Raw genomic sequence first — 57671 nt, 5'->3', positions numbered from 1 at the left:
CGGCACATAATCCTTGGTCGGGTCAATGCCGGCATAATCCTCGATGGTTTCCACGACTTGGGGGAGCACCGCATGCATATGATCGGGCTCAATGCCGGTCATGTCGAGCCAGATACAATCGCGTGGGCCTTGCGGATCCTTCGGGTCGGCGACACCCCGGCCGGCGTCGATTTCCGCCATGATTGAACGGCTCACCACGTCACGCGCCGCAAGGTCGGCATGACCGGGCGCATAGCGCTGCATGAACGCTTCGCCGTCGCTGTTGCGCAGGACGCCGCCCTCGGCTCGTGCCGCCTCGGAAATGAGGATGCCGGTGTGGGCAAGCCCGGTGGGGTGGAATTGAACGAATTCGCTGTCTTCAAGCTGCAACCCGGCTTCGAGGGTGAGCGCCATGCCGTCGCCGGTCAGATCCCACGAGTTCGACGTGGTATGGAACAGGCGTCCTGCGCCGCCTGTGGCAAGCAGCACATTGCGCGCATGCAGGGCATGCACCTTGCCGGTGTGCGTGTCATAGGCGACGACACCTGCCACCTGCTCATGCGATTCGTCGAGTACAAGGTCGGTGACATACCATTCCTCCGCGAACTCAACACCTTGGGCAACGCACTGCTGCCACAACGTATGCAGAATCTGATGGCCGATGCGGTCCGCCGCGTATGCGGCGCGAGGAACCGGCTGTTCGCCGAAACGCGCGGTATGGCCACCGAACTTGCGTTGCGCGATGTGACCGTCGGCGGTGCGTGAGAACGCGACTCCGGAACGTTCGAGATTGATGACGGTGGCGGGCGCCTCCTTGGCGAGCAGCTGCGCCGCATCCTGATCGACGAGCCAGTCGCCGCCTTTGACCGTATCGTAATAATGCCAATGCCAGTCATCTTCGGACACGTTGCCCAGACTTGCGGCGATGCCGCCTTCTGCGGAACCGGTGTGCGAACGCAAGGGCTGAAGTTTGGAAACCACCAGGATCTTCGGCGTATGCCCCGCCTGCGTCATTGCTGCGATGCGTTCCGAACGCAGCAATCCGAGCGCCGCGGACAAACCGGCTGCACCGGCACCGACAATCAGGGCATCGTACATCTGTTCCACATGTTTCGGACTCATACCCTCGATTCTCGCACAAGGCAGGACGAAGCGCCCAGCCGTAGGCGGAACGGGGCGAGTCGGCTGGCATGTGGCGGATAATGGAGGCATGGGCCAATCGTTCAATCATCAGGTGTATGACATCGTCCGGCGGATTCCTGCAGGCTGCGTCGCCACATACGGGCAGGTCGCCGCGCTCGCCGGCAAGCCGCGCAATGCGCGCATGGTCGGCTACGCGTTGCATGCCAATCCTGAGCCCGGAGTGATTCCCTGCCATCGTGTCGTGTTCCGGGACGGTTCGCTCGCTCCCGGATTCGCCTTCGGAGGGCCGGATCGGCAGCGGGCGCTGCTGGAGAGCGAAGGCGTAGTGTTCACCGGCGCTCGCGCGCAAGGCAACGCGGGCGCCGAAGGCTTGCGCGTCGATCTCAGCCGTTGCCAGTGGCGAGCTTGAAGCCCTCCGACCCGCAGACGACGATGCCTTCCAGCTCCATCAACCCGAGTTCGGCGAGCACATCCTGGGATTGTTGCGGTGCCGCCGATGAATCACCCTGAGAGATGGCTGCAAAGAGGTTCTCGGCGGTCATCGGACGACGGCGTGCACGCATGACGTTGATCAGACGCGTCCGTAAGTCCTCGGGAGAGGCTGTGCCGGCCGCTTCGATGCTTGACGATCCGGTTTGACTTGATTCGTCGGTGCTCCCGGCATCCGCGATATGCACGACACCGCTTGTGACAGGCGGGTGGGTGTCATGGCAGATATCGGACACCGTGTCGCACGTGTACAGCAGCATCGCTTTGCCGTCCGCGATCAGCCGGTTGCACCCGCCGTTGCCTGGCATGGTGATGTCCCCGGGAGCGGCATAGATGTCACGGTTCAGTTCCGTCGCCCATGTGGCGGTGTTGAGCGCGCCTGATCGCCGGCGCGCCTGCGCCACGACCACGGTGGACGCGAGGGCGGCGATGATGCGGTTACGCAGTAGAAACCGATGGGGCTGCGGTACGGTTCCCGGGAACGACTCGCTGATCAGCGCGCCTTCATTCGCTACAATCGCATCGAACAGCATCTGGTTGCTGCGCGGGCCGATATGAGTCAGTCCGCCGGCGAAGACGGCGATGGTCGGCCCGGCTGAATCCCCGTACTGCTCTCGTGCCCGAATCGCTCCCCAGTGGGCGGCGGCGTCGGCACCCATCGCTCCGCCCGAGACCACGGTATGTCCATCACCCGCGGCATGGCGTCCAAGGCTGTATGCGACGGTGCGACCGTATTCATTGACGCCGCGGGAACCGACGATGGCCAGCGGCCTGTCGCAGGCTTTCAACGCGGGGGCATGCCCCAGCCCCCACAGGCATAACGGCGCCGCCCAATCCTTGCGGACGGACAAATCATCGATGTGCTCCGGCCACAGCGGACTATCTGGCCCGATCAGCCAGTACCGGCCGTCCGCCGTGGCATGGGACCAGATCGCTTCGGCCAACGCTTGAGGCATCGGGCAACAGTCATCTTGCCCGTCATCATGCTCGTACCGCCAAGGCATCGGCTCAAACTGGACATTACGGTTTGCAACTGCCAAGCGAGTGAACAGGTCGTGCAGACGGGTATGCCACCCGTCCAGCGACTTGCGGAAGGTGGCCACCGCGCGGGAATCCACCCGCAAACCCCAACGGGCGGCACCGATGACGAACCACTCTACCAGTCGGCTCGCCGCGGTCGGCTGCAACCACTGCATGTGCTCCGGCGTCCATGATGCGCTCGAATGCAGCGCCGACAGCACACTCCAGGCGCCGGGCGCGCCTTTGAGCGTGGCGAACATCAGGGCGTCCGCGCTGTCGACGCAATAGGTGAGCGCTGCGCGGGCGAGCGTGTCGTCGCTCGGATGGGCAGGACCATGGCCGGGTTCTCCGACCGAGAGTGATGATGGCGGCATTGTCGTCGGCGTGGACGATTCAGCCGAAGTATTGGAGGAGGGATGCGCTGAAGACATGGAGACCTCTTTTGCAGATGCGATCGGTGGAATGCTTGGCCAGTGCCAGCGTGGTGGGCGGCATCGTCGGGCGGCTGGACGACCCGGATGGCGTGGAAGCGAGATGGGCGAACTTGCGGGATCGCAGCACCGCTTGCCGGAGTGATATCTCGATGGATGGTTCCGGATGCAGGGCGTGAAACGGGGAAACGGCCGGTCACCGCATGCGTGTTCTCAGCGCGATGCCTTGGGCCATATCCTGCCTGTTTGGCGACATTCCGCCGCGCATATCGGCAAGCGTCCATGCCAGCCGCATGGCGCGATCGGCTCCGCGCAAGCTCAGACGCCCGGAATCAAGGGCGCGATTGACCAGTTCGATGGCTTGCCGTGACGTATGCTCCCGCAGCCACACGCCGTCGGCTTGCGCGTTGCACGACCACCCCTGACCACGGAAGCGTTCCGCCGCACAATCGCGGGCGGCGCTGACCTCGGCGCGCATCGTCGCGCTGTCTTTGTCGCTCACGCCCTCGCCGCCGAGGACGATTTCGTTGATGGGCGGGACTTCCACCTGGATGTCAATGCGATCGAGAATCGGGCCGGAAAGTCTTGAAAAATACCGTATCCGGTCGCGCTCTCTGCATGTGCACCGCTCGCCGTTGCCATAGGCGTACCCGCAGGGGCACGGATTGGCGGCCATCACCAGCTGGAATCTGGCGGGATACCATGCGGTGCCTTTGGCGCGGGATAGGGCGATGCATCCGGATTCCAACGGTTCACGCAAGGTTTGCAACGCCCGCGTGGAGAATTCCGGGGCTTCATCCATGAACAGAACGCCCCGATGCGCCTTGGTGATCGCCCCGGGGACGGCGACGCCCGATCCACCGCCGACCAAGGAAGCCGAAGAGGCGGTATGATGAGGCGCTTCATACGGCGGGACATCAGTGATGCCGTATCGTGGCAGTGTGCCGCACAGGGAGCGTACTGACGCGACTTCAAGCTGCTCGTCTTCATTCAGCGGCCGCATGATTCCGGGCAGCCGGGAGGCGAGCATGGTTTTGCCCGCACCCGGAGGGCCGACCAGCAGCGCGTGATGCCCGCCGGCTGCGGCGACCTGCAACGCCCATTTCGTGTGGTCCTGCCCGATGACCTCGCTCATGTCGCCGATTGCCGGCGCCTCGATGTGCCCGGCTTCGGGCAGATCGTCATTGTGCGACGGTGACAGCGTGTATGTCGCTTTGCCTCCCAGCAATTCGATGAGTTCGCCGATATGCCTCACGCCGGTCACGGCGATATCCGGGACGAGTTCGGCTTCTTCGATATTCGCAGCCGGCACGATGACTCGCGACATACCTTGCGATGCGGCGTGCACGACAGCGGGTAACACGCCGGGAACCGGCAGCACACTGCCGTCGAGATTGAGTTCTCCGAGCACTACGGTTCGAGCCAGCGCTTCACCGCTGATTTTTCCTGCCGCGCCGAGTACGCTCACCGCTATCGCCAGATCGTGAGCGGAACCGCGTTTCGGCATCGAAGCGGGGGAGAGGTTCACGGTCACCCGGGTTTGCGGCCATTGAAATCCTGCTGCCTGGCATGCTGACCGGACACGCTCCCGTGCTTCGCTCAGCGAGGTGTCCGGAAGCCCGATAATCGAGAAATACGGCAATCCCGGCGATACGAACGCCTGCATATGCACGGTGAATGCGCGCAAGCCAAGGAACCCGATGGAGGAAGCGCTGCCGATTCTTGCCATCAGAACGCCCCCGGAAGATGCCGCAAGTCCACGTCTGAACCGCACACCCGGATGCTGACCACGTCGAAACGGATGCCGCGGTAATACGGTGTGTTGCCTTGCTGCTCACTGAGCCACAGCCGCCCTGCCTTGCGAAGCGCCGCCTGTTTGGCTGCATGCACGGCTTCCTCGGGGGTGCCGAAGCGTGTCGTGCGTCTGGTTTTCACCTCAACGAACACCAGGATGCGGTCGTCAGTGAGCATGATCAGGTCGATTTCCCCGTACCTGGTCCGCCAGTTGGAAGCGATCAGATGCCAATCCTGTCTGATCAGCGAGTACGCGGCGTACTGTTCTCCGGCAGCGCCCAGTGTTTTCGCTGAAGTACACGGGTCGAGCATCACCGACCGGCAGTGGGCCAGTGTTCGTGAAACCTGCTCATGGGCATGGGGAAAACTGCATGAATGGGTTGTCTGATTGTCGTTCATGGGCTCATTGCATCATGCCGTACCATCGCAACGCCAGCATGACGAGCACATGTGGTCAAAAGATGAACGGGAGCGGTTAAGCTCCCGTCGTAAGCCGCAGACAGACTATCAGCGACGAACCAGCCCGGTCAGATCGCCCAAATCAAGCTCGAAATTCACGCCACGCTCCTCATGATGAGGCTGATCGGCGGTGTGAATCATCGCATGGCGGACGAATTCGCCGGCGATCCTTGCGGACTCGGCCAAACCCAGCCCCGCCATAATCGCCCCGCACAAGGCGGAAGCATAAGCGTCCCCGGTGCCGTGCGTCATATACGGCAACTTGTCGTGCACCAACTCCTGCTTGCCCGCCGCACCGGTGGAGGCGCTTGCCACATAGTTGCGCAGCGTGCCATCACCGCGATCGATGCCCTTGAGCACGACATTCTTGGCTCCCAACGCGAGCAGGGCGTCCAACATGTCGTCGACCTGCTTGTCGTCAAGATTCTGCCCCGGATAGTCCCGTCCGGTCAGGATGCTCGCCTCGGTCAGATTCGGCATGAGCACGTCGGCGCCGTCGACCAGTTCGCCCATGGCACGGCACAGCTGCTCCGTATACGTCGGATACATCTCGCCGCCGTCGCCCATCACAGGATCGACCAAACGCAACGCATGCGGGTATTCCCGATACAGGCGTTTGATGATCGCAACCTGATCGGCGGAACCCAGAAAACCGCTGTACACGCCATCAAGATCGACATGCTCCTGCTGCCAGGCATCCAGATAGTCATTGAGGATCTCAGTCGTGTCATGCATGGTGAACACCCGGTACCTGGTGTGCGCGGAGAACAAGGCGGTCGGTACCGGGCACACATCGCATCCAGCTGCGGAAAGAATCGGAATCGCCGCCGTCAGCGAGCATTTGCCGTATCCGCACATGTCATGCACCGCGGCAATACGGGGAATGTACTTGGGGTCGCGCTGATAGAGCGTGACATCTTGATTCGTCATATCGTGGGTCATGGGAAGCCTTTCTGCGCGCCGGCATCGCGGTCGCGTCGCCAATGACTGTAGTATGTCGCCTTGGACTTCTCGGTCCTCGGCTCGCCGCGGCGCCGCCCGCCCATGTCATACGCGGATCGTCATGTCGGCGTGTCGCGTGCCTCGCGACAAGATTTTTTGATTCAGCCGAGACCGTCAAACCCTGAGGTGGCAAGGCACATTAAACGGTTATAGCTAAGCACGATAACGGCGAGGTTGCAGGGCTTGCGCGGGTGACTTAATCTCTCAATCAACACCTCACCGAGCGGCTGCAAAGCCAAGACGGCGAGAGCAAGACGGAAACCAACCACACACCAAACCAAGGAGCGCCACCATGGCAGAAAAGAACAACCACTACCGTTTTGAGACCCTGCAGTTGCATGTCGGTCAGGAGCAGGCGGATCCCGCGACCGATTCCCGCGCGGTCCCGATCTACGCCACCACGAGCTACGTCTTCCATGACTTCGACCACGCCGAGGCTCGCTTCGGCCTCCAGGACCCGGGCAACATCTACGGCCGCTTGACCAACACGACCGAGGGCGTGTTCGAGGACCGCATCGCCGCCCTTGAAGGCGGCACCGCAGGCCTCGCGGTCGCATCGGGCGCAGCAGCCGTCGAATACGCGGTGCGTAACATCACCCAGACCGGCGACCACATCGTCGCTTCCAAGCACATCTACGGCGGCACCTTCAACCTGCTGCGCCACACCCTTCCTCGCGACGGCGTGAACACGACCTTCGTCGAGCCGTCCGACCCGAAGAACTTCGAAGACGCCATCCAGGACAACACGAAGCTGCTGTACATCGAGACCTTCGGCAACCCGAACGCCGACTTGGCAGACATCGAGGCCGTCGCCGAAATCGCCCACAAGCACAACCTGCCGCTGTTCGTTGACAACACCTTCGCCACCCCGTACCTGTTCCGCCCGCTGGAGCACGGCGCGGATGTCGTAATCGAATCCGCCACCAAGTTCATCGGCGGCCACGGCACCACCCTCGGCGGTGTGATCGTGGAAGGCGGCAAGTTCGACTGGGCCGCGGTGCCGGGCAAGTTCCCGACCCTGACCGAGCCGGATCCGTCCTACCACAACCTCAACTTCTATGAGGCCCTCGGCCCCGTGGCATTCGTCACCCGTGCACGCGCCATCCTGCTGCGCGACACCGGCGCCACGCTGTCCCCGTTCGCAGCCTTCCTGCTGCTGCAGGGTACCGAGACGCTCTCCCTGCGCGTTGAGCGCCACGTGCAGAACGCCCTCAAGGTCGTCGAATACCTGCAGACCGTGCCGGAAGTCGAGTCCGTCAGCCACCCGGCCGTCCCGGGACGTGCGGACCACGACCTGTACGCCAAGTACTTCCCGAACGGCGGCGGCTCCATCTTCACCTTCGACATCAAGGGCGGCAAGGACGCGGCACGCGTGTTCATCAACAACCTGCACCTGTTCTCGCTGCTGGCGAACGTCGGTGACGCCAAGTCCCTCGTCGTGCACCCGGCTTCCACCACGCACTCCCAGGAGTCCCCGGAGGAGCTGGAGGACCAGGGCATCCACCAGGGCACGATTCGCCTGTCCATCGGCCTGGAGAACATCGATGACATCATCGAGGATCTCGAGGGTGGCTTCAAGGCACTTCGTGAGTCCGGTTTGGCCAAGTAACGCCCAATAAGTACACGGGGTTGCAAGCATAGCCTTATGCGATTGGTTGCGCGGGCGCGGCGAGGTGATCGTCGCGCCCGCGTTCTGTCGTGATGCGTTGTTCGAGAGGTGATTGACTAGGCTTGACCGCTGTGGCGTTGTTTCGCGATGTCGTTTCGTGGCGTTGTGCGAGACACCGCGATCGGCGAGGACCATCCGCGGATTGCGTTGTGAGCACAAATGTCCTTGACACTATGGAATGTTGACCATGGACTGCGCATGCCGCCGTACGCACGCCATACCCATTCGTATGACGCATCTGCGTGACCGGTCCGCGGCAACCGCACTGCATGACCATATCGAATGAGAGAGAAAGAGCCGACCATGAAGAACAGTCGCCGTACCTTCCTGAGACGCGCCGCCGTGGCGGTGCTCGCCGCATCCTCACTGCTGCTGGCCGGCTGCTCGAACGCAACGTCGGGGCAGTCCGCGTCAACAAGCGACAAGGCGGTCGTCACCGTCAATAATGTAGAGCCGGCGGCAGGACTCATTCCAAGCAATACCGACGACCTTGCCGGATGGAAGGTAGTCACGCAACTGTATGAAGGCCTCGTCACCTTCGACGCCTCTGGCAAACTCGTATACGCGGACGCCACATCCATCACACCGAACGCTGATGCGTCGAAGTACACCATCAAACTGCGTTCAGGGCTTGTGTTCTCCGACGGGGAGAAGATCACCGCTTCCACCTACGCGAAATCATGGTCCTTCGCCGCCAACGCGGCCAACGGGCAGCTCGGCGCGGCGATTTTCTCCACCATCAAGGGCTACGACGCGCTGCAAGACGAACACGGCGACAAGAACGCCCAATTGTCCGGTCTCAAGGTGATTGACGACACCACGCTCGAAGTCACACTCGCGGCCCCAGACTCCTCCTTCCCGTACAAGGTCGGCGACGTGGCGTTCCTGCCTTTGCCGAACAGCGCCTACAAGGACATCGACGCATTCGGTGAGCACCCGGTCGGCAACGGACCGTACAAACTCGCATCCTGGTCGCATGACAAAGAGATCAACCTCGTCCCCAACCCCACGTACACCGGGCCGCGCACAGCGAAGAACGGGGGAGTGACCTACGAACTGTACACCAGCCTTGACGCCGCATACTCCGACCTGTTGGCAGGCAACCTCGACGTGCTGGATTCCATTCCCTCAAGTGCGTTGAAGACCTATAAACAAGAACAGCTGCAGACCGTGAGCAAAGCTGGCCCCGGCTTCAAATCCTTCACCATCCCGCAGAGCATGGCGCATTTCTCCGGCAAAGAAGGCAAACTTCGCCGCGCCGCGATCGCGCACGCCGTCGACCGTGAGGCGATCATCAAGAAAGTCCTGTACGGCACCGCGACCCGAGCCACCGACTTCACCGCGCCGACCATCGCCGGATACAGCAAGATCCTCGCCGGCGCTTCCGTACTCGACTATGATGCGTCGCAAGCCAAGAAACTCTGGAAGCAGGCGGATGACATCAACCCTTGGAAGGGGACATTCCGACTCGCCTACAGTACGGACAGCGGCAACAAGCCATGGATCGACGCGATCTGCAATTCCATCACGAACGCGCTCGGCATCGATGCGCAACCGTTGATTTTCTCGACATCCAAGGAATTGAGCACGGCGATCCACAACAGGACGGTCGGTGCCGCGTTCATCCAAGGCCTGCAATCTGATTATCCGCACCCCGAAGGGTACTTGGTGCAGGCGTATGACTCCGCGTCGGCGGACGGCAAGGGCCTGAACAACGGCGACTACAAGAGCGCCGCATTCGACGCCCTCATCGACCAGGCGGCTCGCCAGACCACGCTCAACGGGGCGATCGGCTATTACCACAAGGCCGAGGAGCTGCTGTTCGAAGACCTGCCGGTAATCCCACTGTGGTATACGAATGTGACGGCCGCCGCCGGCAAGCAAGTCGGCTCGCTCTCCTTCAACTACATGGGTTTGCCCGACTATTACCGGCTGACAGTGAAAAGCTGAGCGCGACGGACGGAATCGGACGCGATATGGACGCGGATACCGATATCGCTGCCGTCATACGTAAGATATGGGTCTGACGTGCCTCCATCAGGGCGCGCCGGACACAGATTTTCGAGAGAGAAGAAGCATATGGCTGCACAAACCAAAGGCAAGTTCCAAGCAAGTGTGATTCCGCTCATCGCCATCATGACCGCGCTGACCACGGTGTTGACCATGCTCGTGAAGCTGCCGACACCCACACGCGGATACCTCAACTTGTCCGATGCGATGATTTTCTTCTCCGCATACGCGTTCGGCCCGTGGGTCGGCGGTGTCATCGGCGGACTCGGCCCGGCATTGTCCGACTTGCTGTCCGGCTATCCGCAGTGGGCGGCCTTCACCTTCGTCATCGACGGGCTGCAAGCCGTGCTGGTCGGCCTGCTCGTGCGCAAGTTCCGTCCCGCCAATATGATCGCGGGATCAATCGTCGCCGGCGTGTGGAAAGTGTTCGGCTATTTCATCGCCGGAGGCATCCTGTCCGGCTGGGGCCCGGCACTAGGAGAAGTCGCCGGCAACGCCGGACAGATGGTAGTTGGCCTGGTCATCGCATACGCACTGTTCGCCGCCGTCCGCAAGGCTTATCCGCCGCTCGTGCGCATGGGCAATCTGGGCGTCCAGCACACAGGCGCGATCACGCAAGACGATACTTCTACTACGCCAGGCACCGGCACCGAGACTCCGGAACGGTCCTCTGCATCAGAGGCCGAGAACCCGGCACCCCGCACCCGCTGACCGCCAATCGTAACCTCCCATCAACAAGCATATGAGCGACGCCCCGATTATCACGGCGAATCACCTCAGCTGGTGGTACACGCCGCAAACCGACGACGGTGAACCGGTCAAAGCCTTGAGCGACTTGGATTTTTCGATTCGTCCGGGATCATTCACCGGCATCATCGGCCCGACCGGGGCGGGCAAATCCACGCTGTGCATGGCACTCGCCGGGATCATCCCGAACCCGGACGACGGCACGATGCGCGGCACGATGACCGTCGCCGGCCATAACACCGCCGAATGCAGCGTCGCCGAATTGTCCAATGACGTCGGATACGTCCAGCAAGACCCGGAATCCCAGTTGTTCTGCTCCAGCGTGGAAGATGAAATCGCCTTCCCGATGGAAAGCCGCGGCATCGATCCCGACCTTATGGACCAGCGGATCGACGCAGTGCTGCATATGGTCGGCATGGACGGGTATCGCCGTCGCGTCCCGACAAGCTTGTCAGGCGGGCAGATGCAACGGGTGGCGATTGCCGCAGCCTTGGCGTGCCATCCGCGCATTCTGGTGCTTGACGAACCGACGGCGGCACTCGACCCCGAGGGCAGACGCGAAGTATTCCGCGCACTGGAGAAGATTCGCGAGAACCGGGAACTGACCGTCGTCATGGCCGAGCAAGACACGGACGGACTCGCACGGTACGCCGATCACATCATGGTACTGGATCACGGCGGCATCGTCGGACAGGGTGATGCCACGCTGTTCTCGACACACCGGGACATGCTGATCGAGCTGGGGGTCGCACTGCCGGGGCGCGATCCGGGCCCGCCTGCGATTGTCACGGACAATGAGAACCATGATGACCAGCGGGCGCAGAGCAATGTCGAACAGCGCCCGCCGGCGATTCGTTTCGACCATGTCACCTACCGGTATCCCGAAGGAGGCAACGGTACTGCCGCCCTCGACGATGTCAGCCTTGCCGTCGGCCAAGGCGCATTCGTCGGCCTGATTGGGCGCAACGGGTCAGGCAAAACCACCCTCGCCCGTCATCTCAACGGCATGCTGCATCCTACCGCCGGCGAGGTCACCGTTGACGGCTTGCATGTCCGCGGCCGTCGTGTCGGCGAAATGGCCCGTCATGTGGGATACGCGTTTCAGAACCCCGACCATCAGATCTTCTGCGCCACCACGCGTGAGGAAATATCGTTCGGCCCGTTGTGCCTTGGCGTGCCGCGTGAGGAAATCAGCCGTCGTGTGGAGCGGTTGCTTCGCAGATTCCGCCTCGAGGAGGTCGCCGACCGGTCGCCGGCCACGCTCGGTTACGGGCAGCGTCGGCTGGTCGCCTTCGCGTCGGTTTTGGCGATGGAGACTCCGATTCTCGTGCTTGACGAGCCGACCGCCGGGCTGGATCGTCGTCTGTCGGGGATGATCCTCGACGCTGCCTTGGAACGCAACAGGGACGGGGCTACCATGATGATGATCAGTCACGATATGCGCGCTGTGCGCACATACTGCACGTATTTGATTGAACTCGAGGACGGACACGTGCATGCCGCCGGGCCGGTCGCCACGCCACGGGAACCGGAACACGGGGAGGAACGCTGATGGACGCCGACCTGTATGTTCCCGGTGATGGCTGGTTGCACCGCGTCGATCCGCGTGTCAAATTCCTCATTTCGCTTGTCCTGCTCGTCCTGTGCCTGGTGTGGCGTACCTGGCCGCTGATGCTTGGCGCGTTGGTGCTGGAGCATATCCTGTTGCTCACCGACCGCATCCCATGGCGCAGTATTGCATGGGTGTGGAAAATCCTCGCCGTCATCATCGCGTTCATCGTCATCCTGTGGCCGATATTCGACCGTTCGGGCGCTCATGTGCTGGTTGACTGGGGTTGGTTGCGGCTGACACGGGAGAATCTGCTGATGGCGGTGGTCATGGGACTGCGTATTCCGGCGCTCGGCTTCGCGTGTTTCCTCACGCTGTTCACCACCAGCCAGGCGCGACTGATCCGCGGTGCGGTCGCGCTCGGCTTGCCGTATCAAGCCGGGTTGACGCTGGCGACGGCATTGCGGTACATTCCGGTATTCGCCCATATCGTCACCTCGGTGCGGGACGCTCAGCGCGCTCGCGGTCTTGATCTGTCCGGCGAGGGGGCTCGGGCGCGTGGCATCCGCAACCCGTGTACGCTGCTGTTGGCCCGTGCGCGCGCGTGGATTCCCGTCATTGTCGCCGTACTGATTCGCGCCTACCGAATGAGCCGGAGCGTCGGCTGGGCTATGGAGTCACGCGGTTTGGGGTTGCCCGGTGTCAAGCGTTCCTACCGTGTGCGCCTGTCGATGCGGCCCATTGACTGGGCGATCGCAGCGGTGACGATCGTCTGCACCGTTGTCGCGCTGGTCGCCATGGCCATGCTGTGAGGCGTGCGAGCACCGAATCTGTCATCGGTGGTCGGCTCCGCGTTGTTCCCCGGTCCGTCATGTCCCCGCCCGGTTTTGCCCCTATGCTGTATCCGGCGTGTCGTCTGCGCATTCAGGGATTCCACCTATGGAGTCATTCTTGGGGATGATGTCGGGTCCGATGGATTTTCCGTCTCGCGCATGATGGGTTTTCCGTTCACCATTCGATAGATTAAGGGTATACGTCCAGGAAAGGTCCGGACGAACGAGCGGAGGGAAGATCCATGACAACCCCGAATCCCATTGCCGTCGAAGCTGTCGACTTGGTGAAAATCTACGGCACAGGCGAAAACGCGGTCCAGGCGCTGCGTCACGTGAATGTCGCGTTCGAACGAGGGAAGTTCACCGCGATCATGGGGCCGTCCGGCTCCGGCAAATCCACGCTGATGCACACTCTTGCAGGCCTTGATTCAGCGACCGGCGGCCGCATTCTGCTCGACGGCGCCGATATCACAACGATGAACGACAAGCAGCTGACGTTGCTGCGCCGGCACAAGATCGGCTTCATTTTCCAGAGCTTCAACCTGTTGCCGATGTTCACCGCCGAGCAGAATATCTTGATGCCACTGACTCTTGCCGGCGAGAAGCCCGATCGCCAATGGTTCGACATGCTGGTCGATACACTCGGGTTGCGTGAGCGCCTGGGACACCGCCCGAACGAACTGTCGGGCGGCCAGCAGCAGCGTGTCGCCATTGCCCGCGCGCTGATCGGCAAACCATCCGTCATTTTCGCCGACGAGCCGACCGGCAACCTCGATTCCGTCTCCAGCGCCGAAGTCCTGAGTTTCTTGAAACGTTCGGTCAAAGAACTCGGCCAGACCATCATCATGGTCACGCATGATGCCGTTGCCGCCTCCTACGCCGACCGCGCCATCGTCTTCGCTGACGGCCAGATCGTTGCGGATGTCGAGCATCCCAGCGCCGACCAGATGAGTGAACTGCTCATGCAGGAGCGCCGCCGCGCCACGCTCAATCTGTCCGAAGGCGTGCCGCAGCCGCCTGCCCCCGCCATGCCGGATGCCGGCATCCAACGCTGAATGACAGATACGAGACAAGCAAGGACATTCCCATGTGGTCGATAACGATCAAAATGATGAAAAAGAACATGAAGATGCTGATTCCTGCTGGAATCGCCATCATGATCGGCACGGCGTTCATCGCCTGCACCTTCCTGTTCGGCAACACGCTCAACGACACCCTGCGCACCCAGCTGACCGCCCAGTATGCGCAAGCGAATTACATCATCCAAAGCACGTCGACGTTGAGCGGATCAGGCTCGGTACCACCCACCATCGGTGAGGTGAACACCAAGCAGATCACCTCCACCGACGGTGTGAAATCCACGTACATCCAGCAGAGCATTCCGGTCAACGCGTCAACGGGGGACAACAGCGCCACGCTGCTCGCCATCAACGCGTCGAGCGATGATCGCCTGCTGCCGGTCACCATGGTCAAAGGCCATCAGCCGACAGGGGACAAGCAAATCGCGCTGCCGGTCAAACTCGCCGACCAGCTTTCGGTGAATATCGGCGACAAGGTGACGCTCGCCGCGAACTACGGTTCCGGCATGAGCGGCAGCGATTCCGTTGAATTGACGGTCAGCGGCTTCACCGAAGACACCAATGGCGCATTCGGCGCCTATGGCGGTGCCGCCGTAATCAGCGTGCACACCCTCGCGAATCTTCAGGGAACGGACAGCGAATCCGACCTGATGTTCACCGGCATGACCCTGGATATCGACGAAGCCAAAGCCAATACCGCCGTCGCATCGATCAAGAAGGAACTGCCGAACGGTTACAGCATCGAAACCCGGCAGAAAGCGGGGGATGAGGCGCTCAAGGCGCTCAGCCAGTCCGGCACCAACGCCGTCACGGTGTTCCTCATGTGCTTCGGCATCCTCGCGATGTTCGTTGCGGCACTCGTCATCGCCAACACCTTCCAAGTGCTGATCGCCCAACGCCGCCGCACCCTGGCGTTGCTGCGCACGATCGGCGCGCAAAAAGGCCAGTTGTACCGCTCTGTCATCGGCGAAGCAGGTATTCTCGGTGTGATTGCTTCGGTGCTGGGCATCGCATTCGGCTCCGCGATCATGGCGATCGTCGTCCACAGCCACGCGCTCAAGAGCCTGGGCATGACCGGCGGACTGGTGTTCACCTGGCAGGTCTTTGTGATTCCGCTCGCGTTCGGTGTCGTCATGACCGTGCTCGCCTCGATCGGGTCTGCGCGTTCCGCGACGCGAGTCACCCCATTGGAGGCATTGCGACCCATCGATATCAGTGACAACAAGCGTGCCGGCATCGCCCGGGGCATCATCGGCTTCCTGCTGATCGCCCTCGGTGCAGCGTTAACCGTCGGCGCGGTGATGACGCTCCGCTCGTCCATGTCCTCCTCGAATCTGAGCGACGATTATCCGACGATGCTGCTGTCCGCCATCGCAGGCTGCGCCCTGATCTTTATCGGCCTGGTGGTCACCGCGGCCTTCTGGATGCCGCTGCTCATGCGTCTCGGCGGTGCCTTCGCCGCACTGTTCGGTCCTGCCGCGAAAATCGCGCATGCCAATATCCAGAAGAACCCGAGGCGTGTCGCATCCACTGGTGTCGCCCTGCTGATCGGCGTGACACTCGTCTCATGCATCGGGACGGGTGCCGCATGCGCCAAACAGACGATGAACAACACGCTCGACACGCACTACAGCGTCGATATGATCGCCAAGGGCAGCACGCTGAGCCAGTCCGTCGCCGACAAGATCGGCAAGATTGACGGCGTGACGACGACACTGTACGCGCCCATCGCCCGGGGCAGCGTCACCATCGACGGTGAAGAGCGCAGCGCCACCCTGATCGGTGTGCCCGACACCGCCACGCTGTCCAAGGTGCTGCACGCGAATCTCACCGGGGTCAGCCTTGACGAAGGCAAGGCCTTGGCTCCCACGTACTCGTCGTTCACCGGCAAGGTTCTCTCGTTCAAGAACGGTGAAGTGAGCTTCAGCGCTTCCAACGATGACGGCGACAGCGCGTCCGATGCCGCCACGCTGACCTACGCCGTCACCCAGAGGGATTACCGCAATGTCGACCCGGATGTCATCGTCACCTTGTTCGTCAACGAATCCTATTTCCAGAACAAGCAAGTGCAGGCGGACGGGCATATCATCCTCGCCGCGGTCGACACGTCGAAAGCTTCCGCCGTGGACATCCTCACCAACGCGCAGACCGCCATCGGCACAAGCGCAGGTGCCTCATTGTCCGGCCCTATCGCCGAACGTGTCCAGTGGAACCAGATCGTCGACACGATGCTCACGCTTCTGGTCGCGCTGCTTGCAGTCGCCGTGCTTATCGCACTGATCGGCGTGGCCAACACGTTGAGCCTGTCGGTTATCGAACGCACCCGCGAATCCGCAACCTTGCGAGCCATCGGTATGACTCGCGGCCAGCTGCGATGGTCGCTGGCCGTCGAATCGCTGGTCATCTCGCTGGTCGCCGGCATCGCGGGCGAGATTCTGGGCATCGCCTTCGGCTGGGTCGGCTCCTACATGGTGCTCAGCCCCTACGGCAAGGTCGCGTTCATCAGCGAATGGAAACTCGATCTGATCGTGCTGGTCGTCGCCGCTGCGGCAGCCCTGCTCGCCAGCGTCTTCCCGGCACGGCGCGCGGTCAAGACGCCGCCGGTTGAAGCGCTCGCTGAAGCCTGATCTGGACGGTGCCTGACCGGTCGGTACGGCCGGCGCATGATGGGGCCCGCCATTGCATTGAGCAGTGACGGGCCCTAGGTTGTATCAAGTGGTTTGGCGTGCCCTCCTAGGGGCGGACCAGTCGGTTCTCGTAGGCGAACACGACGGCCTGCACCCGGTCGCGGGCGTTGATTTTCGCCAGAATATGCGCGACATGCGTTTTCACGGTCGGCAGGCTGATGAACAACTTATCGGCGATTTCCTGGTTGCTCAATCCGTGCGCGATTTCGATGAGCACCTCGCGTTCACGTTCGGTCAATTCGGCGAGTTCCGGATCGGTGTACTGCGTTCCGGTGCCGTCGGAAACCTCGGGTTGCTCGGTGGGGGCGAGCTTGCCTTCGACCATATTCTCGATAAGCCGCTTGGTTGCGGACGGGGCGATGATCGCGTTGCCCTGATACACGGTACGGATGGAGGCCAGCAGCGTTTCCGGCTCAGTGTCCTTGAGCAGGAAGCCCGATGCGCCCGCATTGATGGCGGACATCACATATTCGTCCAGATCGAAAGTGGTGAGGATGATGACACGGGTGACATGCCCGGTACCGTCGTCATCAGTTCGGGGTGAACTGGATTCCATACCGGTGATGCGCCGGGTCGCCTCAATCCCGTCCATGCCGGGCATGCGTACGTCCATGAGCACGACATCAGGATGCAGCTTTTGCACGAGCTCGACAGCCCGGTCGCCGTCGCCGGCCTGTCCGACCACCTCCATGTCCGCTTGGGAGCCGATAACCATGGCGAACCCGACGCGCACGAGCTCCTGGTCGTCCGCGATGATTACACGGATATGCTGCTGTTGATTCATGATCTCCACTGTATCCGGTGACGGGGTCGCTCGCCAGATGCAGTCCCATATCGTGCGCATATGCGTTCGCGGGACGGACATCGACGGCAGCGGCGAACCCCGATGTACTCGACTGTTGGAATACTGGTACTCATGAGAGGCCTGCCATGGCGGCTGTGTGCAGCGCCTTGATGACGGACTGCGCGGCCGGGCATAAGCCCCGACGGCGTTGCCCGATGCGGCGGGAGAAGTCGCTTGGAGAGAGCGCAAGGAGAGGCCACAAGGAGTGGTGAGCGGTGAAGTATACAGCCGGTGCATGGAAAAGGGCGGTCGGTATCGCGATCGCTGTGGTGCTCGCCTGCACATTCGTCATCGTCAGGACCTACGCCGAAATGCACCCTTCCGCGGACATGGCGTATCGGAGCGCCGACTATCAGGTGGAAGTCCAGCGCAACGGCGATCTGACAATCCGCGAGCATATCGATGTGACGCTGAAGAAACGAAACAAGCCTTGGCGGCAACTGTACCAGCAGTATCGTCTTGATCCTGACCAGCTCACCGCCATCACCGGGGTGAGCGTCAAGGACACCACGACCGGCAGGACCTACACCCAGGCCGACCCGATCGTGCCCAGCGGCCAGTCCACGCCACTGTGGGACTCCACGTATGCGGGACACTGGTACATCAAACGGGCCGGAATCGGTACGCAGACGTATGACCCGGAGCGTGACAAGCCGGACGCCTCGGGCGGCTATTCGGACCGATATCCCACCATCGAGATCGGATGGAATATCCCCGTGACCGAGAACGCGGACAGCATGGGTTTCGACATCACCATGACCTTCGAAGGGGTCTGCACCGCCTATGACGATGTCGCCACATTCCAGTGGGAGCCGATCGGCACCAGCAACAACGTCCCGATCGGCGAGGTGACCGGCACGGTGACTTTCCCCGAAGGCGTCACGGCGAAGAATTCAAGAGTATGGCTGCATTTCGAGGGTGCGGACTCGCAGATCACGCGTGACAAGGACGGCACGGTGCATTTCAGTGCGAAAAACGTGAAGTCCGGCATGTATCTCGACGTGGTTGCCATGGTCGATGCCGCCCAGATGAACGATGTCTCCCGCCATGAGCCAGGTGGTGAACACCGGGAGGGCCTGATCGTCTCGGAACAGGCCAAGGCGGACAGCTGGGCGCGATACCGTGACGCCCAACGCCGGGAACTCGTCATGCGTGTCTGCATTATCGCGACTATCGGCATCATCCTGTGCGTGGCCATGCTTGCCTGTCTGCGCGGCAACATGTGCAAGACGTCGTTCCCCAAGGACACCGCATACCGCCGCGAACCGCCTGACCTGACGCCGAACAATGCCGCACGGCTCAACGCGCTGATCGAGCATTGCACTTCTTCGCAAACGAATGCGCGTGCGCTGAGCGCCACCATGCTGTCGCTCGCCTCCAAGCATGCCATCAGGATCCTCCCTGGAGCCGCCGAATCGTATGATGGCATCGATGTGTCCGGAGCGGATCGCGCCGCCGTACTGTCGGGCGTCGGGCAGTCTCCGGCTGTCGAATACAGCGTGGACCGGTCCGGCGGACGTACGACCGTCGCCGTCAAACCCGATGACGTGACCATCGTCATCGAACCTGGCTGCGATGAGCCCGGCGGCCGCGCGGCGCTACGCCTGTGCGACAGCGAGGACGATCTGCTGGATTTCCTTGAAACAGTAGGGGAGCGCGGCAAGACCCGGGTATTCGACATGCGGCAGATGCGTTCCTTGATGAAGGATTGGGAACACGGCGCGGAAGAACAGCGGACCATGGTGGCGTTGCTTGAGGAGGAATTCTCGAAGCTGAACCTCACCGTGCCTGCAGGCCGGGGGAGCATCATCGTCAGTATCGCCGCGTTCATCTACTTGGTGGCCGGTTGCGCGTTGCTTGCGGACAACCTGTTCTTGCAGGCGGTGACGATTCTTCCGGTCGCGTTGTGCGTGGGTCTATGCATGGGCCTGATGCGGTTCTCCGGTTTGAATGAGCGTGGCAGCAAGCTGGCTTCACAGTTGGACGCTTTCAAGCGCTATCTCAATGATTTCAGCGATTTTACTGATCGTGGGACGCCCGATCTCGCATTGTGGGATAGCTACCTGGTGTATGCCGCGGCGCTCGGCCTGTCCGAACGGGTGATGGACCAACTTGTCCATGCGGTTCCCGAACTGGCCGACCCGCAATGGCTTGACGACCACGCGGACGGCACCTTGCTGTACTGGATGTACCGTCCGACGATGCTGCCCAGCGCCGTCATCGCCGGCATTGCAGCAGGCGGCGGGTCCGGTGTCGCGGCATTCGAGCCGTCGTCTTTCGCGGATTTGGGTGCGCAGCTCAATGACGGGTTCGTTGAGGTCCAGAGCGCGGTTGAGACTACGCTCAGCTCCTCAGGCTCTGGATCATCCGGCGGATTCGGCGGTGGCGGCGGTGGTGCCGGAGGCGGCAGTTTCGGCGGCAGATAGCGCATCGGATACGGCTCCCGGGGTAACCGGGGCGAGCGGGGCGATATCCTCCGAGCGATCGTGATTTTCATCGCTGAACCCGGTTTTGCGCAGCACGCCGAGCAGCTCACGCATCCGAGCCAACGCCTCACGGCCCTGTTCGCCGATCTGTTTGAACGCGTCGCGTACCGCATCAGCGTCAGGTTCGCTGCCTTCCCGCTCCGCCTGCTCGAACATCGCCAGACCGGCATCGGTGCGGGTGATGACGGATTGCAGTGTCTGCGTGACTTCGCTTTGGATATTCGCGCTGATCCGGTCGCGCTCCACGTTCGCGGCAAGTACCTGCTGACGGTGAGCCTCCTCGTTGATTGCCTGCTCCCTAGCTTGCAGGACCAGCGCATCATTGCCGCTTGTGCGCTTCCAGACGGCGGAGATGACGGCGATCAGACACATGAGCGCTACGGCGATGAACGAGGAAGCGGTTGCAACGACGGCGGAGTCGTCCGGACGTCGAAGCTGCGGCAGATGGGCAAGCATGGTCAGCAGGGAATCGTACCCCAGCGTTTCGGAGAGCACATTCATGGCGCACAGGCATGTCGCCACGCAGGCGGCGGCGATCGCATATCTGGTGGCCCGGTTGTCGCCGTAGAGGATCACGGCGGAGAGTACGGCGAGCGTGATGATGTTGACGAACAGGATACTTGGCATGACCAGAAGCTGAAGTACCGCGAATACGAAGGCGAATGCGGCGCTTGCCCGCGGAAAACGACGTCTGAACATCCAGGGCGTGATAACCAGCGCGGTGACGATCCACACGACGATCGGGTTGCCGGTATCCGCTTCGCGTCCGTTGATGACGAACGTGAGATCATTGCTGGAACCGATCATTGCGAACAACACGAACCACAGCGCGCCGGAGAGGATATCCGCTGCGAGATAGTGGCGTTCCCACCATACGGACATGCGTTCGACCGCGTTGGTGTCGACCGCTGACGCAGTCGGTGCCGGGCGGGCGCTGCCGAAGCATCTGTGCAGCAGGCCGTTCATGATTCGTACGGGTCGCATCGAAAGGGACAAGGGATGCTTGGTATCGCGCCGTCGCGGCATCGCCCCGTTCTCATCGGTGCTGTCATACGCCGGTGGCGTTGCAGGGGCGACTGTATCACTGTACTGTATATCAGTTGTCGGTGCGGGTGGTCGACTGGCGGTTGCCTGTGCCGGATGGGATATTTGCGCCCTGTGCGATATCGATGCGCTGGTGTCCGTAGCCGGCGGATTCGCCGGATACGCCGGCTGGGTGTCGATGCGGTGATCGGTGTCACGATACGGCACACTCGCCATGACTTCAAAACCGCCGCTGAGTCTTGGGCCAGCCTGGACACTGCCGCCGGCCATTGTGATTCGTTCCCGCATGCCTTGCAACCCGAAACCGGGTTTATGACCGTCCGCGGCGGCGCTGGCGCCCCGCCCGTCATCGGTGACGCGGACGGTCAGCCCGGTGCCGGACCACGTTTCCTCGATGTTCACGTGCACGTCGGGACCACCGTATTTGCGCACATTGGTCAACGCTTCCTGGACCATGCGGTACATCGCCGTGCTGGCGGTTTCACTCAGCCACGCAGGATGCGGTTGCCCTGCTTGCTGATACATGATATCCATCTCGGCGTCCCAGTGACGCGCCTCATCGATCAATGCACGGACATGCCGGTAATCGGCGTGGTCAGGCTGTCCGAACACACCCAGCAGATGCTGCATGTCCTGCATCGCGCGGTGCGACTCGTACTCGATCGTATGCATCGTATCCTTGGCGATCTGCGGGTTCGATGCCCCGGCATACCTGCCGCCATCGGATTGCACGATGATGATGGACAGGGTATGCGCGACGACATCATGCATATCTCGGGCGATCCGCGCGCGTTCCGCCAAAGCGGCGATTCGCCGGCGCTCTTCCTCGCCTGCCTGCAAAGCCGCGTTGCGTTCCTGTAGCATCGTAATGGTTACGTTCCGGGCACGCTGCCAGTAGGCGAGGAATATGACGGTGATGACAGAAAGGATGATCAGCATCAGTGCGCCCGCAAGCACCGACAGGAACTCCTGCGCACACTGATGAGGATCAGTGCCTTGGCACAAGATGACCGATTGCGCAGAACCAGGATCGCCGAACACCGGCCCGACGCTGCTTGACATCGCCAGTGCGAGCGAGGCGAGAATACCGAGAGCGAGGGCAAGACAAGCGAACAGGCGGCTGCGTTTCGGATTGCCGTACACGATGACGGCGTACAGCACGGTCAGGGCGAACAAGTCCGCGGGAACCAGAACCGGACCGATGATGAGCTGGCACGTGGCGATCGCGGTAATCGCCCATGCGCTCGGCTCCGGACGCCACCGTCGCGTAGCCGCAGGAACCAGTACGGCGATCTGCCATAGGGCGCGTACCGGTGGCGGGCAATAGAACAGCACACCGGGAGTGGAACCAGTGGAGACGGACGCGAACAGAAACAACACGGCCACCAGTACGGTCACGGTGGTGTCCACCGCCAGAACATGGTGCTTGGCCCATGAAGTCATCCGTGTCATCCAATGCATGCCACTCACCCTAGCCTGCGCCCGTCACCCAAGCCATCATGCGTGAGGATGAAAGCCCGGGGTGGCGCTATGGTTGGCGTAACGGATTGATGGCCGGATACCCGGCGGGGAGGTACACAGTGACGGTGTTGGCGCAGTATTACGTTCCAGGACGGTATATCGAGGATCATGCGATAGACGTGCCCTTGGACTGGAGAGGCGACACGCCCGGCGAATCGGTGTCGGGCAAAACCATCCGGCTGTTCTACCGGGTGGTGTGCGAGGCAGGCCGCGAACATGAAGACCTGCCGTTGTTGCTGTTCTTGCAGGGCGGGCCGGGCGGTGCAGGTCCACGACCCATGGGCTATAACGGCGGGGATGCATGGCTCACCGAGGCGCTCAACCATTTCCGGGTCGTACTGCCCGACCAGCGTGGCACCGGGCGTTCCTCGCGTGTCGATTCGCATGCGATGTCCCGCATTGAGAGCGCACCGGAGCAGGCGGAGTATCTCAAGCGTTTCCTCGCCGATTCGATCATCCGCGACTTCGAACATCTGCGTCTGACCGCGTTCGGCGGACGCAAGTGGGTCACCCTCGGACAAAGCTACGGTGGATTCCTGACGTTGAGCTATCTGTCGCTGTTCCCCCAAGGACTGGCCGCGTGCTTCACCAACGGCGGCATCGCGCATGTACCCGCCGATCCGGATGACGTATACGCGCATACCTTCCCGCGCATGGAATCCAAAACCATGCAGTATTACGCGCGCTATCCGCACGATCGCGAGCGCGTCGCCGCCGTTGCCGACCGGGCTGCGCAAGGGGGAGTAGCGCTGCCCAACGGCGACCCGCTCACCGTCGAACGGTTGCAGACGCTGGGCGGCGGCTTCGGCATGAAGCCGAGTTTCGAACAGATTCACTGGCTGTTCGATGAGGCCTTCGTCGACGGTGACGGTTCTGCATCCGGCACTTCGGCGCTGTCCGACGAATTCCTGACCCATGTGATGGATACGACGGCATCCCGTCCCTTGTACTGGCCGTTGCAGGAATTCATCTACGCCGACGGCGAGCTTGACCATCCGGTCAATTGGGCTGCACAACGCGCCTATGACGCACGACCGCAATTCTCCGTGTCCGCACGGCCGCTGCTGTTCACTGGAGAAGCGATATTCCCGTGGATGTTCCAGCAGGAGCAGGCGTTGCGTCCATTCGCCGCCGCGATGGACATCCTCATGCAGGACACGCATTTCGGCAAGATCTACGACGCCGACCAGCTGGCACGTAACGAAGTACCGTTGCAGGCGACCGTGTATGTTGACGACATGTATGTCGATTCGACACTTCAGCTTGATACGCTGTCCCATGTCGGCAACAGCCACTACTGGGCGACCAACGAGTACGAGCATGACGGGCTGCGCACCGATCCGAAGGTTTTCACGCATGAATACCGTGAAGCGCTCGACCGGGGAGACCTCGCACAGGTGCGTTGAACGTGCCGCGCACCGGATGACCGCTCTGTCCCGGCAGGAAACCTGATCGGCGAGCGGACTTGACTGACACAACCAGCCGGCAGCATCCCGATACCGTGATACCGCCGAAACAACCAAGAAAGGAACCCAATGACCCAGCAACTGAGTGACACGACCGTCGGATTCATCGGCTACGGCGCTATGGCGCAAGCCATGGCCCAAGGATTTGTGGACACAGGCGTCCTTGAAGGCGGACAGATGCTCGCCTGCGCAGGACATTATGACAAGCTTGTGGACGCCACGTCCGCACTCGGCGTGCGACCCATGCACAACGCCACCGAAGTCGCCGCGGCAAGCGATATCGTCATCCTCGCCGTCAAGCCCAATATGATCGAGCAGGTCGTGGCACCGATCGTGCACGAACTGGCGAACAGCATCGTGGTATGCGTGGCATGGGGCTGGACCTTCGACCGGCTTGAAAGCGTGCTCGAAGACCACACCCCGCACATCTCCATCATCCCCAACACGCCGATCGCCGTAGGCCAAGGCGTCAGCGTCGTCGAAGACAAGCACAATCTCACCGATTACCAGGCGGGACTGGTCCGTGCGCTCCTTGAACCGGTGAGCATGATCGAAACCGTCGATACCGCGCACATGTCCCAGGCGGGCACCATCTCCAGCTGCGCGCCCGCATTCACCGCCATGTACATCGAGGCGCTCGCCGACGCCGGCGTGCAGTACGGGCTCAAACGCGCCAGCGCATACCGGCTCGCTGCGAAAATGGTCGAAGGCACGGGCGCCCTGCAAGTCAGCGACGGTCGTCTTCCCGCGGCCATGAAAGATGCGGTCTGCTCGCCGGGCGGCGCGACAATCCGTGGTGTGGTCGCGTTGGAACAGCACGGGTTCCGCGGTGACGTCATCTCCGCGGTGCAGGCGGTCGAAGGCTGACAGTCCCGATACGTCGGGAGACGGCCGGTGCCGATGGAGAGCAGTCGCGGCACCGGCCGCTGCCGGCAGTCGCCGAATCGCAGACTCGATGACGTGCCGACGGCATGCGCTACGTCCATCATGCCTCTACACTGGAAAGCATGTCTTTAACTATCGGAATCGTCGGCCTGCCGAATGTCGGCAAGTCCACTATGTTCAATGCGCTCACCCGCAACAATGTGCTGGCGGAGAACTATCCGTTCGCCACCATTGAACCGAACACCGGCATTGTGCCGTTGCCGGATGACCGTCTGCCCGTTCTCGCCAAGCTCGTGCACACGGAGAAGATCGTTCCCGCGACCGTCACGTTCGTGGATATCGCGGGCATCGTCAAGGGCGCGTCCGAGGGGGAGGGCTTGGGCAACAAGTTCCTTGCCAACATCCGCGAAGCCGACGCGATCTGCGAGGTCGTGCGCGCATTCGAAGACGATGACATCGTCCACGTCAACGGCAAGGTCGATCCCGCTGACGATATCGACACCATTAACACCGAGCTGATCCTCGCCGACCTGCAGACGATTGAAAACGCGCTGCCCAAGCTGGAGAAGGAGCTGCGCGGCAAGAAGGTCACGCAGGAATACGTCAACGCCGTCAACGCTGCGAAGAAGATCCTCGAAGCCGGCGAGACCATCGATCATGCCGCCCAAGCGGGCAAAATCAACAAGGACGACGTCTACGACCTGCACCTGCTGACCGCCAAGCCGTTCATTTACGTGTTCAACGTCGACGACGCCGAACTGTCCAACGAACAATTGCGTAAGGAACTCACCGATCTGGTTGCCCCCGCGAAGGCGATTTTCCTCAACGCCCAGTTCGAAGCCGACCTGACCGAACTCGACGAGGCCGATGCACGCGAGATGCTCGAAGACGCCGGACTCAAGGAATCCGGGCTTGATCAGCTCGCCCGTGTCGGTTTTGACATTCTCGGCTTGCAGACCTTCCTCACCGCCGGTGAAAAGGAAGTGCGCGCCTGGCAGATCCACAAGGGGTGGACCGCGCCGCAGGCGGCAGGCGTGATCCACACCGATTTCGAGCGTGGCTTCATCAAGGCGGAAATCGTGTCTTACGATGATTTCGTCGCGGCCAACGGCTCGATGAACACCATCAAGGAGGAGGGCAAGCTCCGCCTTGAAGGACGCGACTATGTCATGCAGGATGGCGATATCGTCGAGTTCAAATTTAACGTGTCCAAGTAACCGACCACACCCCGCCAAAACGGCGCGATTCCAACGATTCTAAACCACGGAACGTTGCATCGCGCCGTTTTTGAATGCCGGAAAAGTGGCGGTTTCTGCCACGTATCAAGCCGTTTGCCACACTGATAGAGTGCGGATAGTGTGCCTTTTGGAAGACTCCGGAGGGCAACGATTACAACGGCTCCGGGACCATGCGCGGACACGCTTGGGGTGCTCTCCCGAACATGGAAAGGGAGACGAACATGGCTACACGCAAACGCCGCACCAGGGGGGCGGGCAGCATCATCCACGACAAGGACGGCACATGGAGGTTCCGCAAGGACCTCGGCGCCGACCCGTCGCCGGGCAGACGACGCTTCTCGATGCGGACTCCGAGCTTGGACGCTTCACGTGTCAACTGTTCCGTCGCGGTCCCTTTCGCTTATTTGACCATCGATCCGGCAGGTGAGAAACTGAGTGCAGCTCATCTACCAAGTTGTAGAAGGAGTTCCCTGGGTCGCTGCGGCGGCCCTTGCCTTTATCGGATCACGTGTTCACATGAGTCAATCTCTTCGTCATTCACCGACATCCTTTTTCATACCGTCGAATACCTGTCGTTTCGCATCGTCGGACAGAAGGTAGAACGCCGGTCTCTGACCGCGATGCGCTACCAAGCCGATCTGCTCGAGATGATCGGTGATGGTCTTCGCCTTCTTCCGACCTACCTTCAATGCGTCGCACAGCATATCCCTCGTCATCCCGTGCGTCTGGTCGGAGAACAATTCGTTCTGGATGAGGACGTTCATGGCCTTCGACTCCTGTTTGCTCACGTCCAGCCCCTTCTCCATGTCCTTGTATGCGGACAGGGCGGCCATGAGCATGCGGGACTTCTCGACCAGGTCGTCGATGAGTCCGCGCTGTGCCTCGGACACGAACTTCATCATCTGGTACGCGAACAGGCTTGCGTCGCAGCAGTTCAACGGATGCTGTGCCTCCTCGAATGCCTTGTAGTACCTGTCCTTGCCGTCGTAGATGACGGGGCTGAGACTCACCGTGGTCGGAGCGCACAGGTGGTGCCTGAGCTGGAGGGCGAACAGGAGCCTCCCGGTCCTGCCATTGCCGTCATAGAACGGGTGGATGTATTCGAACGCGAAATGGCACATCGCGGCCCTGATGAGCGGCGGTATACTCTTGTCTTTGGCCAAGGCAAGCCATTGGGTGAGCGCTACCTTGATCTCCGATTCCGGCTCGATGCCCGTGTGGATGCGTCTACCGGTCGCCATGTCGTCGATGAATACGGGTCCTTTGCGGAACAGGTCGCCGTCCGGCATGTCGTCGTCTTTCAGCTCGCCGGCGGTGACCTGGTTGTAGATTCTGCGGATGTCCTCAAGCGTGCCGGGTATGGCGGGCACTTTGTCGTCGTCATCTCCGAGAGTGAGGAACAATTTGGCGAATTCGCTGAACCGCTTCCCAGAATCGTTCGTCCTGGCGGCATGCAAGGCGTCGCTGATCTCCTTGCGGGTCGAGCGCACGCCCTCGATGCCGTTGGTGCTGAGCATCTCGGCCCCGATGAGATCGTTGAGATAGGCGTGTTTCACCTCCCTCGGCAGCGTGTTCCACAGGCTGGTGACTACGGTGTCCTGCTCCCGTATGGTGTCGAGTAGCGCTGCGAGCTCGCGGAAGTTGACCACGAACACCTCATGGCCGCGCAATGTGATGCCGGAACGGAATGTGCTCCATCCTTCGAGGCGTGCCTTGTACTCGCGTTCAGCCATGTCCTGCGGTCGTTCCGTTGATTCGCCCATGTGCAGGGTTCGTCTGATGCTTTTGTAGTCCATGTTGTCGCTCCGAATGCGTGTTGCGGCGGTTTTACGTTCCAGTCATCAATATTCTATTGTTCCATTTTGACGAAAAGGAACAATAGAGGTGCCGGAAAGCGTTCCGTATGTTCCCCATCGCCCGTTCAATCCCTTGGCGTTTCCGCTTCGAGCTCTTTGTTCTTGTCCTGATTCGCGGCCAGATCGTACAAATCGGGATTCGACGCGATATCCTCGGCAAGGTGCTCATGGTCGAGCGGCGAGGACGGACTGTCATCGCGTGTCACTCCTGTTCGGCGCCCGCGACACGCATGGCGTCGACCATCTCCGCCATGGGCACGACTCTGCTGCCTGCCGCGGCACCTGCCCGCCGCGCGGGCGGACCTGAACAGGACGCGACCGACTCGGTGGACGGCACTGAGCTGAAAGCGTTGCACGGATGCTCAAGCAAGAACACGGTAGTACAATAGGAACGCTCCAGTCCGCGCGTCGTTATGCGCTGACCGTTATGGTAGGAGTGCGAGCGAGTCCACGCCGGAATGCCTGGTGCAACGGGCGGTTGCAAACCCGCGTCTGGTACGGCGAACGAGGTACGGCGAACGAGGCGCGGCAGATGAACGGAGGCATGTATGGCGGTTATCCCGCATCGAAGCGGGTCGGAAGTCCACCCGCTCCGACATGATGTCAAGGTCCTTCTGGCAGCGTTGGCATGCATCATACTGATTTTCTCGTTTTTCTCGGTCCAGCAGCATCGTGCTGACGTGCGAATGCAAGAGACATCTCAAACCGTCTCCGCGGAGGCATCCACGACATTTGCCCACAGCAAGGTTCCCGAACCCGACGCCACACGCACGTTGAGCCGATCGGCCGTCCCCGCAATCAGCAGTGCACCGGGAACGCATACCAACAAGCAGAACGCGGGTACTACCATCGATTGGCGTGCGCCATCAGGCGGTGCGCAACCTGACTTGTCGAACTACAAGAAGCTCAGCATCGCGGTCGATCTGTCCGCGCAACGGGTCTATGTGCAATCCAACGGCAAAACCATCTACACCATGATCGCCAGTACGGGACTGAACGACAGCACTCCGCACGGGGATTTCACCATCAATGGCCGCGGCGACCACTTTTACAACCCCAGTGACGGCTGGGGAGCGGACTACTGGGTGTCCTTCCGTAACAACGTCTTTTTGTTCCATACTGTGCCCACCAAGCAGGATGCGGGATCGTATGTGGTCAGCGAGGCGGTGAAGCTTGGGCATCCCGCATCGCATGGTTGCGTGCGTCTGACATTGTCCGATGCGAAATGGTTCTACGAGCAGGTTCCTGACGGTACACCCGTGCATATCGGGTGACCATCCCGGTGGATGCCGGGTGAATTGTCGGTGTCGTTTACGCTTCCCGCGTGGAGCCGACTACCGTGTTCCCGCATCTTGCGCTAGCGTGGTGCTCAGGCATGGCTTCGCGTTGTCGCGGAGTCGGTTTGACGGAAAGGAGCGCCTATGGGGATGCCGCTTGATCTGTATGTGATTCGGCACGGTGAATCCGAGGCGAATGTGATCATCAAAGCCGGGGAACAAGGCGATACATCGCTGTACACGCAGGATAACGTGACGGTGCCGGACCGGTCATGGCGTCTGACCGCGACCGGACGTCGCCAGGCCGATTGCATCGGGCGGTGGCTTGTCTCCCAGCAGCAGCTGTTCGACCGGTATCTGGTCTCCCCGTATGTCCGCGCCCGCGAGACGGCGGCCACTATGGCTTTGCCGAAGGCGAAGTGGGAAGAGACCCGGGTGCTGCGCGAACGGTCATGGGGTGAAATCAACACAATCACGCAGGACGAATTCAAAACGAATTACGAACGCAACTGGTTATTCAAACGTACCGACCCTCTGTACTGGCGCCCGCCGGCAGGTGAATCGATCGCGGATGTCGCCGAGGATCGCGTCCATAACCTGCTCACTTCACTGAACCGCCGGTCTGAGTCCGAATCGGTGGTCGCGGTGACGCACGGCGATTTTATGCTGGCGATGATGCTCACCCTCGAAGACCTGTCTGATGAGGAGTTCCTGCATCGGGCCGATAGTGATGATTGGAAGATCACCAACTGCACATGTCTGCATTATTCGCGTCGTGACCCGCACACCGGGCGCACAACCGAACGGTTGCGTTGGGAACAGACCGCACGGCCGGTTCTTGACGAGCAGACCGGCCGCTGGGAGGTCGAGGTTGAACCGTGGCGGGAATTCCAACGTCCGCTGCTGTCCAACGGCGATTTGGTTGATGTCGTTCATTCGGTCGACCCGCATCTGACCCAGTTCGCCAAATGACAGTCGGCTGATCTCGGCGGTCGGCGCGTCCGGCATCATCGGCATGTCCGCCGCCATATGCGCGGTATTGCGACACGCCTGAACATCCGCGGTTTACCGGTATTGATACCGACGGTGTTATCGACCCCGCTACCATTATGCAAGGCATCGGTGCGCGAGACGCGCGTGCCGGCAATCATCAACAGCAAAAGGAGCGGTAGATGAGTAGCGGCTTGTTCACATGGAAACTGCATGGCGACGGGAAGACATTGAAGCCGGGGGAGGTCGTCGAACCTGACGAGCGTCTGTCCTGGCCGCGCACGGCGGGCATCGGCGCCCAGCATGTCATCGCGATGTTCGGGGCGACTTTCCTGGTCCCGATCCTCACCGGTTTCGATCCTTCGACGACCCTGTTCTTCACCGCCATGTCGACGGCGCTGTTCCTGTTGATCAACAAGAACAAGCTTCCGAGCTACCTTGGCAGCTCCTTCGGCTTCATCGCCCCGATCGCGGCGGTCACATCCGCCCACAAGGGTATCGCGGTCGCCAGCTTCGGCATCATGGTCACCGGTCTGTTGCTCGCCTTGGTCGGCGTGCTTGTCCATTTCGCCGGTGCCAAGTGGATCGACAAAATCATGCCGCCGGTGGTCAACGGCGCGATCGTGGCCATCATCGGCTTCAACCTCGCCCCGTCCGTGTGGACGAACTTCCAGAAGGCTCCTGATACGGCAGTGGTGACGCTGGTCGCCGTGCTGCTGATCGGCGTGCTGTTCCGCGGCCTGATTGGCCGTTTGAACATCCTGCTGGGCGTGCTGGTCGGATATGCGTATGCATGCATCCGTGGACAGGTTGATTTCAAGGCTGTGGAAAGCGCCGCTTGGGTCGGTCTGCCGCAGTTCCACCTTCCGCAGGTTGATTTCTCGATTCTTGCGATGTTCATCCCGGTCGTCCTTGTGCTGGTCGCCGAGAACGTGGGCCATGTCAAGTCGGTTGCCCAGATGACCGGACGCGATTATGACAACCAGATCGGTACCGCCCTGATGGCTGATGGTATCGGTACGGCGATCGCCGGTTTCGGCGGCGGCTCCGGCACAACCACCTACGGCGAGAACATCGGCGTGATGGCCTCCACGAAGGTGTATTCGACGGCAGCATACTGGTGCGCGGCGGCATTCGCGTTGATTTTGAGCTTGTGCCCGAAGTTCGGCGCCGTGATCAACACGATTCCGGCGGGTGTCCTCGGCGGTGTGACCACGCTGCTGTACGGCATGATCGGCATGATCGGCGTGCGCATCTGGGTGGACAACCATGTCAACTTCGACAAGCCGGTCAATGTGATGACCGCGGCGGTCACGATGATCATCGGCATCGCTGATTTCACCTTCGCAGTCAGCGGCGTGCAGTTCAACGGCATCGCCATCGGCACGATCGTCGTGCTTGTCATGTACCACGGCTTGAAGGCCATCGGCAAGGCGACCGGAACGATTGCGAAGGACGATCCGGACGTGCTGTGACCGTATTCCGGCCGTGCGACGATGACGCTTGCCGGCGGTCGGACGTATCCGCCGAATAACGTCAGATAAGGTTCTGGGCCGCATCCTGTATTCAGGGTGCGGCCCAGACTGTTTTCCGGTTGCCGCGCGTGGGAACTGCGGCGACCGGCGTATTGCTGTTACTTCTTCTTGTGCTCGACGATGGGTGTTTCGCGGTACTGGTCATCGGGTGTGAAGCAGGTGCGGTACACCATCACCATGATCAGCGTGTCGGCCAGCAGGGTGAGCGCGGCGATGGAGGCGAGGATGACGAACTGGTATTTCGCCGCATTGAGCGGATCGCCGCCGGCGATGACTTGGCCGGCCATCATCCCCGGGATGGTCACGATACCGCTGGATGCCAGCGAAGCCGTGGTCGGCAGCAGGCCCAGGCGGATCGAGGAAATCACCGATGGTCGTGCCGCCTCCCAGCGGGTGGCGCCCAAGGCCAGCAGCGTGTCGACTTCGTCGCGCCGTTCTTTCATGCTTTCGTAGAAGCGACTGAGCCCTACGGCGAGCGCGGAAACCGTGTTACCCAGCAGCATGCCGGTCAATGGTACAACCAACTGCGGCGCGTACCACGGGCGGGGGCGGACGACCAGTTCCGTGACCATCGAAATCATGAGCAGCATGGTGATGACCAGGGTCAGCAGTACCGGGCCGGCGAGTCCTTTCGGCACACCTTTGGCGCGTGACAAGGTGATTTGCACGGCCGCCACCAGCATGACGCAGATCAGGACGAGTACCAGCCACGGATTGCCGGATGTGATGACGTACCCCATGATGAATCCCATGGCGCACAGCTGGACGAGTGCACGGCATGCGGACCATAGGAGCGTTTTGCCGATGCCCAGATGCATGAGCCATGACAGGCCTGAGGCCACCATCACCATCGCCAGCGCGATGAGCAGGCCCCAGATATCGATGGGGTAGGAGGTGCCGGATGACGTGTGCACAGCTGTTTGCGTCGCCGATTGTGCCACCGTCCGTGCTACGGCTCGGGTGGCTTGGGCGGCTCCGGCGAAGTGCGGTGCGCTGCCCGGCAACGATGCCGATGCCAACATGATGATATTCGCGGTGTTCATCGCAATCCTCCTTCGTCGAGGGTGACGGTTCGGGTGGCGACCCCGTCCGGAGGACGGTGCCGGATGCGGATGACGGCCATGCCGCGTGCGGCGGCGTTGCTGAGAATGGCGGCGACTTTCGCGGCGTTGGCATCATCGAGCCCGGCGTCCACCTCGTCGGCGAGCAGCAGGCTCGGGTCTGTCAGCAGGGTGCGCGCCAGGCTCACGCGCGCGGCTTGCCCTCCCGACAGGTCATGCGGGGCTCTGGCGAGATCAATGTCATCGCAGCCCATGGCATCGAGGGTGGCGCGTATTTTGGCATCCGGCAGCATATCGACGCCGTTGTGCGTCGTGCCCCAGATGCCGCTGCGCCGCCGTTTCCCATGGGCTTGCAGGCGACGATCGGAAAGGCGGTTCGCATCCTGCTCGGCGTCATCGTCGTTGCGGATGGCCAAGGTCCACGGCAATCGAATGACTTGGGCGACATTCTCGCCGATCAGGACCGGCTTCTGCGGCAGGTATGCGACGCGGCGACGCCATTGCTGCGGGCTGAATTCCGTTGCGGGGCGTCCGTCGAGGAACATTGTCCCGTCGGCGTGGGGATTCAGCCGTGCGAAGGCGGTGAGCAGGCTGCTTTTCCCTGCGCCCGACGGGCCGACCAGGTCAACGATCTCACCGGCGTCGATATCGAAGGACAATCCTTGGAAAATGGTTCTCTCGCCATCCTGCGAGGGAACGGTGCATGTCATGTCACGCGCGCTGAACAGATATGTACTCATGGCTATAGGCTATCTCGCCCGGGACTGTCGTGTGGACGATTACAGGGTGTTTCGTTGCAATGTTGACTATGCCTATCGCTGGCGGGGCATCATATGGACCCAATACCATACTAACCTTCAAATCAGCTGAGCGTTTCGCTGTTCCTTGCCGGCCGGTAGTCTTGGAATATGGCTTTGTTTGATGATTTCGGCATGATGTTCGGCTTCCCCGATGGTTCCGGCCGCAAGGACGACGACCCCGAGGTCGTTGACGTCCAGGTCGACGGGGACACTCAGGGCGGCGGCGAAGGCGCCCAACCCCCGCACGCCAACACGTCGGCGCCCCGCATCGACCGTCGTGCGGCGAAGCGGCCGAAAGGACGGCGCCACACCGGTTCGGCCGTCGCCCTTGGAGCGGTGGCGGTCGTGGTCGTGATCATCGGACTGTTTTTCGGCCTCGCCCGGTTCATCACGGATGTCATGTGGTTCGACCAGCTCGGCTTCCAACGCGTGATCTGGACGCAGCTCGGCGTGAAAATCGGGTTGTGGGCCGCCTACGCGCTGCTCATGGCGCTGGTCAGCTTCCTCGCCGCGGCACTCGCCATCCGAACGCGCCCGAGTGACGCGGACGGTTCCACCGTGCGGATCAACGGCGACATCATTGAAATCGGCAAAGGGGTCAGCACCCGTACCGCCACGCGTATCGCGGTCGTGGTCTCCCTGATTGTGGGAATCATGTTCGGCTCGCAATTCAACGCGAACTGGTCGCAGATCCTGCTTATGTTCAACGCGCAGCGTTTTGGTGTCAAAGACCCGCAGTTCGGCATTGACAACGGGTTCTACGTGTTCGTGCTTCCGGGGTTGAAACTCGTGATGTCCGCTGTCGCGATGCTGCTGCTCATGGGGATCATCTTCTCCGTCGTCACGCACGCACTGGTCGGTGGTATCAGGCTGACCATGCCGGTTAGGGGGCGTGGACTGTTCGCCATCACCAAGCATGCCCGCCGCCAGATCGGTGTGTGGCTGATCCTCAACATGCTCGTCTGGGCTGTCAATCAGGTGCTGGGCGTGTTCTCCAGTCTCACCGCGCAAGGTGACCGGATCACCGGCGCCACGTACACCGCCGTGCATGCCACGATTCCCGTCACCTTCATCATGGCGGCGTTGACGGCGATACTTGGCGTGGTGCTGGGCGTATGGCTGATGCATTCTCACCAGCTTGAAGGCCCCGCCCCGGTCGGCGTGCGTGCGCGGGCGGCGCTCAGGGCGTGGCGCACCCCGGTGATCGCGATTGCGGCGACACTGGTCGTTTCGCTCGTACTGACTGGTGTCTGGCCGGCGTTGATGCAGCGCTTCCGTGTCAACCCGAACGCGCAAGAGGCGGAATCCTCCTACATTCAGCGCAATATCAACGCGACCAAGCAGGCATACGGGCTTGACAACATCAAAGTCGAGCAGTATGCGGCCACTACGGAAGGCAAGTCCGGCGCGTTGAGCTCCGATGCGGAAAGCACGGCGCAGATCCGACTGCTGGATCCGCAGATCGTTTCGCCGACCTTCAAACAGCTTCAGCAGTCCAAGCAGTATTACACGTTCGCCGACACACTCGCTGTAGACAAGTACACCATCGACGGTACCAGCCAGGACACGGTGATCGCCGCTCGCGAGCTCAACCTCGACGGTAACGACAACCGCAACTGGGTCAACGACCATACGGTGTACACGCACGGTTACGGCGTGGTCGCCGCTTACGGCAACAAGGTCACGGCGGACGGGCAACCGAAATTCTTTGAATCCGGCATCCCCACCCAAGGCAAGCTCACCGAGTCGGAGCATTACGAGCCGCGCATCTACTTCTCGCCGAACGCGCCCGAATACTCGATCGTCGGCGCACCCGAAGGCACACCATCATGGGAGTTCGACTATCCGACCGGTTCGAAGGGCGCGACCACCACCTTCGACGGCAACGGCGGTCCGCGGATCGGCAACATCTTCACCCGCGTGTTGTACGCGATTCGTTTCGGCTCCGACCAGATCCTGTTCTCCGACCGCGTCAACTCCCAATCTCAGATCCTGTACACGAGAAGCCCGAAGGAACGAGTGGCAGCGGTGGCGCCTTATCTGACATTGGACGGGCGTGTCTATCCGGCGGTTGTCGACGGCCGTGTCAAATGGATCGTGGACGGCTACACGACGTCCGACGCCTACCCGTATTCACAAATGACCGATCTGGGCACGGCGACCCAGGATTCGACCACCCGCACCTCGCAGACCGTGCAAGGCTTGGGTTCGCAGAACGCCAACTACATCAGGAATTCCGTGAAAGCGACTGTTGACGCCTATGACGGTTCCGTCACCCTGTACGCGTGGGATCCGAACGACCCGGTGCTCAAGGCCTGGCAGCAGATTTTCCCCGGCAACTACCATCAGATCTCCGAGATTTCCGGCGATCTGATGAGCCACCTGCGCTACCCGGAAAGCCTGTTCAAGGTCCAGCGCCAGCTGCTGACGAAATACCATGTGGACAGCGCCAGCCAGTTCTTCTCGGGCGAGGATTTCTGGCAGTCACCGGTCGATCCGACCGAATCGCAGCAAGCCCAGAAGGAGGACGTGCTCCAACCGCCCTACTATCTGACCTTGCAGACCGGAGGATCCAAGGCCCCCGTATTCTCATTGACGTCTTCATTCATTCCCGCAGGCTCGTCGACCTCCACGCGTGAGATCCTCACCGGATTCCTTTCCGTGGATTCCGACGCGGGCGACACCGCCGGCAAGATCGGGGCGAACTACGGCACCATCAGATTGCAGGAACTGCCCAAGGACTCGAACGTCCCCGGGCCCGGCCAAGCGCAGAACAACTTCAACGCGGATGCCGACGTGTCCAAGGAACTCAACCTGCTTGAATCCGGGTCGACCACCGTCAAACGCGGCAACCTGCTCACCTTGCCGCTCGGCGGCGGGCTCGTGTACGTCGAACCCGTGTACGTGCAGTCGAGCGGTTCGACCCAGTTCCCGCTGTTGAAGAAGGTACTCGTCGCGTTCGGCGACCAGGTCGGATTCGCCGACACGCTTGATCAGGCGCTCGACCAGGTGTTCGGCGGCAATTCAGGCGCGGATGCCGGCGATGTCGACAATCGCACGGCGTCCGACGGCGGCTCGGCCGGATCGGCGGGTTCGGCGTCTGGCACGTCCGGTGCCGAGAGCGGGAAATCTGCCGACGCGTCCGGATCGGCAGGCCAATCCTCATCCGGTGGTGCGCAGAGCGAGGAACTGAAATCCGCGCTTGCTGATGCCGCACAGGCGATGAAGGATTCCGATGCCGCGATGAAGTCCGGTGACTGGGCTGCGTATGGAAAGGCGCAGAAGCAGCTGGAGGACGCCATCAACAAGGCCATCGAAGAGGAGAACAAGGCCTCGGCATCCAAGTAGTCGTCGTCGCGAGTCATGAGGTCTGCCTTGCCGTCGGTATCTGCTTCTGCCGACGGCAAGGGGCATCTCAGCGTCGGCAGAAGCTTTTGCCGACGGCGAGGGTTGTTTCAGTGTCAGCAGAAAGCTGGGGAACGTCGGTACGTGCTTCTGTCGACTCGTAGAGTGGTTTCAGTGTCGGCAGAAGGTTCGGGAAGGGCCGATGGTTGGAGGAGCGTCGGTTGATGGGACGCTTGGTGAGGCCTGCGTGCGGCGATTGCCGATGATAGTGCTGCAACATCGAGGCTACAACACCGAGCATCAAGTGTGTGTCGATACGCCCAGCCGATACGCCTTGCCGATATATCCTGCACGCTTACATTTGGTCGGCGTCGGGATCCTCATCTTCGTCCGCGGGACCGAGCAGCACCCGTTCCGCCAAAGGGACCGTAACCAGCAGCACGCAGGTCAACACGATGATCACGAAGGTCGCCGAAAAAATGAGCGGCATGCGGAAAGAGTTGTACGCAGCCTGCAGCCAGATGCCGAGTCCCCGGCGCGCCCCCAGATATTCCGCCGTCGCAGCGGTCGCGAAGGTATAGGCGGCGCTGATGCGGATGCCGCCGAAAATCTGCCGTGCCGCGACGCGCAGCTTCACATGCCACAGCGTCCACACCGGGGTGGCCCCGCAGGTCAGTGCGACATCGACATAGTAGCGAGGGACGTCCCTCAGCCCGCGGATGGTTTGCACGGCGATGGGAAACAGCCCGAACACGGCGACGATCACGATTTTCCCGCTCGTTTCGAAACCGAACCAGATGAGAAACAGCGGCGCGATGGAAATCAACGGCATCGTCTGTGCGGCATACAGCAGCGGGAACAGCGCGGCGTCCAAGGTTTTCGAGGCATAGCAACCGACTCCGACCAAAATCCCGGCGAGTACGGCGAAAACGAACCCGATCGCACCTTCCTCAAGGGTCGTCAAGGTCGCCGGCCACAAGGTGGGCCAGGTCTCCACCGTCGCCTCCGCGATTTGCACAGGGGAGGGCATGACGGTTTGCGGCACATGCGCGGCCTCGACCCACACCTGCCAGATCACGAGGATCGCCAGAACCGCTGCGCATGTGGGCAGCCATCGCAGGAATCGACGGGATTGACAGGTTTGACGGGATTGATGAGTCATAATCACCTTGCTTTCCGCGCCATCGGCGCACACGCCGCCGGGAAACGCAGTAAGGTGAGGAGCCTGCGTGCCGGACGGCCGGAACAATCGTTGCCGATTCCATTATCACGGACCCGCAGACCGCCGCAGTTCGCGTCCGACATCGGCACACCGCGCAGCGCGTACAGCTAGCGGCATCTCGCGGTACCGGTACACCTGCCCATGCGCCCCGCCATACACCACGTGCAGCCAGCGGCAACCTTCACAGCAAGCGGAAGGATGCCCCGGCCAATCCCGACAAGCCCGCCATCAATCCCATCCATCGGCGTGCCCGACGAACTCCAAGCCCGACCGGTGACACAATAGTGACATATCCTTGCCACGACGGGAGCAATATGCCACAGCACAGGGAAGATATCAATACAGGTATCGGGGCAGATATCAACGCCGATACCAACCTGGATGGGAGCGCACGCCCACAGCCCGGCAATCACAAGCGAAGCCGGCGGATTGCGGTGCCCGTAATCGCGATGCTGGTCGTGGCCGTATTGATCGCCGGGGTATTCCTGTGGGCGCAGTACGTGCGCCGAGGCCAAACCGGCTACGCAGGCGGCACCGGCAGCAACCAGGCCGCGAACCTGCCGTCCCCGTCGCCGACGTTCGCCAGTACGGTCGATGTGAACGGCAACGGTGTGGACGATTACACGGATATTGTCCGCGGAGCGCGCAAGGACGCTGAGGCGATGCCGACCTACGATACCGGCTACTATCAGGGAGGATACCCGCCCTCCGACCGCGGCGCCTGCACTGACGTCGTCTGGAGGGCTTTCGCCAACGCAGGGTACGATCTCAAAGCCATGGTCGACGACGATGTCGCCGCCCGGCCGCAGGCCTACTCGCGCGTGATTTCCAAGCCCGACCCGAATATCGATTTCCGGCGCACCGGTGTGCTTGACGTCTTCTTCAGTACCTATGGCGTGACGCTCGGCACGGATATCCACGGCAATGACTGGGAGCAGGGCGATATCGTCGTCTTTGAACACAACCGGCATATCGGCATCGTGTCCGACCGGCGCGACAGCCAGGGCATGCCGCTGATCATCCACAACATGGGTCAGAAGCAGCGGGAGAACGATTATCTCGCGTTCCGCACGCATATGACGGTCACCGGGCATTACCGGTTCGATGCCTCGCATGTACCGGCATCGGTGCTGAAAACCTGGTCCGGCCCGTTGCCGCGGTAACCGCGTCTGACGGTGACGGCGGCTGGCAACAGCGATGACCACGCCTGAATATATCCTAGACACCGCTTGCGTGCCCATGTGTGGCAAACCGTCCGGTCCGTGGTCAACGCGCATGACATCATGACGGCCGGGCGGGGACATGGGGCAGGCGGGGCCGGCCCTCACATTCGTTCTCTGCCGAATCCGCCCGAGTCCAGAGAACGAAACATGTCATGATTCAGGACATCATATGAGCCATCTGCCGCAAACTGCTCGTTTCCAGCAGCACACCGCACCATCCATTGCCAACCGTATCCGCAAGACGCTCGCCGCCGCAACGGCAATCGCCATGATGGCGACTCTCGGCGCGTGCGGCGCCGCCAAGACATCAGTGTCCGGGCTGACCCACACCACCTTCATGCTGTCGTGGGCGCCCGACACCAACCATATCGGCGTGTACGTAGCCAAACACAACGGTTATTTCAAACAAGCCGGCCTGGACGTCGATATCGTCGCCGTCGCCCAAGCGGGTGCCGAACAGTCGGTCAACAACGGTGTCGCGGATTTCGCGCTGTCCAACCTCACCAATGTTTCCATTTACAGCCTCAAGGGGGCCACGCTGAAGCAGGTGCTGCAAGTGCAGCGCAAGCCGAGCGCCATCTGGTGTTCCCTGGCGTCGAACACATCCATCACCCGTCCGCGTGATTTCGACGGGAAGACCTTCGCCACATTCGGCTCCAGCGAATCCGACGCGGTCATCAAACAGATGATCAAAACCGATGGCGGCAAAGGACAATTCGACAAGGTGACCGTCGGCACCTCCACCTTCCAGACCCTCTCCAGCGGCAAAGCCGACTTCGGCGGATTCTACGCCACCTGGGAAGGCGTGCAAGCCGATATGTACGGCCCCAAACTCAACTGCTTCACCGAACCGGACTACGGCGTTCCCGGCAACGCGGATTCCATCGGCATCATCACCAACGAAAAAACCATCAAGAACAATCCGAAACTGGTCAAAGCCTTCACCCAAGCCACCCAAAAAGGCTACGAATACGCCTACGCGCACCCGGACAAAGCTGCGCAGATCCTCGTGGACGAAGCCCCGGAAGCCAACCTCAAACTCGCGTTCGTCAAACGCAGCATGCACGTCATCGTCGATGGCCAATATTGGGGCAATCCCAAGGATATCGCCTCGGGCAAGCTCGTGTTCGGCACCAACGACACCGTGTCCACACAACAATATTTTGATTTCCTCGCCGGCGCCGGAGCGTACACGGACGCCTCCGACAAGACGGTCAGCACGGCTCCGAAAGCGTCCAGCCTCGTCACTGACCGCTTCCTCGCCAAATAGTCGCGCATCGTTCGAGACATATCCGGGCGATTGACCGGTCTTGACAGGTTTTGACCGGTCTTGACCAGTCCGTAGGCAAGAAATTGTCCAATGCGCGATATCATAGGAAAGACGCCATGTGATGCGCGCGGGCAGGACGCCCGCCGAGCTGTCGAGGGAGAAAGAAATCATGGATCCGCAGAACCAGACGGGTGAGACCGGTGCGGCGGCGACTGCCAACGATTCGCAGGAGATCACCGCCCCCATCATTCTGGATGCCGACACCGGCACCGATGATGCGCTCGCCATTGGCTTGCTGATGGCGTATGCGCCTGAACGGCTGGTGTCGGTCATCGCCACGTATGGCAATGTCCTGCAATCTGTGGCTCAACAGAACACGCGTGACGTGCTCAATCTCCTCGGCGGCTCGGATATCCCCGTGCTGGACGGCTGCCGTTGCCCCTCCTGGGCGGAAGGTTTCGCCGCGGACAAGGCCTGCGCCCACTTCCACGGTGATAACGGCATCGCCGACTTGAACATTGCCGATTACGCCCGTATGGAGACGACAGCGGGAGGTACCGCGTCCGTGCTGTACAACGGCGCTGTCTACGATTTCTCTTCCAACAACATCGATTTCACTGCTGCCGGAACCGTTTCCGCGGGCATGTTCGGCGCCAATCAGCAGGATGCCAAGAAAACAGCGCAGCGTGATGCATGGCGGGACGAGCCGCAGTCGCTGCTCTCCGCCCAGCCTGACGTGCGGGCGCACATGGCGTCCCCAATCATTTCGATCGGCGGATACCTGCCGCGGCAGCAGGCCGATGCGTCATCGGCACCGCAACGCGGACGCAATACGCTCGGCACTCTCGCCGACGAATACGGCAAGGTTGAGATGGGAATCGTGCCGGGCGATACCGCAGGCGTCAAGGCGATCATCGATGGTGTCCATCAGTGGGGCAAGAACCTCACGGTGATTTCCACCGGCCCGTTGACCGATATCGCCGCCGCCATCACCATCGCCCCTGATATCGCGCCTCAGTTGCGGCTTGTCATGATGGGCGGGGCTCTCACCCAACAGGGCAACTGCTTCGACATGGTCAGCGAAACCAATATTTTGCAAGATCCCGAGTCTGCCGATCTGGTGCTGCGTTCCCAGGCGGATGTGACGATGATCGGTCTGGATGTCACCCACCGCTGCCTGCTGCCGTCGGAACTGACCGAACCATGGTCGCAGATTGATGGTGGTGTCGGCCGGTTCTTCGCCGATCTCGCCTCGTTCATGATCAAAGCGAACGAAGATGCCGATTCGGCATTCGCCGTTGGCGCGCCCCTGCATGATCCGCTTGCTGTGGCGGCGGCTCTTGATTCGACGCTTGTGCAGACGTTCGACGTTGCGCTGCGGGTGGATGTGGCGACCGGCGACCGGCAGGGTGTGCGCGGCAGGACCATCGGCGACATGGCGCGTCTCAACGATCCGACGGCGTCATGTACGCATGTGGCGATCGCCGTGGATTCCATGCGGTTCCTCAACATGTTCACCGGCGGGATCTCCACGTTGTCGCAGCGCCTGGCGAAGTAGAGCTGTATCACTCTCGCTCAGCGGCTGCATTCGGCTGTCTTGCGGCTCGACAGGTATGCCGTCATGCCGTCGCGCCGTCATGCCGTCATGATGGAATATCGTCGAATCGAAATCCGGTGGTGTCGTCAGGCATGGCGGCACATGGACATCAGGGAGGCAATGTGAACGGCGAACGGTCCGCGGAACATCTTCCGGTCACCATCCGCGACGCGCTGGAGAGCGACCTTCAGGCGATTACCGATATCTACAATCAGGCGGTGATCGCCGGTGGTTCGACCGCCGATCTGGTGCCCCGCACCCTCGAGCAGCGCAAGCAGTGGGTGGATTCGCATCACCCCCGCGACCGTTATCCGGTGGTCGTGCTCGAAGACGCTTCGGGGCGTGTCGTGGCCTTCGGCTCACTGTCGAAGTTCCATCCGCGTCAAGCGTATGACGGCGTGGTGGAACTCAGCTATTACGTCGATGAGCGGGCTCGTCACCGCGGGTACGGGACGGCGATGGTCGCGTGGCTGCTGGATGCGGCGCGCACGCGCGGGTATCGCATTGCGACCGCTCTGATTTTCGCGTCGAACGCCGGGTCGATTGCGCTGATGGAGCATTTCGGATTCGAACGGTTCGGCTTTCTGCCGAAGGCGTGTTTCGACGGCACACGGTATCTTGATATGTCCTACTGGCGTTTGTCGTTGGAAAACGACTGAAACACCAGGCGACGCGCACGTCCTGCGGTTGCGAATCGCAGTCTGCCGCCACGCCGGCGAGTCAGCCGTGGCAGGTACGATAGACCATTCTGGTAACGAATGATTGCACGATGAACCGCGCCCGGTATGCGGCGGGCGGCGGCGATGAGGGAGAGGAACGGCATGGCGTCTGATTTCTGGCTGGTGGTAGGTTTGGGCAACCCGGGCAAGCAATACGAGGGCACCCGGCACAATATGGGATTCATGGCGGCGGACGTCTTGGCGGAACGCTGGTCGGTGAACTTCAGCGATCATAAAGGCATCGCGATGCTCGGCAAAGGCGTAATGAACCTGCAAGGCAGGTCGATCAAGTTCTTCCTCGCCAAACCGCTCACCTACATGAACGAATCAGGCACCGCGGTGGCGTCCATCAGCTCCTACTATCAGATTCCGCCCGAGCATGTCGTGGTGATTCACGATGATATGGACCTCGAATTCGGCCGTATCAAAGTCAAGGCCGGAGGCTCCGCCGGCGGGCATAACGGCATCAAGTCCATCGACCGTTCGCTTGGCACCAATGCGTACGCGCGTGTGCGGCTCGGGGTGGGGCACGCCCGTCGCGGCCCGAACGCACATGACAACACCGTCAACTGGGTGTTGGGAGGGTTCGGTCCGGATCAGCGCAAACAGCTGCCTGAATTCCTCGCCGATGGGGCCGACGCCGCGGAAACCATCATCTTTTCCGGTTTGAGCCGCGCACAGGAGCAGTTCAATGGCCGGTGAGCAGCAGTCACCAGCAGTGCCCTCAGCTCCCGCTGTGCCGCCAGTAGCGCCCACCGCCGGCGCGCTCTGCGGACTGCTGGAACAACTCGATCGTGACCGGTCCTTCCACGATGTGTCACACGGACTGATCGACGTGCCAGCGAATGAGAGCCACGAGCCGATACTCGATGTGGAAGCCGTGCCCGGCATCCGTCCGGCTCTGGCGGCGGCGACAGCGCAGCGCGTCCCGGTCGTCGTCATCGTGCCGTCGGGGCGGGAATCGCAGGAAGCTGTCGAGGCGATCCGCAGCTGGTATGACGGCGATCCGCAAGATATCGTGGAACTTGAAGCATGGGAGACACTGCCGCATGAACGGCTCTCGCCGCGCGCGGACACGGTCGCCTCCCGTATGGCGGTATTCCGCCGTCTGACGCACCCGGAACCCGGAAACAGCCTATTCGGCCCGATCAGAGTGCTGGTCATGCCGGTGCGCTCGCTCATCCAACCGGTGGTCGCCGGCCTGGGCGATGTCGAACCGCTGGTGTTCACCGCGGGGGAGGATCTGCCGCTTGACGAGGCGGCAGCCCGGTTGGTCGAGAACGCCTACACCCGTGTCGACTTGGTGATGGATCGCGGGCAGTTCGCGGTGCGCGGCGGCATTCTGGACGTGTTCCCGCCGACCATCCCGCACCCGGTTCGTATCGAATTCTTCGGCGATGAGATTGATACCATCAAGCAATTCCACGCCTCAGACCAGCGTACGTACGGCGATGATCTGCATACCGTGTGGGCGACCCCGTGCCGTGAACTGCAACTGACACAAGCAGTGCGCGACCGGGCGAAATCCCTGATCGGCCAGATTCCCAACGCCGAGGACATGCTCGCCTCCATTGCGGACGGCATCCCTGTGGAAGGCATGGAATCGTTGATGCCTGCATTGATCGACGACATGCAGCCGGTGCAGCGCATGCTGCCCCAAGGTGCGGTCATCATGCTTTCCGACCCTGAACGGCTGCGCCGGGCGGCGGACGACTTGACGAAAACAGCGAACGAATTCCTCGCCGCCAGCTGGCATGTCGCGGCAAGCGGCCATGGCGCCGGAGCACCGATCAGTTTCGACCAGGCCAGCTTCCTCGATTACGAGGAAACCATCAGCTCGCTCGCATATTCACGCGACGAGGTGTGGAAACTCTCCGATTTCGGCGTGGACCCAGGTCTGCCGGGCAACGTGCGCATCGGCGCAAGCTCCCCGCAGGAATACCGCGGTGACGAAACGAAAGCGGCCACCGGTATCGAGGGGCTGATCGACGCCGGATTCGCCGTCACCATCACCGCCGGCGCCCAAGGAACGCTCGCCCGGCTCAAGCGCGCCGTGAACGAAACCGGCATCACACGCTTCGACGTGGTGCGTTCGCGTGCCGTCGACGGGTTCGTGGACCGGGACGCGCGAATCGCTTTGCTCACCGAACGTGACCTGACCGGTCGTTCCAGCGCCGTCGGGCAGACCAAGACGCCGAAACGCAGGCGCAAAGCCATCGATCTGATGGAACTCAAGCCCGGCGATTATGTGGTCCATGAGCAGCACGGCATCGGGCGGTATACCGGCATGCAACAGCGTTCGATCGGCCCGGCCGGGGCGAAAACGACACGGGAGTACCTGGTCGTCGAATACGCGCCCAGCAAACGCAACGCGCCCGCAGACAAACTGTATATCCCCACCGATCAGCTCGACCAAATCAGTAAATACATCGGGTCGGACGCCCCCAAACTCAACAAACTCGGCGGCTCCGACTGGGCACAAACCAAGGCGAAGGCACGCAAGCATGTCCACGAGATCGCCCAGGATCTGGTACGCCTGTATTCGGCCCGCCAACGCACCAAAGGCTACGCATTCAGCCCGGACACCCCGTGGCAGAAGGAACTCGAGGACGCCTTCCCGTATCAGGAGACCCCCGACCAGTTGACCACCATCGACGAAGTCAAGGCCGATATGGAAAAGCCCGTGCCGATGGATCGCCTCATCTGCGGGGACGTCGGATTCGGCAAAACCGAAATCGCGGTACGTGCCGCCTTCAAAGCCATCCAGGACGGCAAGCAGGTCGCCGTCCTCGTGCCGACCACGCTGCTCGTGCAACAGCATTATGAGACCTTCACGGAACGCTATTCGGGCTTCCCTGTGGATGTCGCCGCGATGAGCCGCTTCCAAAGCCCGAAGGAAATCAAGCAGACCATCAAAGGGCTGGAAGACGGGTCGATTGATGTCGTCATCGGCACGCATAAGCTGCTTAACCCGAAAATCAAGTTCAAGGATCTCGGCCTGCTGATCATCGATGAGGAACAGCGATTCGGCGTCGAACATAAGGAGACGCTCAAAGCGTTGCGCACGAACGTCGACGTCCTGTCCCTGTCTGCGACGCCGATCCCGCGCACCTTGGAAATGGCGGTGACCGGCATCCGCGAGATGTCCACGCTCGCCACCCCGCCGGAAGACCGTCTGCCCGTGCTCACCTACGTCGGCCCGTACGAGGACGCGCAAGTCACGGCGGCCATCAGGCGAGAGCTGCTGCGTGGCGGCCAGGTGTTCTACGTACACAACCGCGTCGACTCCATCAATGCCACAGCCGACAAGATCCATCAGCTGGTGCCCGAAGCGAAAATCGGCGTGGCGCACGGCAAAATGGGGGAGAAGCAGCTTGACGCGATCATCCGCGATTTCTGGCATCGCGATATCGACGTGCTCGTATGCACGACAATCATCGAAACCGGACTGGATATTTCGAATGCGAACACGCTGATCGTCGATCATGCCGACCGCTTCGGCTTAAGCCAACTGCACCAGCTACGCGGCCGCGTCGGCCGAGGACGGGAACGCGCCTACGCGTACTTCCTGTATGACCCGTCCAAGCCGATGACCCAACAGTCCCATGACCGGCTCGCGACCATCGCGCAGAACACATCACTGGGGTCGGGATTCGACGTGGCGATGAAAGACCTTGAGCTGCGTGGCACCGGCAACCTGCTGGGTGACGAGCAGAGCGGGCATATCGAAGGGGTCGGTTTCGACCTCTACGTACGCATGGTGTCGCAGGCCGTCGAAGAGTACAAGGAGCCTGAGCGCAAGGAATCAGTCGCCGTCAGTATCGATCTGCCGATCGAGGCGTCGATTCCGGTCGATTACATCGATTCCGACAAACTGCGTCTCGAGGCGTATCGCAAGCTTGCCTCGGCGCGCAGCGAACAGGATCTCGACGATGTGCGCGACGAACTGACCGACCGCTACGGCAAGCCACCGGTCGAACTGGATTCGCTGTTCGCCGTCGCCCGGCTGCGCAACAAGGCGCGCGACCTCGGCATCACCGAAATCATCGCCCAAGGGCGTAACGTGCGCATCCGCGGGATTGAGCCGGCGGAATCCATGATGATGCGATTGCAGCGCATCTACCCGGGAGCCCAGTACCGGCCGCTCACCCGCACGTTGACGATCCCCGCGCCGTTCGCCGGATCGCTGGGCTCGGGTCCCATGCCTGGAGACCAAGTGATCGCCTGGACCAACCAGCTGCTCGACGACTTGCAGTGGAAGCCCCGGGCAGTCGGCAAGTGACTGATCGGGCTGTGGTGCGACTGACCGGTCGCACCACAGCCGCGGATAGTCATCAGAGATTCCCCATGCAAGACACCGCCGCTGTCGAAGCGTCGCGCGAAGCTGGAAGCGTCATGAAACACAACACGAACAGCACCACATCATCCACGAACGAATGGCGCAACGTCATCCCCGCGCTCACCCCGTGGGGCAAAAACCGCGTCAAACCTGAGGAAACCATCAAACACGCGCTGATCATGCCGGGCATCGGCTACACCGTCGATCGCCCGTTGCTGTACTGGGCGTCGCAGGCGCTCGCCGCCGAGGGCTGGTATGTTGACCGTCTTGCGCTCACCCTGACCGAAGACGTCGAATTCCCTGAGATGATCGCTTGCATGGAGCGGGTCATCGACGTGTGGAAGGCGAAATCCGTCGCCCGCGCGACCATCGCCGCGCACCATGCGCCAGCCGATGACGCCACGGATCATGCGCAGGATTCCGCCGATTCTGGCGCCTCTGGTGATTCCGATGGCCACAGTGTTTCCGGCGATTCCACAGATTCTGCTGTCAGTGTGGGCACCACGCCGAAGCTGCTGGTGGTCACGAAATCCCTGTCCACGTTGTCCTTCCCGCACGCGGCAAGAGCGGGCCTGCATGTCGCATTGTTGACCCCGGTGCTCAACCCGCCACCCTTCGACGTGCACAAGTCGGTGATCCCTGCGCCTCTGCCGGGGGCGGAGCACGCGCCGAAGCCGCTGATTTGCGCGGGTACGGCGGATCCTTACTTCGACGAGGCCAAGGCGCATCTGCTCACCGAGCGGGTGTGCACGTACCCGGACGCCAACCATTCCATCGAGGTTCCCGGCGATTGGACCTGTTCAATCGACTATCTGAAAGACGTCACCGGGCGGATTGTCGAGTATTCGCGCACTATCTGATGGCGCCAACCATGCTTGTGTCGGCGGCTTGGCTGGTATGCGCCCGTCGGCACAAGCGCGAGTAGGAGAGCGGGCGAGTAGGCGGTCAGCGACGCCTGCCGTGAGAGCTTCAATCGCCTGCACCGGTGTAGTCATGCAACGGGATCATTGCTTCGAGGCTGAAGCTTCCGTCGGCCTGATCCCAAGTCATCGAGCCGCCATGACGTTCGATGAGCCGCGCGTGTCCGCGTAATCCGAGCCGCGTGCCCGATTGGGCAGTGTCATCCGCGGAACCGTTCGAGGGACTATTCGCGGAACAGTCGGACGCAGCTCCATCTGAGTCCTTCGAGGGGTTGCCCGTCGATGCACCTTGCGAGGTCGGCGCTAGGACACCCCTTGATTTCCGCACATCTGATTCCTCTCGTGCCCCGGCATCGGATTTCATCGTGTCGCATAGGGCGATGGTCATGTCGTCGCCTCGGCATCCGACACTGAGCGCGTACCCGCCTTCACGGTCGCCGTACCGCAGGATGTTGATGGCTAGTTCGTCAAGCAGATCGCCGATGAGCCCGGCTTGTGCCTTGTCAACCGTTGTCCCTGTGGGAATCGAGTTGGTGATGATGCCTTCCACCCCATGCTCGGTGAGCAGCGCGCGTCCAGCGTCCAGATGATTGTCCACGAGCTGGAATGCGTCCATCGACGCGGCTTTGCCACAGGTTTCGAATCCCGCGTTGTCCGCGTTGCCGGCCTCGCCCTGTGTGTCAAGCATCCGCACGATATCGCGCGTTCCAGCGAGCGCATCGTCGATGTCCTTGGCGAGCGCGCGGGATTGCGGGTCCGACGAGTCTTTCGCTAGGTCATGCGCCCGTATTGAGGCGAGACTCAGCCGGTTGGCGACATCGTCGTGCAGACGCAGCATGACTTGTTCTTGGCTGCGCGCCCGTTCGTCTTGTTCCCGCCGCCTGCGCTGCCTGTCAAGATACTGTGCGACGCCAATGCCCGCGAGCGCCAGTGTCGCCACGCCGAGTATGAGTATGGCGACGCCCCATGTCATCGAATCGATGCGGATCTGCCAGATCAGCGCCGCCGCGGACAGTGAAATCAGCACGGTGCAGTCGAGCATGCCCAAGGCGAGGAATGCGTTGACGCGTGCCAGCACGATGACGGCGAGCAGCACGCCGAGCCAGAGCGACTGGGGGAGCAGCAGTGTGCTCGGGGGCACCAGTGAGCAGATGGTCCATACGACCATGGTGAGGAATGCGCCCTGGACCGGCCACCATGCGATGGACAGCACTGCGACACTGATGCTGACGGTTGCCGCGATGACCATGATGACCGACATCAGGTCGCATTTTCCGCACAATATCGCGGTTTCAACGCCCGTTATCGCGATGATGGCGATGGCCGCGATGAGCAGTGGCACGTTCGGCCGCCCGACGGCCGGGTGAATGCCGTTGTTCCGCCGAATGCGGCCTGGCATGTCGTGATGGCTTGCTCCGGGTTTGGCGTCTCGGGTGTTGTCGCCTGTGTTATTGCCATTATTGTCGGTATTGCTCAACATGGATCCACGCGTTCTTTCTGGCGATGTCAATGGCTTCGATTTTGCTGGCGGCGCCCAGCCGCGCGAGTGCGTCATGCAGATGCACATACACGGTGGCGTTGCTGGTGTGCAGGGTTTTGGCGATACGGCCGGTTGTCTCACCGGCGGCGTAGGCGGTCAGCACCTGCTGCTGTCGGGGACTCAACGGGTTGGCCGGCGGCTGAGCCGACGCCGTAGCTGTAGCTGTCGCCGACGCCGATTCGGTCGTACCCTGCCCGGTGTTGCCGAGGCAGGCGATGGCCTCTTGCACACTGGGATAGAGTGCAGTGCCTCCTGTGACAGGCCGGTCGGAGGCATGTTCCTCCGCGTTGCCGGCATGCTCCGGGCCGCTTGTGCCGTTGCCCTCGCTTTGATATGCCTGTCCTGCCGCGGAGGCGACGATTGCGGGTCGCAGGTTGCCGCGGATCAGGTCTTTCGCAATCAGCGCTTGGCCTCCGCATGCTGCGAGCCGTGCCGCCCAATCCGCGGTCGGTAGCGCGGTGATGCCGACCACGCCGGCGGGGCAATCGTGCTGTCGCAATATCTCGCATACTCGGGTGCCAGGCATGTCGGACAATCCCATATCGATGACGAGCACCTGGGGGCGTGGGGAAGTGAATAGGCAATGGTGGATTGCCTTCGCGCCGGTCGAAACCGCCCACAGGATGCTGAATCGCGGGTCCAGCCGTTCGATCTGCGGCCGGAGCAGCGCAAGCGCATACGGGTCGTTCTCGACCAGCCCAATGGTGATATGTCCTTGGGGCATGGCTCGGCGGGCCGAAGCATCGCCATGGCGCCGGGACGGCGTGGGGGCATCATCTGTGTTCGTCATGGTTTCAGTGTATGGCGATACCGGCTGTTTCAAGCCGAATCTAAAGAAATCTTCAGCGTCGTTGCGGCGTTGGCAGGCTTCTGCGACGATAGCACTATCCGAACATCATCCGGCAGCCGGGAAGCTGGTCCGCCCCTTCTGCCGTGTGGTCCTGAGGTTCTACGTGATCTCGTTGGAAAGGCGGGGATGCAAGATATGAACCATTCCACAGTCTCGACACCTTCGATGCGGCAGACACGGCACACGCGTTCCGCACAGTGGTCGGCAATACCGGAATGTTCCCGGTTGCCGATGCGGATTCTTCGCTTCGCCGCGTGCCTGATTACGGCCCTCACCTTGGTACTCGCCGTGGTCGCTGTCGACGTAAGTCAATACCTCAACTGGAAGCAACCGCGTTTCGCGCGTCCTGTCCAGATAGCCCGGGCGGCCCATGCTGGCGTTGCGGATACGGGTGTCGCCGCGCACGTGCAACGCTGGCAGGGGTTGGGATATCTCATGACCTCATACACCAATGGTGCGGACGCCTATCGGTCGATGACCCCGTTGACCCGGCGCAACAGCATGTGCGTGACCGATCCGGGGAAGGTCACGTCCGCGGTGCACCATTCGCTGGCCGACTACCATACGGCCGCGTCAATCGGTTTGGATGACGGGTTCGTCGGCGTGCGTGTCATGGGTTGTGAGGGTGATGACCGCCGCGCGGTTGCCTATGTGGTCGCGGTGGAGCAGGACACCGATGACCCGAAAATGCTGCATCTGGACAGTTGCGCCGCCGAGCGCGTCACGCTGGTTCGGCAGGATGATGGGTCGATCTTCCCGTTGCGCCACGATGACGCCGCCTCGGATCGTTCGCTCGGACGCTGCGAACCTGATGTGCAGACGAGCGGCCTCATCCCGCAATGGGTCACAACCATGTGGATCGCCGCAGATCAGGATGTGGGCGGTGGTGCGTAGGCATCAGCGCTTCGATATCAAGAAGAAATAACCAATCAAGGAGAAAACAATGAAACAGGATAATCACGCACCAGGCGCACGACATCGCATCAAGCGTACGCTTGGAATGCTCGCAGCACTATGTGCCGCTGCTATGGTGGCGGCGCCAGCCACTGCACAGGAAGTTACTACGCCTCAAGAACATGCAAAGGCACAACGTTGGATTCAGACGTTATCGCCTGTTGAATACCGAGGGATGCAATTATGCCGCACGCCCCTCATCGCTGAGCTGGGCAGCATTGACTACCCTCAAGCAGAATCGGTGGGATCCACGACTTATCCGAAACTTTGCGTATTCCACGATCCCCAGCAAGCGATTGATGCTCTTCGCGGGAAAATACCGGAGGCGATGAAACGCATTGAGTCGCAAGAGCATGTGGAACCGCTAAGTACGGCGAACTGGGCTCAATACCGCAAGGCGTTCAACGCGTATGACAATACGCATGATGCTGGTTCTGCAGGAGCGTTGGACCCGCATACTGAAGCATTGTTCCTGACGTTTTTCGATATTTTCGAGAACTCCAGCGATAATTTGGTAATTGCTCAGGCTGCGCAGGTCCTTGACGGAAAGCGAGCGAAGTTGCAACTGGACACAATCAGTGAAGTTGAAACAGAACTTAGCCCTTCTCTAGGTGATGCCGTGTCTGATTCCGTTCAAGGTGACTACTTGCAACAGCAGACGCCACCCCTTCGTCAGCTGAATCGACAGAACGAATATCAGTATGCATTTCGTTATGCCGTGCAACCGAATTCGAGCTACCGATACTACAAGGAGAACGATTGCACGAATTTCGCGTCACAAATCCGACGCGCCGGCGGAGAGCCGTTCCATCTTCCGACATGGGGATATGTGTCAGGGGGAGGAACAACCGCATGGGTCAACGCACATGCGTTTTCCAAGTTTTTCGGTTGGAAATCTTGGGCCTTTGACCACCGGAAATTCAGCACGTGGCTGTCTCCAGGCGATTTCATAGGTCTTGACCATGGCATCGACGGGAGTTGCGACCATATCGGATTTGTGGTTGCGACAGGAAGCGACCGCGGGAATTACAGAGACTATCAGGTTGCGCAACATTCCTAGAACTATGTTGATTGGGTAAGTTCCAATCAGAATAGCTGGGAATGGCAACCTGGCTCTCTCTATATCAGAATCAATTCATGACCGCATGCCTGCTGTGAACGCTCACAGGGAACAGTGAGTGAAATCGACGATATCGTCCAACAATTCCACTATCCTTGACATTGTCATCACAACCTGAGCAAAAGGAGTAGTTGTGGCAGCAATTGAAAGCGTATACGCGCGCGAAATCCTTGATTCCCGTGGCAACCCGACCGTCGAGGTCTATCTCGAGACCGAAGACGGCGCACAGGGCCGCGGCCTGGTTCCGTCCGGCGCCTCCACCGGTGCCGCAGAGGCTTGGGAGCGTCGCGATGGCGACAAGTCCCGCTATCAGGGCAAGGGCGTGCTCAACGCCGTCAAGGCCGTGAACGAAGTCATCGCTCCGAAGGTCATCGGCATGGATGCCGCCGATCAGCGTGCTCTTGACGACACGATGATCGAGCTCGACGGCACCCCGAACAAGGGCAAGCTCGGTGCCAACGCCATCCTCGGCGTGTCCCTGGCTGCGCTGTATGCCTCCGCTGAGTCCGCCGACCTGCCGCTGTACCGCTACATCGGCGGCACCAACGGCCACATCCTGCCGGTTCCGAACATGAACATCATGAACGGCGGCGCTCACGCCGACTTCGCCACCGACATTCAGGAGTACATGATCTCCCCGTACGGCTTCGACACCTATCATGAGGCGCTGCGTGCCGGCGTCGAGGTGTACCACACCCTGAAGAACGAGCTGAAGAAGGACGGCCTGGCCACCGGTCTCGGCGACGAGGGCGGCTTCGCTCCGAAGATGAAGTCGAACCGCGATTCGCTCGACTACATCATGAAGGCCATCCAGGATGCCGGCTATGAGCCTGGCAAGCAGATCGGCATCTGCCTTGATGTCGCGTCCTCCGAGTTCTACGGCAAGGGCGAGGCCGGCAAGTATCACTTCGAGGGTGGTGAGCGTGACGCCGAGTACATGCTCGACTTCTACGAGAAGCTCATCAACGATTACCCGATCGTCTCCATCGAAGATCCGTTCGAGGAAGAGGGCTGGGAAGACTGGGCTGCAATCACCAAGAAGCTCGGTGATCGTCTCCAGTTCGTCGGCGACGACCTGCTCGTGACCAACCCGAAGCGTCTGCAGAAGGCCATCGACATGGGCGCGGCGAACTCCCTGCTCGTCAAGCTCAACCAGATCGGCTCCGTCACCGAGACCCTCGACGCCATCGAGCTGGCAACCGCCAACGGCTACACCTCCATGGTGTCCCACCGTTCCGGCGAGACCTCCGACACCACCATCGCCGATCTTGCGGTTGCCAAGAACACCCGCCAGATCAAGACCGGTGCTCCGGCTCGTGGCGAGCGTATCGCCAAGTACAACCGTCTGCTGGAGATCGAGGACGAGCTCGGTTCCGAAGCCCAGTATGCCGGCTACAGCGCCTTCAAGGCCTGCAAGAAGTACATCGCCAAGTGAGTCTAGGTCTAGCTCACTAGCAGTGTGCTGACGGCATGTCTCTCGATGTGCCGCGCATCGCGCAATACCCGTCGTGTTCGCAAGTCGAATGCGACGGGTATTTTCGTCATTATGACAACCAGTTCGCGAAAACCGGCGCGTCAGCGCTCCCAGCAGACAGCCAAAACGCACAACAACAGCGGGCCGGTCTCATTTTTCATCGCGGTGATCATCGTGATTATCGGCCTGATGCAACTGGTATCCACATTCCACGATTACGCGTTGAGCCTGTCTGAACTTAACGGTTTGAAAAAACAGGAAGCCACGCTTGAAGCGCAGAAGCAGGATTTGGAGAACGATATCGCCCGCTGGGACGACACGGCATATGTCACCGCCCAAGCGCGCGAACGTCTCGGATTCGTGTTCCCAGGGGAGGTTTCGGTCCGGGTCGAACACCCCGAAGCGGTGACCGGTTCAACCAGCTCGAAGAGCGGCAGCACATCAAGTGCACAGGATCAACAGTCAGCTTTGCCGTGGTACAAAGAGCTTGCCTACGCATTCGAACAGGCGGACGCCCCATCCAAATCAACGTCCAACAGCAGCAGCTCCTCGAGCGACGGCACGGGCTCAGCGTCAAGCGCGGAATCAGACGCCAGTCCCTCGCCGTCAGCAAGCGCATCCGATTCGGCTTCGCCGTCGGCATCATCGTCGGCTTCGCCATCCGCATCCCAGTAAGAGGGCGGCTGTCCGGGCTGTCCGGGCAGCCGGCTTCAACCCGATTGATGCCTCGCTTGCACACCCTCGGCCCACGACCAGTCAGCCCACGACAAGAACATAACGAACCCAAACCACAACCGCAAGACACACCACAGGAGGAACAGCATCTGATGACACCGGCGAGTGCAACCCCAACGCAGCAACAGCTTGAGCAGGAGCAGCTTGAGCGTGAGGCTCGCATGCTGCTTGACCGTCTGTTGGCGCAGCCCCCGACAGCCAAGGACATCGCGACGGTCAACGTACAACTCGGCCGTTTTCCGCGTGGCATGGTCGCGGTCGGTGCCCGCTGCGTGTGCGGCCGTCCTCTGGCGGTGCTGACCCGGCCATTGTTGCCCGGCGGCATCCCGTTCCCGACGACCTGCTATCTGACCAGCCCCGAAGCGGTCAAAGCGGTCTCTCATGTCGAGGCAACAGGCGTAATGAAGCAGCTCAACGAGCAGCTGGAGGAAGATGCCGAACTGTCCCAGGCATACGGTCTTGCGCATCGGCGGTATCTCACCTTCCGCCACGAGCTTGCGGTACGGCTTGGCGACAGCGAGGAGCATATCGCGGGCATCAGCGCTGGCGGCATGCCCACACGCGTGAAATGTCTGCATGCGTTGCTCGCCCAGACAATGGTGATGGGGCATGGCGCCAACCCGATCGGCGATATGACGCTCGAACGGATCCGCGATGAATTCAGCCCCACGGTCTGCCGGTGCACTACGGTAGTCGATGATGAGCAGATCGGGCGATTATCGCAGGAACGATAACGCCGAGCGCGGCAACGAACCGAAGTCGCATCCGCCGACGGTGTATTGGTCGGCGCACAGGGAAAGGAAACAGTATGACACAGCTTGCATCGCAACAATGCGGTGGTACGGGGAAGTCCGTAACGGTCGCCGGCATCGATTGCGGCACCAATTCCATCCGCCTGAAGATTTCACGCGTCGACGCCAATGGGTACGAGGATATCGTCCCGCGCGTCCTGCGGGTCGTCAGGCTTGGACAGGATGTAGACAAAACGCATCGCTTCGCCGATGAGGCGCTTGAGCGTGTATATGCGGCGGCGCATGAGTTCGCGCAGATTTTGGCGGAACATCCGGTGGACGGGCTTCGGTTCGTGGCCACGTCCGCAACCCGAGACGCGGAAAATCGTGCGGAATTCGAGGATGAGATCCAGCGTATCCTCGGTGTGCGTCCGGAGGTCATTCCCGGCACCGAAGAAGCCGCGTTGAGTTTCCTCGGGGCAACAAGCGTCGTTCCGCGCGGCGAGCTCGAACCGCCATATCTGGTGGTCGATCTGGGCGGCGGGTCCACCGAACTGGTGCTCGGAGGGGGAGACGAACAGACCGAAACCGATGTTCAAGCCGCATTCTCGATGAATATCGGCTCGGTGCGCATGACCGAACGGCACCTGCACACCGATCCGCCGACCCAGCAGGAGATCGACGAGGCTGTCGCCGACATCGACGAGCATATCGATGAGGCCTTCCGCACGGTTCCGGCAGGCAAGACCCGTACCATCATCGGTGTGTCGGGCACCGTGACCACAATGACCGCACTTGCCATGGGACTGAAGGAGTACGATCATTCCGCCGTGGACGGCCACCGACTGTCGATTGAGGATGCGGTCGCTGTCGATGACCGGTTCCTGCGGATGACGCGCGAGGATCGTCGCGCATACAAGACCATTCACCCGGGCAGGATTGATGTGGTCGGCGGTGGTGCGCTGGTGTGGAGCCGGGTGCTCGCCCGCGTATCGCAGGCGGCGCTGGAGGACCATGGCACGGCGATCGATTCGTTCGTGGCCAGCGAACATGGTCTGCTTGACGGCATCGTGCTGGATTACGGGCGTCGTTTGCTTGCTGCACGCTGAAAACGCGCCGGCATGACTTGCGCTGTGGAACAGGAGGGCGGGTCATAACGGCATACCGGCGTGCCGCATGCTAGCATAGAGAAGTTGCAGTCGTGCAAGCGACTGCCATGCTTTCCCCGTAAGGGGACGCCCCCTTGGCGGAATCGGTAGACGCAGTGGACTTAAAATCCATCGCCTTTGGCTTGCGGGTTCGAGTCCCGCAGGGGGCACCCAACATGCGGCGGCGGGAAGCCGCCGACCCGGACACCGGTTTGGCGCCGAAGAAATCATCCTCCGCGCGCAAGAACGCACGCGGACCAGCCTGGCCGCGCAACCTATGATCGGCCTGGAGAACGAACGACAGACACGACTCCTGTTCGGTGACACGCCCTCACTCGACACGCCACGCTAGGACGGGCGACCCTGGGCAGGGCAATCGCTGTGAACAACGGTTATCATCCTCGACGCGCCATCAAATGGAATATCGGCGATATCCTTGACTTTGCTTCGTCGGCGCGTACTACCCGTTTTCAAAGTGCAAGTGCAACACCTCGGCTAGGGTTGTGGGTTGAAAGAGAAATAACAATCCCTGGAAAGGTGTTGCACCGATGCCATCCTACAATCACCTGACGGCAAGCGAGCGGGTCCTG

At 61.3% G+C, this 57671-nt stretch carries 44 protein-coding genes and 1 tRNA gene (1 of these 45 running past the window's edge); 31 read left to right on the top strand and 14 right to left on the bottom strand.

Translation table 11 applies throughout. The features are described 5' to 3' along the window. On the bottom strand, positions 1-1101 hold the 5' portion of the coding sequence (locus tag DSM100238_RS00215) for an FAD-binding protein (protein ID WP_152354756.1). The gene continues 789 nt to the left of window position 1, outside the view; only the first 1101 of its 1890 coding nucleotides appear in the window; it begins with the start codon at positions 1099-1101; the stop codon falls past the left edge of the window. Between the two features lie 88 nt (positions 1102-1189). Here DSM100238_RS00215 and DSM100238_RS00210 point away from each other — a divergent pair, with 88 nt between their 5' ends. Next, entirely contained in the window at positions 1190-1531 is a 342-nt protein-coding gene (locus DSM100238_RS00210) for an MGMT family protein (RefSeq protein ID WP_167510945.1), read from the top strand. Here DSM100238_RS00210 and DSM100238_RS00205 read toward each other — a convergent pair. The 4 genes from DSM100238_RS00205 to DSM100238_RS00190 form a co-directional block, all read right to left on the bottom strand. Then, positions 1506-3062 carry a DNA-processing protein DprA gene (locus DSM100238_RS00205; protein ID WP_152354755.1) on the bottom strand — a complete coding sequence of 519 codons (1557 nt, stop codon included), beginning with the start codon at positions 3060-3062 and terminating at the stop codon, positions 1506-1508. The two genes, DSM100238_RS00210 and DSM100238_RS00205, sit on opposite strands and share 26 nt — an antisense overlap. Before the next feature lie 196 nt (positions 3063-3258). Then, positions 3259-4791: a YifB family Mg chelatase-like AAA ATPase gene (locus DSM100238_RS00200; RefSeq protein ID WP_152354754.1), complete on the bottom strand. Its 1533-nt coding sequence runs from the start codon at positions 4789-4791 to the stop codon at positions 3259-3261. Further along, complete coding sequence (locus tag DSM100238_RS00195; RefSeq protein WP_240812251.1) at positions 4791-5255, bottom strand: YraN family protein; 465 nt, start codon at positions 5253-5255, stop codon at positions 4791-4793. Before DSM100238_RS00195 ends, DSM100238_RS00200 begins: the two co-directional genes overlap by 1 nt. Before the next feature lie 108 nt (positions 5256-5363). Further along, positions 5364-6245 (bottom strand): PfkB family carbohydrate kinase, encoded by an 882-nt coding sequence (locus DSM100238_RS00190; RefSeq protein WP_152354753.1) that lies wholly within the window; start codon positions 6243-6245, stop codon positions 5364-5366. Positions 6246-6609: 364 nt separating this feature from the next. Between DSM100238_RS00190 and DSM100238_RS00185 the strand changes: the two genes are divergently transcribed. The 7 genes from DSM100238_RS00185 to DSM100238_RS00155 all read left to right on the top strand — a co-directional run bounded on the left by DSM100238_RS00185 (position 6610) and on the right by DSM100238_RS00155 (position 16831). Beyond that, positions 6610-7926: an O-acetylhomoserine aminocarboxypropyltransferase/cysteine synthase family protein gene (locus tag DSM100238_RS00185; RefSeq protein ID WP_152354752.1), complete on the top strand. Its 1317-nt coding sequence runs from the start codon at positions 6610-6612 to the stop codon at positions 7924-7926. 363 nt (positions 7927-8289) lie between these two features. Continuing rightward, positions 8290-9936 (top strand): peptide ABC transporter substrate-binding protein, encoded by a 1647-nt coding sequence (locus tag DSM100238_RS00180; RefSeq protein WP_152354751.1) that lies wholly within the window; start codon positions 8290-8292, stop codon positions 9934-9936. Between the two features lie 129 nt (positions 9937-10065). Beyond that, positions 10066-10707, top strand: a complete 642-nt coding sequence (locus tag DSM100238_RS00175) for an ECF transporter S component (protein ID WP_240812250.1) — start codon at positions 10066-10068, stop codon at positions 10705-10707. Positions 10708-10738: 31 nt separating this feature from the next. Further along, positions 10739-12295 carry an ABC transporter ATP-binding protein gene (locus DSM100238_RS00170; RefSeq protein WP_152354750.1) on the top strand — a complete coding sequence of 519 codons (1557 nt, stop codon included), beginning with the start codon at positions 10739-10741 and terminating at the stop codon, positions 12293-12295. Next, entirely contained in the window at positions 12295-13104 is an 810-nt protein-coding gene (locus DSM100238_RS00165) for an energy-coupling factor transporter transmembrane component T family protein (protein WP_152354749.1), read from the top strand. Before DSM100238_RS00170 ends, DSM100238_RS00165 begins: the two co-directional genes overlap by 1 nt. A gap of 263 nt (positions 13105-13367) precedes the next feature. Then, positions 13368-14180 (top strand): ABC transporter ATP-binding protein, encoded by an 813-nt coding sequence (locus DSM100238_RS00160; protein ID WP_152354748.1) that lies wholly within the window; start codon positions 13368-13370, stop codon positions 14178-14180. Positions 14181-14212: 32 nt separating this feature from the next. Continuing rightward, complete coding sequence (locus tag DSM100238_RS00155; RefSeq protein ID WP_152354747.1) at positions 14213-16831, top strand: ABC transporter permease; 2619 nt, start codon at positions 14213-14215, stop codon at positions 16829-16831. A 106-nt stretch (positions 16832-16937) separates the two neighbouring features. On the opposite strand, the gene DSM100238_RS00150 is transcribed toward DSM100238_RS00155, so the two are convergent. Beyond that, the gene (locus tag DSM100238_RS00150; RefSeq protein WP_152354746.1) at positions 16938-17675 is read right to left on the bottom strand and encodes a response regulator; all 738 of its coding nucleotides are present in this window, start codon (positions 17673-17675) and stop codon (positions 16938-16940) included. A 275-nt stretch (positions 17676-17950) separates the two neighbouring features. Here DSM100238_RS00150 and DSM100238_RS00145 point away from each other — a divergent pair, with 275 nt between their 5' ends. Then, on the top strand, positions 17951-20161 hold the full coding sequence (locus DSM100238_RS00145; protein ID WP_152354745.1) for a DUF2207 domain-containing protein: 2211 nt from the start codon (positions 17951-17953) through the stop codon (positions 20159-20161). Here the strand turns inward: DSM100238_RS00145 and DSM100238_RS00140 are convergent. Further along, positions 20099-22717: a sensor histidine kinase gene (locus DSM100238_RS00140; RefSeq protein ID WP_167510944.1), complete on the bottom strand. Its 2619-nt coding sequence runs from the start codon at positions 22715-22717 to the stop codon at positions 20099-20101. The two genes, DSM100238_RS00145 and DSM100238_RS00140, sit on opposite strands and share 63 nt — an antisense overlap. A 128-nt stretch (positions 22718-22845) precedes the next feature. Between DSM100238_RS00140 and DSM100238_RS00135 the strand changes: the two genes are divergently transcribed. The 3 genes from DSM100238_RS00135 to ychF all read left to right on the top strand — a co-directional run bounded on the left by DSM100238_RS00135 (position 22846) and on the right by ychF (position 26354). After that, positions 22846-24192, top strand: coding sequence for an alpha/beta fold hydrolase (locus DSM100238_RS00135; RefSeq protein ID WP_167510966.1), 1347 nt, complete (start codon positions 22846-22848; stop codon positions 24190-24192). Positions 24193-24321: 129 nt separating this feature from the next. Further along, the gene (proC, locus tag DSM100238_RS00130) at positions 24322-25119 is read left to right on the top strand and encodes a pyrroline-5-carboxylate reductase (RefSeq protein WP_152354743.1); all 798 of its coding nucleotides are present in this window, start codon (positions 24322-24324) and stop codon (positions 25117-25119) included. 140 nt (positions 25120-25259) lie between these two features. Beyond that, entirely contained in the window at positions 25260-26354 is a 1095-nt protein-coding gene (gene ychF, locus DSM100238_RS00125; RefSeq protein ID WP_152354742.1) for a redox-regulated ATPase YchF, read from the top strand. A gap of 554 nt (positions 26355-26908) precedes the next feature. Here the strand turns inward: ychF and DSM100238_RS00120 are convergent. Beyond that, on the bottom strand, positions 26909-28171 hold the full coding sequence (locus tag DSM100238_RS00120; protein ID WP_152354741.1) for a Fic family protein: 1263 nt from the start codon (positions 28169-28171) through the stop codon (positions 26909-26911). 125 nt (positions 28172-28296) lie between these two features. Then, the gene (locus DSM100238_RS09285; protein ID WP_167510943.1) at positions 28297-28437 is read right to left on the bottom strand and encodes a hypothetical protein; all 141 of its coding nucleotides are present in this window, start codon (positions 28435-28437) and stop codon (positions 28297-28299) included. 45 nt (positions 28438-28482) lie between these two features. Between DSM100238_RS09285 and DSM100238_RS09280 the strand changes: the two genes are divergently transcribed. The 4 genes from DSM100238_RS09280 to DSM100238_RS00105 all read left to right on the top strand — a co-directional run bounded on the left by DSM100238_RS09280 (position 28483) and on the right by DSM100238_RS00105 (position 31973). Beyond that, the gene (locus tag DSM100238_RS09280) at positions 28483-28620 is read left to right on the top strand and encodes a hypothetical protein (RefSeq protein ID WP_167510942.1); all 138 of its coding nucleotides are present in this window, start codon (positions 28483-28485) and stop codon (positions 28618-28620) included. A gap of 297 nt (positions 28621-28917) precedes the next feature. Next, entirely contained in the window at positions 28918-29505 is a 588-nt protein-coding gene (locus tag DSM100238_RS00115; protein WP_240812249.1) for a L,D-transpeptidase, read from the top strand. Between the two features lie 147 nt (positions 29506-29652). Next, on the top strand, positions 29653-30480 hold the full coding sequence (locus tag DSM100238_RS00110) for a histidine phosphatase family protein (RefSeq protein WP_152354739.1): 828 nt from the start codon (positions 29653-29655) through the stop codon (positions 30478-30480). Between the two features lie 200 nt (positions 30481-30680). Next, positions 30681-31973, top strand: a complete 1293-nt coding sequence (locus tag DSM100238_RS00105; RefSeq protein ID WP_152354738.1) for a uracil-xanthine permease family protein — start codon at positions 30681-30683, stop codon at positions 31971-31973. Positions 31974-32131: 158 nt separating this feature from the next. Here DSM100238_RS00105 and DSM100238_RS00100 read toward each other — a convergent pair whose 3' ends face one another. Beyond that, positions 32132-33076 carry an ABC transporter permease gene (locus DSM100238_RS00100; RefSeq protein WP_276608003.1) on the bottom strand — a complete coding sequence of 315 codons (945 nt, stop codon included), beginning with the start codon at positions 33074-33076 and terminating at the stop codon, positions 32132-32134. After that, on the bottom strand, positions 33073-33834 hold the full coding sequence (locus DSM100238_RS00095; RefSeq protein WP_152354737.1) for an ABC transporter ATP-binding protein: 762 nt from the start codon (positions 33832-33834) through the stop codon (positions 33073-33075). Before DSM100238_RS00095 ends, DSM100238_RS00100 begins: the two co-directional genes overlap by 4 nt. 168 nt (positions 33835-34002) lie before the next feature. Between DSM100238_RS00095 and DSM100238_RS00090 the strand changes: the two genes are divergently transcribed. After that, a complete protein-coding gene (locus DSM100238_RS00090) occupies positions 34003-37242 on the top strand; it encodes a UPF0182 family membrane protein (protein ID WP_152354736.1) in 3240 nt (1079 codons plus the stop codon). Positions 37243-37594: 352 nt separating this feature from the next. On the opposite strand, the gene DSM100238_RS00085 is transcribed toward DSM100238_RS00090, so the two are convergent. Beyond that, a complete protein-coding gene (locus DSM100238_RS00085; protein ID WP_152354735.1) occupies positions 37595-38401 on the bottom strand; it encodes an ABC transporter permease in 807 nt (268 codons plus the stop codon). Between the two features lie 374 nt (positions 38402-38775). Between DSM100238_RS00085 and DSM100238_RS00080 the strand changes: the two genes are divergently transcribed. The 7 genes from DSM100238_RS00080 to DSM100238_RS00050 all read left to right on the top strand — a co-directional run bounded on the left by DSM100238_RS00080 (position 38776) and on the right by DSM100238_RS00050 (position 48469). Further along, entirely contained in the window at positions 38776-39624 is an 849-nt protein-coding gene (locus DSM100238_RS00080; RefSeq protein WP_240812248.1) for a DUF1287 domain-containing protein, read from the top strand. 328 nt (positions 39625-39952) lie between these two features. Beyond that, entirely contained in the window at positions 39953-40954 is a 1002-nt protein-coding gene (locus tag DSM100238_RS00075) for an ABC transporter substrate-binding protein (protein WP_152354939.1), read from the top strand. A 169-nt stretch (positions 40955-41123) separates the two neighbouring features. Beyond that, on the top strand, positions 41124-42512 hold the full coding sequence (locus tag DSM100238_RS00070) for a nucleoside hydrolase (protein WP_167510940.1): 1389 nt from the start codon (positions 41124-41126) through the stop codon (positions 42510-42512). Positions 42513-42673: 161 nt separating this feature from the next. Further along, entirely contained in the window at positions 42674-43210 is a 537-nt protein-coding gene (locus DSM100238_RS00065; protein ID WP_152354733.1) for a GNAT family N-acetyltransferase, read from the top strand. 162 nt (positions 43211-43372) lie between these two features. Continuing rightward, positions 43373-43972: an aminoacyl-tRNA hydrolase gene (pth, locus tag DSM100238_RS00060; RefSeq protein ID WP_152354732.1), complete on the top strand. Its 600-nt coding sequence runs from the start codon at positions 43373-43375 to the stop codon at positions 43970-43972. Then, positions 43962-47552: a transcription-repair coupling factor gene (mfd, locus tag DSM100238_RS00055; protein WP_240812247.1), complete on the top strand. Its 3591-nt coding sequence runs from the start codon at positions 43962-43964 to the stop codon at positions 47550-47552. Before pth ends, mfd begins: the two co-directional genes overlap by 11 nt. Positions 47553-47617: 65 nt before the next feature. Then, the gene (locus DSM100238_RS00050; protein WP_152354731.1) at positions 47618-48469 is read left to right on the top strand and encodes a hypothetical protein; all 852 of its coding nucleotides are present in this window, start codon (positions 47618-47620) and stop codon (positions 48467-48469) included. A gap of 109 nt (positions 48470-48578) precedes the next feature. Here DSM100238_RS00050 and DSM100238_RS00045 read toward each other — a convergent pair whose 3' ends face one another. Together DSM100238_RS00045 and DSM100238_RS00040 are read right to left on the bottom strand one after the other, a co-directional pair. Then, entirely contained in the window at positions 48579-50009 is a 1431-nt protein-coding gene (locus DSM100238_RS00045; protein WP_152354730.1) for an ATP-binding protein, read from the bottom strand. Further along, positions 49987-50859 (bottom strand): response regulator transcription factor, encoded by an 873-nt coding sequence (locus DSM100238_RS00040; protein WP_152354729.1) that lies wholly within the window; start codon positions 50857-50859, stop codon positions 49987-49989. The genes DSM100238_RS00045 and DSM100238_RS00040 overlap by 23 nt, the downstream gene beginning before the upstream one ends. Positions 50860-51045: 186 nt before the next feature. On the opposite strand from DSM100238_RS00040, the gene DSM100238_RS00035 reads away from it, so the two are divergent. The 7 genes from DSM100238_RS00035 (at position 51046) to DSM100238_RS00005 (ending at position 57251) form a co-directional block, all read left to right on the top strand. Continuing rightward, entirely contained in the window at positions 51046-51813 is a 768-nt protein-coding gene (locus DSM100238_RS00035; protein WP_152354728.1) for a hypothetical protein, read from the top strand. Between the two features lie 49 nt (positions 51814-51862). Beyond that, a complete protein-coding gene (locus DSM100238_RS00030; RefSeq protein ID WP_152354727.1) occupies positions 51863-52933 on the top strand; it encodes an amidase domain-containing protein in 1071 nt (356 codons plus the stop codon). Between the two features lie 193 nt (positions 52934-53126). Further along, a complete protein-coding gene (gene eno / locus DSM100238_RS00025) occupies positions 53127-54428 on the top strand; it encodes a phosphopyruvate hydratase (RefSeq protein ID WP_026502538.1) in 1302 nt (433 codons plus the stop codon). Positions 54429-54539: 111 nt separating this feature from the next. Beyond that, a complete protein-coding gene (locus DSM100238_RS00020; RefSeq protein WP_152354937.1) occupies positions 54540-55142 on the top strand; it encodes an FtsB family cell division protein in 603 nt (200 codons plus the stop codon). Between the two features lie 221 nt (positions 55143-55363). Continuing rightward, the gene (locus tag DSM100238_RS00015; RefSeq protein WP_167510965.1) at positions 55364-55936 is read left to right on the top strand and encodes a DUF501 domain-containing protein; all 573 of its coding nucleotides are present in this window, start codon (positions 55364-55366) and stop codon (positions 55934-55936) included. Between the two features lie 74 nt (positions 55937-56010). Further along, on the top strand, positions 56011-57042 hold the full coding sequence (locus DSM100238_RS00010) for a Ppx/GppA phosphatase family protein (RefSeq protein WP_152354725.1): 1032 nt from the start codon (positions 56011-56013) through the stop codon (positions 57040-57042). 128 nt (positions 57043-57170) lie between these two features. Then, positions 57171-57251: transfer RNA gene (locus DSM100238_RS00005), tRNA-Leu, on the top strand. The last annotated feature ends 420 nt before the right edge of the window (positions 57252-57671 follow it).

The organism is Bifidobacterium apri, assembly GCF_009299485.1.
Lineage (GTDB): Bacteria > Actinomycetota > Actinomycetes > Actinomycetales > Bifidobacteriaceae > Bifidobacterium > Bifidobacterium apri.
This window is presented reverse-complemented; position numbering and strand designations above follow the sequence as displayed.

Bases quoted from the DNA above. Each gene is read 5' to 3' on its own strand.
- DSM100238_RS00210 (WP_167510945.1), top strand. From the start codon at position 1,190: ATGGGCCAATCGTTCAATCATCAGGTGTATGACATCGTCCGGCGGATT.
- DSM100238_RS00205 (WP_152354755.1), bottom strand. From the start codon at position 3,062: ATGTCTTCAGCGCATCCCTCCTCCAATACTTCGGCTGAATCGTCCACG.
- DSM100238_RS00200 (WP_152354754.1), bottom strand. From the start codon at position 4,791: ATGGCAAGAATCGGCAGCGCTTCCTCCATCGGGTTCCTTGGCTTGCGC.
- DSM100238_RS00195 (WP_240812251.1), bottom strand. From the start codon at position 5,255: ATGAACGACAATCAGACAACCCATTCATGCAGTTTTCCCCATGCCCAT.
- DSM100238_RS00190 (WP_152354753.1), bottom strand. From the start codon at position 6,245: ATGACGAATCAAGATGTCACGCTCTATCAGCGCGACCCCAAGTACATT.
- DSM100238_RS00185 (WP_152354752.1), top strand. From the start codon at position 6,610: ATGGCAGAAAAGAACAACCACTACCGTTTTGAGACCCTGCAGTTGCAT.
- DSM100238_RS00180 (WP_152354751.1), top strand. From the start codon at position 8,290: ATGAAGAACAGTCGCCGTACCTTCCTGAGACGCGCCGCCGTGGCGGTG.
- DSM100238_RS00175 (WP_240812250.1), top strand. From the start codon at position 10,066: ATGGCTGCACAAACCAAAGGCAAGTTCCAAGCAAGTGTGATTCCGCTC.
- DSM100238_RS00170 (WP_152354750.1), top strand. From the start codon at position 10,739: ATGAGCGACGCCCCGATTATCACGGCGAATCACCTCAGCTGGTGGTAC.
- DSM100238_RS00165 (WP_152354749.1), top strand. From the start codon at position 12,295: ATGGACGCCGACCTGTATGTTCCCGGTGATGGCTGGTTGCACCGCGTC.
- DSM100238_RS00160 (WP_152354748.1), top strand. From the start codon at position 13,368: ATGACAACCCCGAATCCCATTGCCGTCGAAGCTGTCGACTTGGTGAAA.
- DSM100238_RS00155 (WP_152354747.1), top strand. From the start codon at position 14,213: ATGTGGTCGATAACGATCAAAATGATGAAAAAGAACATGAAGATGCTG.
- DSM100238_RS00150 (WP_152354746.1), bottom strand. From the start codon at position 17,675: ATGAATCAACAGCAGCATATCCGTGTAATCATCGCGGACGACCAGGAG.
- DSM100238_RS00140 (WP_167510944.1), bottom strand. From the start codon at position 22,717: ATGACACGGATGACTTCATGGGCCAAGCACCATGTTCTGGCGGTGGAC.
- proC (WP_152354743.1), top strand. From the start codon at position 24,322: ATGACCCAGCAACTGAGTGACACGACCGTCGGATTCATCGGCTACGGC.
- ychF (WP_152354742.1), top strand. From the start codon at position 25,260: ATGTCTTTAACTATCGGAATCGTCGGCCTGCCGAATGTCGGCAAGTCC.
- DSM100238_RS00120 (WP_152354741.1), bottom strand. From the start codon at position 28,171: ATGGACTACAAAAGCATCAGACGAACCCTGCACATGGGCGAATCAACG.
- DSM100238_RS09280 (WP_167510942.1), top strand. From the start codon at position 28,483: ATGGGCACGACTCTGCTGCCTGCCGCGGCACCTGCCCGCCGCGCGGGC.
- DSM100238_RS00115 (WP_240812249.1), top strand. From the start codon at position 28,918: ATGCAAGAGACATCTCAAACCGTCTCCGCGGAGGCATCCACGACATTT.
- DSM100238_RS00110 (WP_152354739.1), top strand. From the start codon at position 29,653: ATGGGGATGCCGCTTGATCTGTATGTGATTCGGCACGGTGAATCCGAG.
- DSM100238_RS00105 (WP_152354738.1), top strand. From the start codon at position 30,681: ATGAGTAGCGGCTTGTTCACATGGAAACTGCATGGCGACGGGAAGACA.
- DSM100238_RS00100 (WP_276608003.1), bottom strand. From the start codon at position 33,076: ATGAACACCGCGAATATCATCATGTTGGCATCGGCATCGTTGCCGGGC.
- DSM100238_RS00095 (WP_152354737.1), bottom strand. From the start codon at position 33,834: ATGAGTACATATCTGTTCAGCGCGCGTGACATGACATGCACCGTTCCC.
- DSM100238_RS00090 (WP_152354736.1), top strand. From the start codon at position 34,003: ATGGCTTTGTTTGATGATTTCGGCATGATGTTCGGCTTCCCCGATGGT.
- DSM100238_RS00085 (WP_152354735.1), bottom strand. From the start codon at position 38,401: ATGACTCATCAATCCCGTCAAACCTGTCAATCCCGTCGATTCCTGCGA.
- DSM100238_RS00080 (WP_240812248.1), top strand. From the start codon at position 38,776: ATGCCACAGCACAGGGAAGATATCAATACAGGTATCGGGGCAGATATC.
- DSM100238_RS00075 (WP_152354939.1), top strand. From the start codon at position 39,953: ATGATGGCGACTCTCGGCGCGTGCGGCGCCGCCAAGACATCAGTGTCC.
- DSM100238_RS00070 (WP_167510940.1), top strand. From the start codon at position 41,124: ATGGATCCGCAGAACCAGACGGGTGAGACCGGTGCGGCGGCGACTGCC.
- pth (WP_152354732.1), top strand. From the start codon at position 43,373: ATGGCGTCTGATTTCTGGCTGGTGGTAGGTTTGGGCAACCCGGGCAAG.
- mfd (WP_240812247.1), top strand. From the start codon at position 43,962: ATGGCCGGTGAGCAGCAGTCACCAGCAGTGCCCTCAGCTCCCGCTGTG.
- DSM100238_RS00050 (WP_152354731.1), top strand. From the start codon at position 47,618: ATGCAAGACACCGCCGCTGTCGAAGCGTCGCGCGAAGCTGGAAGCGTC.
- DSM100238_RS00045 (WP_152354730.1), bottom strand. From the start codon at position 50,009: ATGTTGAGCAATACCGACAATAATGGCAATAACACAGGCGACAACACC.
- DSM100238_RS00040 (WP_152354729.1), bottom strand. From the start codon at position 50,859: ATGACGAACACAGATGATGCCCCCACGCCGTCCCGGCGCCATGGCGAT.
- DSM100238_RS00035 (WP_152354728.1), top strand. From the start codon at position 51,046: ATGCAAGATATGAACCATTCCACAGTCTCGACACCTTCGATGCGGCAG.
- DSM100238_RS00030 (WP_152354727.1), top strand. From the start codon at position 51,863: ATGAAACAGGATAATCACGCACCAGGCGCACGACATCGCATCAAGCGT.
- DSM100238_RS00020 (WP_152354937.1), top strand. From the start codon at position 54,540: ATGACAACCAGTTCGCGAAAACCGGCGCGTCAGCGCTCCCAGCAGACA.
- DSM100238_RS00015 (WP_167510965.1), top strand. From the start codon at position 55,364: ATGCTGCTTGACCGTCTGTTGGCGCAGCCCCCGACAGCCAAGGACATC.
- DSM100238_RS00010 (WP_152354725.1), top strand. From the start codon at position 56,011: ATGACACAGCTTGCATCGCAACAATGCGGTGGTACGGGGAAGTCCGTA.